The sequence below is a fragment of the Pseudomonas sp. NBRC 111138 genome (assembly GCF_001320835.1).
GTDB classification, from domain to species: domain Bacteria; phylum Pseudomonadota; class Gammaproteobacteria; order Pseudomonadales; family Pseudomonadaceae; genus Aquipseudomonas; species Aquipseudomonas paracarnis.
Genome location: NZ_BCBO01000078.1, coordinates 1 through 56731, shown reverse-complemented (window position 1 = coordinate 56731; position 56731 = coordinate 1). Strand labels below are relative to the sequence as shown.

At 61.7% G+C, this 56731-nt stretch carries 51 protein-coding genes and 1 pseudogene (1 of these 52 cut by a window edge); 27 read left to right on the top strand and 25 right to left on the bottom strand.

Annotated elements, in window-relative coordinates; all coding sequences use genetic code 11:
• From APH41_RS14645 to APH41_RS14600, 10 genes are all read left to right on the top strand, one after another.
• Positions 1-1193, top strand: the 3' portion of a protein-coding gene (locus tag APH41_RS14645) for a DotU family type VI secretion system protein (protein WP_054896050.1). It extends 97 nt beyond the left edge of the window; only the last 1193 of its 1290 coding nucleotides appear in the window; its start codon lies off the left edge, out of view; the stop codon is at positions 1191-1193.
• Positions 1190-4690 (top strand): type VI secretion system membrane subunit TssM, encoded by a 3501-nt coding sequence (gene tssM / locus APH41_RS14640; protein ID WP_054919749.1) that lies wholly within the window; start codon positions 1190-1192, stop codon positions 4688-4690. Before APH41_RS14645 ends, tssM begins: the two co-directional genes overlap by 4 nt.
• Positions 4687-5340: a type VI secretion system-associated protein TagF gene (gene tagF / locus APH41_RS14635; protein ID WP_014720494.1), complete on the top strand. Its 654-nt coding sequence runs from the start codon at positions 4687-4689 to the stop codon at positions 5338-5340. The genes tssM and tagF overlap by 4 nt, the downstream gene beginning before the upstream one ends.
• Complete coding sequence (locus APH41_RS14630) at positions 5341-6060, top strand: PP2C family serine/threonine-protein phosphatase (RefSeq protein ID WP_054919746.1); 720 nt, start codon at positions 5341-5343, stop codon at positions 6058-6060.
• Complete coding sequence (locus APH41_RS14625) at positions 6057-9035, top strand: serine/threonine-protein kinase (RefSeq protein WP_054919743.1); 2979 nt, start codon at positions 6057-6059, stop codon at positions 9033-9035. The genes APH41_RS14630 and APH41_RS14625 overlap by 4 nt, the downstream gene beginning before the upstream one ends.
• Complete coding sequence (locus tag APH41_RS14620; protein ID WP_054919740.1) at positions 9035-9739, top strand: ABC transporter ATP-binding protein; 705 nt, start codon at positions 9035-9037, stop codon at positions 9737-9739. The genes APH41_RS14625 and APH41_RS14620 overlap by 1 nt, the downstream gene beginning before the upstream one ends.
• On the top strand, positions 9739-10923 hold the full coding sequence (locus APH41_RS14615; protein ID WP_054919737.1) for an FtsX-like permease family protein: 1185 nt from the start codon (positions 9739-9741) through the stop codon (positions 10921-10923). The genes APH41_RS14620 and APH41_RS14615 overlap by 1 nt, the downstream gene beginning before the upstream one ends.
• Positions 10916-12628 (top strand): SUMF1/EgtB/PvdO family nonheme iron enzyme, encoded by a 1713-nt coding sequence (locus APH41_RS14610; RefSeq protein WP_054919735.1) that lies wholly within the window; start codon positions 10916-10918, stop codon positions 12626-12628. The genes APH41_RS14615 and APH41_RS14610 overlap by 8 nt, the downstream gene beginning before the upstream one ends.
• An 84-nt stretch (positions 12629-12712) precedes the next feature.
• On the top strand, positions 12713-13636 hold the full coding sequence (gene tagQ, locus APH41_RS14605) for a type VI secretion system-associated lipoprotein TagQ (protein WP_003195532.1): 924 nt from the start codon (positions 12713-12715) through the stop codon (positions 13634-13636).
• Positions 13637-13760: 124 nt separating this feature from the next.
• A complete protein-coding gene (locus APH41_RS14600) occupies positions 13761-14135 on the top strand; it encodes a hypothetical protein (RefSeq protein WP_003195530.1) in 375 nt (124 codons plus the stop codon).
• Positions 14136-14265: 130 nt separating this feature from the next.
• Here the strand turns inward: APH41_RS14600 and APH41_RS14595 are convergent, their stop codons facing one another.
• From APH41_RS14595 to exbB, 6 genes are all read right to left on the bottom strand, one after another.
• Entirely contained in the window at positions 14266-15666 is a 1401-nt protein-coding gene (locus APH41_RS14595; protein ID WP_032894530.1) for an aminoacyl-tRNA deacylase and HDOD domain-containing protein, read from the bottom strand.
• 213 nt (positions 15667-15879) lie between these two features.
• The gene (recG, locus tag APH41_RS14590) at positions 15880-17955 is read right to left on the bottom strand and encodes an ATP-dependent DNA helicase RecG (protein ID WP_034129255.1); all 2076 of its coding nucleotides are present in this window, start codon (positions 17953-17955) and stop codon (positions 15880-15882) included.
• 8 nt (positions 17956-17963) lie between these two features.
• Positions 17964-18884: a hydrogen peroxide-inducible genes activator gene (locus APH41_RS14585; protein WP_003195523.1), complete on the bottom strand. Its 921-nt coding sequence runs from the start codon at positions 18882-18884 to the stop codon at positions 17964-17966.
• 156 nt (positions 18885-19040) lie between these two features.
• Entirely contained in the window at positions 19041-19787 is a 747-nt protein-coding gene (locus tag APH41_RS14580; protein WP_003195521.1) for an energy transducer TonB, read from the bottom strand.
• A complete protein-coding gene (exbD, locus tag APH41_RS14575) occupies positions 19784-20209 on the bottom strand; it encodes a TonB system transport protein ExbD (protein ID WP_003195519.1) in 426 nt (141 codons plus the stop codon). The genes APH41_RS14580 and exbD overlap by 4 nt, the downstream gene beginning before the upstream one ends.
• A 6-nt stretch (positions 20210-20215) precedes the next feature.
• On the bottom strand, positions 20216-21199 hold the full coding sequence (gene exbB, locus APH41_RS14570) for a tonB-system energizer ExbB (protein ID WP_034129097.1): 984 nt from the start codon (positions 21197-21199) through the stop codon (positions 20216-20218).
• A 188-nt stretch (positions 21200-21387) separates the two neighbouring features.
• On the opposite strand from exbB, the gene APH41_RS14565 reads away from it, so the two are divergent.
• The gene (locus APH41_RS14565) at positions 21388-22239 is read left to right on the top strand and encodes an SDR family oxidoreductase (protein WP_054919732.1); all 852 of its coding nucleotides are present in this window, start codon (positions 21388-21390) and stop codon (positions 22237-22239) included.
• 126 nt (positions 22240-22365) lie between these two features.
• On the opposite strand, the gene APH41_RS14560 is transcribed toward APH41_RS14565, so the two are convergent.
• From APH41_RS14560 to APH41_RS14535, 6 genes are all read right to left on the bottom strand, one after another.
• Entirely contained in the window at positions 22366-23106 is a 741-nt protein-coding gene (locus tag APH41_RS14560; RefSeq protein ID WP_054896042.1) for a hypothetical protein, read from the bottom strand.
• Between the two features lie 56 nt (positions 23107-23162).
• On the bottom strand, positions 23163-23543 hold the full coding sequence (locus APH41_RS14555; RefSeq protein ID WP_003176922.1) for a RidA family protein: 381 nt from the start codon (positions 23541-23543) through the stop codon (positions 23163-23165).
• A 24-nt stretch (positions 23544-23567) separates the two neighbouring features.
• On the bottom strand, positions 23568-25673 hold the full coding sequence (gene spoT / locus APH41_RS14550; RefSeq protein WP_003195510.1) for a bifunctional GTP diphosphokinase/guanosine-3',5'-bis pyrophosphate 3'-pyrophosphohydrolase: 2106 nt from the start codon (positions 25671-25673) through the stop codon (positions 23568-23570).
• A gap of 60 nt (positions 25674-25733) precedes the next feature.
• Complete coding sequence (gene rpoZ / locus APH41_RS14545; RefSeq protein WP_003195508.1) at positions 25734-25997, bottom strand: DNA-directed RNA polymerase subunit omega; 264 nt, start codon at positions 25995-25997, stop codon at positions 25734-25736.
• Positions 25998-26164: 167 nt separating this feature from the next.
• On the bottom strand, positions 26165-26785 hold the full coding sequence (gene gmk, locus APH41_RS14540; protein WP_019818119.1) for a guanylate kinase: 621 nt from the start codon (positions 26783-26785) through the stop codon (positions 26165-26167).
• Positions 26786-26795: 10 nt separating this feature from the next.
• Complete coding sequence (locus APH41_RS14535; protein WP_003195504.1) at positions 26796-27659, bottom strand: YicC/YloC family endoribonuclease; 864 nt, start codon at positions 27657-27659, stop codon at positions 26796-26798.
• A 217-nt stretch (positions 27660-27876) separates the two neighbouring features.
• On the opposite strand from APH41_RS14535, the gene rph reads away from it, so the two are divergent.
• Together rph and APH41_RS14525 are read left to right on the top strand one after the other, a co-directional pair.
• Positions 27877-28599: a ribonuclease PH gene (gene rph, locus APH41_RS14530; protein WP_003195497.1), complete on the top strand. Its 723-nt coding sequence runs from the start codon at positions 27877-27879 to the stop codon at positions 28597-28599.
• Positions 28600-28620: 21 nt separating this feature from the next.
• Positions 28621-28989 carry a DUF4870 domain-containing protein gene (locus tag APH41_RS14525; protein ID WP_003195495.1) on the top strand — a complete coding sequence of 123 codons (369 nt, stop codon included), beginning with the start codon at positions 28621-28623 and terminating at the stop codon, positions 28987-28989.
• Positions 28990-29048: 59 nt separating this feature from the next.
• On the opposite strand, the gene APH41_RS14520 is transcribed toward APH41_RS14525, so the two are convergent.
• Entirely contained in the window at positions 29049-29828 is a 780-nt protein-coding gene (locus APH41_RS14520) for an exodeoxyribonuclease III (RefSeq protein WP_003195493.1), read from the bottom strand.
• An 82-nt stretch (positions 29829-29910) separates the two neighbouring features.
• Here APH41_RS14520 and pyrE point away from each other — a divergent pair, with 82 nt between their 5' ends.
• Complete coding sequence (gene pyrE / locus APH41_RS14515) at positions 29911-30555, top strand: orotate phosphoribosyltransferase (RefSeq protein WP_034129093.1); 645 nt, start codon at positions 29911-29913, stop codon at positions 30553-30555.
• Positions 30556-30720: 165 nt separating this feature from the next.
• Here pyrE and argB read toward each other — a convergent pair whose 3' ends face one another.
• The 4 genes and pseudogenes from argB to coaBC form a co-directional block, all read right to left on the bottom strand.
• Complete coding sequence (argB, locus tag APH41_RS14510; RefSeq protein ID WP_003213275.1) at positions 30721-31626, bottom strand: acetylglutamate kinase; 906 nt, start codon at positions 31624-31626, stop codon at positions 30721-30723.
• Positions 31627-31645: 19 nt separating this feature from the next.
• A pseudogene (locus APH41_RS14505) lies at positions 31646-33052 on the bottom strand (phosphomannomutase/phosphoglucomutase); the annotation flags it as partial.
• Between the two features lie 254 nt (positions 33053-33306).
• Positions 33307-33762 carry a dUTP diphosphatase gene (dut, locus tag APH41_RS14500; RefSeq protein ID WP_054919777.1) on the bottom strand — a complete coding sequence of 152 codons (456 nt, stop codon included), beginning with the start codon at positions 33760-33762 and terminating at the stop codon, positions 33307-33309.
• 5 nt (positions 33763-33767) lie between these two features.
• Positions 33768-34976, bottom strand: coding sequence for a bifunctional phosphopantothenoylcysteine decarboxylase/phosphopantothenate--cysteine ligase CoaBC (gene coaBC / locus APH41_RS14495; RefSeq protein WP_054919730.1), 1209 nt, complete (start codon positions 34974-34976; stop codon positions 33768-33770).
• 142 nt (positions 34977-35118) lie between these two features.
• On the opposite strand from coaBC, the gene radC reads away from it, so the two are divergent.
• Positions 35119-35793, top strand: a complete 675-nt coding sequence (gene radC / locus APH41_RS14490) for a DNA repair protein RadC (protein ID WP_054919727.1) — start codon at positions 35119-35121, stop codon at positions 35791-35793.
• Between the two features lie 129 nt (positions 35794-35922).
• Here the strand turns inward: radC and APH41_RS14485 are convergent, their stop codons facing one another.
• On the bottom strand, positions 35923-37515 hold the full coding sequence (locus tag APH41_RS14485; RefSeq protein ID WP_054919724.1) for an ABC transporter substrate-binding protein: 1593 nt from the start codon (positions 37513-37515) through the stop codon (positions 35923-35925).
• Between the two features lie 457 nt (positions 37516-37972).
• Here APH41_RS14485 and rpmB point away from each other — a divergent pair, with 457 nt between their 5' ends.
• Both rpmB and rpmG read left to right on the top strand, forming a co-directional pair.
• A complete protein-coding gene (gene rpmB, locus APH41_RS14480) occupies positions 37973-38206 on the top strand; it encodes a 50S ribosomal protein L28 (protein ID WP_003176907.1) in 234 nt (77 codons plus the stop codon).
• Between the two features lie 11 nt (positions 38207-38217).
• Positions 38218-38373: a 50S ribosomal protein L33 gene (gene rpmG, locus APH41_RS14475; RefSeq protein ID WP_003176906.1), complete on the top strand. Its 156-nt coding sequence runs from the start codon at positions 38218-38220 to the stop codon at positions 38371-38373.
• A 149-nt stretch (positions 38374-38522) separates the two neighbouring features.
• Here rpmG and APH41_RS14470 read toward each other — a convergent pair whose 3' ends face one another.
• Entirely contained in the window at positions 38523-38885 is a 363-nt protein-coding gene (locus tag APH41_RS14470) for a cupin domain-containing protein (protein WP_014720478.1), read from the bottom strand.
• Positions 38886-39115: 230 nt separating this feature from the next.
• Here APH41_RS14470 and APH41_RS14465 point away from each other — a divergent pair, with 230 nt between their 5' ends.
• A complete protein-coding gene (locus APH41_RS14465) occupies positions 39116-40609 on the top strand; it encodes an aldehyde dehydrogenase (RefSeq protein ID WP_003195472.1) in 1494 nt (497 codons plus the stop codon).
• Positions 40610-40767: 158 nt separating this feature from the next.
• Positions 40768-41910, top strand: coding sequence for an MFS transporter (locus tag APH41_RS14460; protein ID WP_054919722.1), 1143 nt, complete (start codon positions 40768-40770; stop codon positions 41908-41910).
• A 124-nt stretch (positions 41911-42034) separates the two neighbouring features.
• Here APH41_RS14460 and APH41_RS14455 read toward each other — a convergent pair whose 3' ends face one another.
• Both APH41_RS14455 and APH41_RS14450 read right to left on the bottom strand, forming a co-directional pair.
• Positions 42035-43603 (bottom strand): phospholipase D family protein, encoded by a 1569-nt coding sequence (locus tag APH41_RS14455; RefSeq protein ID WP_054919719.1) that lies wholly within the window; start codon positions 43601-43603, stop codon positions 42035-42037.
• A gap of 61 nt (positions 43604-43664) precedes the next feature.
• On the bottom strand, positions 43665-45089 hold the full coding sequence (locus tag APH41_RS14450) for a PLP-dependent aminotransferase family protein (RefSeq protein ID WP_054896025.1): 1425 nt from the start codon (positions 45087-45089) through the stop codon (positions 43665-43667).
• Between the two features lie 167 nt (positions 45090-45256).
• Here APH41_RS14450 and APH41_RS14445 point away from each other — a divergent pair, with 167 nt between their 5' ends.
• Positions 45257-45481: a DUF1127 domain-containing protein gene (locus APH41_RS14445; protein WP_054919717.1), complete on the top strand. Its 225-nt coding sequence runs from the start codon at positions 45257-45259 to the stop codon at positions 45479-45481.
• Here the strand turns inward: APH41_RS14445 and APH41_RS14440 are convergent, their stop codons facing one another.
• A complete protein-coding gene (locus tag APH41_RS14440) occupies positions 45482-46774 on the bottom strand; it encodes an FAD-binding oxidoreductase (protein ID WP_054919714.1) in 1293 nt (430 codons plus the stop codon).
• 115 nt (positions 46775-46889) lie between these two features.
• Between APH41_RS14440 and APH41_RS14435 the strand changes: the two genes are divergently transcribed.
• Positions 46890-47243: a YkgJ family cysteine cluster protein gene (locus tag APH41_RS14435; RefSeq protein WP_054919711.1), complete on the top strand. Its 354-nt coding sequence runs from the start codon at positions 46890-46892 to the stop codon at positions 47241-47243.
• A gap of 71 nt (positions 47244-47314) precedes the next feature.
• On the opposite strand, the gene APH41_RS14430 is transcribed toward APH41_RS14435, so the two are convergent.
• A complete protein-coding gene (locus tag APH41_RS14430; RefSeq protein ID WP_003176896.1) occupies positions 47315-47803 on the bottom strand; it encodes an Lrp/AsnC ligand binding domain-containing protein in 489 nt (162 codons plus the stop codon).
• A 156-nt stretch (positions 47804-47959) separates the two neighbouring features.
• Between APH41_RS14430 and dadA the strand changes: the two genes are divergently transcribed.
• The 6 genes from dadA (at position 47960) to APH41_RS14400 (ending at position 54058) form a co-directional block, all read left to right on the top strand.
• Positions 47960-49261 (top strand): D-amino acid dehydrogenase, encoded by a 1302-nt coding sequence (gene dadA / locus APH41_RS14425; protein ID WP_054896021.1) that lies wholly within the window; start codon positions 47960-47962, stop codon positions 49259-49261.
• The gene (locus APH41_RS14420) at positions 49233-49586 is read left to right on the top strand and encodes a RidA family protein (protein ID WP_034129083.1); all 354 of its coding nucleotides are present in this window, start codon (positions 49233-49235) and stop codon (positions 49584-49586) included. The genes dadA and APH41_RS14420 overlap by 29 nt, the downstream gene beginning before the upstream one ends.
• 79 nt (positions 49587-49665) lie before the next feature.
• Entirely contained in the window at positions 49666-50739 is a 1074-nt protein-coding gene (gene alr / locus APH41_RS14415; RefSeq protein ID WP_054919709.1) for an alanine racemase, read from the top strand.
• Positions 50740-50855: 116 nt separating this feature from the next.
• Positions 50856-51404, top strand: coding sequence for a cupin domain-containing protein (locus tag APH41_RS14410; protein ID WP_014720470.1), 549 nt, complete (start codon positions 50856-50858; stop codon positions 51402-51404).
• A 182-nt stretch (positions 51405-51586) separates the two neighbouring features.
• On the top strand, positions 51587-51997 hold the full coding sequence (locus APH41_RS14405; protein WP_034129081.1) for a cytochrome c5 family protein: 411 nt from the start codon (positions 51587-51589) through the stop codon (positions 51995-51997).
• A 138-nt stretch (positions 51998-52135) separates the two neighbouring features.
• Positions 52136-54058, top strand: a complete 1923-nt coding sequence (locus APH41_RS14400; protein WP_054919707.1) for an acetyl-CoA hydrolase/transferase C-terminal domain-containing protein — start codon at positions 52136-52138, stop codon at positions 54056-54058.
• Positions 54059-54112: 54 nt separating this feature from the next.
• Here APH41_RS14400 and APH41_RS14395 read toward each other — a convergent pair whose 3' ends face one another.
• Together APH41_RS14395 and rep are read right to left on the bottom strand one after the other, a co-directional pair.
• Positions 54113-54685, bottom strand: a complete 573-nt coding sequence (locus APH41_RS14395) for a xanthine phosphoribosyltransferase (protein WP_003195447.1) — start codon at positions 54683-54685, stop codon at positions 54113-54115.
• A 58-nt stretch (positions 54686-54743) separates the two neighbouring features.
• Positions 54744-56731, bottom strand: a 1988-nt coding sequence (gene rep, locus APH41_RS14390) for a DNA helicase Rep (RefSeq protein ID WP_054919704.1), incomplete at its 5' end; no start/stop codon positions are given.

The window sequence follows — 56731 nt, the reverse complement described above, 5'->3', positions numbered from 1 at the left end:
CGGCTGCGCCGATCCTCACCGGCAAGAGCCAGGGCCTCAACCCGCTCGAAAGTGCCGCCGGCCCGTTGCTGGCGTTGTTGACGCGGTTGCGCAACACCATCGCCCATCCCGCGCCGGCCAGCCTGCGCGCGCAGTTGCTGGCGTACCTGCGCCAGTTCGAAGAACGCGCCGAAGCCGCCGGTGTGGCACGCAATGAAGTGCTGTTGGCCCGTTACGCGCTGTGCACTGCCTTGGATGAAGCGGTGCTGAGCACGCCGTGGGGCAGCACCAGTGACTGGGGTAAGCAGAGCCTGCTGATCACCGTGCACAACGAAGCCTGGGGGGGCGAAAAGGTTTTCCAGTTGCTTGACCACTGTCTGCAAAGCCCACGGGAACGCCTGTACCTGCTGGAGCTGTTGTACCTGTGCATGTGCCTGGGTTTTGAAGGGCGTTACCGGGTGATGACCGACGGGCGCAGCCAGTTGGAAGCCTTGCGTGAACGCACCGCCGCAGCGATACGCAGCGCCCGTGGCGAGCACGAGCGTGAGCTGTCGCCGCACTGGCGCGGTGTGACCGTGGCCCGTGATCGCCTGGCGCAATTCATGCCGCCATGGATTGCCGTGGCGATTGGCTTGGCGCTGCTGTTGGCGTTGCTGTTCGGCCTGCGCATGAAGCTGGCCTCGGACGCCGAGCCGGTGTTCAAGAATATTCATGCCCTGGGCGAGATCCCGGTGCAGGCCATCGACCGTCCGGTGGCGCAGCCCAAAGTGATTGAGCGCCCACGCCTGGCCGGGTTCCTGGCCGATGACATCAAGGCCGGCCGCGTGGCGGTGGAAGACAAGGTTGACCGCTCTGTGGTGACCATTCGTGGCGATGAGCTGTTCGCCTCGGCCAGCTCCAGCATCGTCGATGACTACCAGCCGCTGATGCTGCGCATCGCTGACGCCATTCGCAAGGTCAAGGGCCAGGTGCGTGTCACCGGGCACAGCGACAACCGCCCGATTGCCACGTTGCGCTTCCCGTCCAACTGGGCGTTGTCCGAAGCCCGGGCCAAGTCGGTGCTGGAGATTCTCGCGGCCAAGACCGGCCAGGCCGAACGCTTCAGCGCCGAAGGCCGCAGCGACACCGAGCCGTTGGCCACCAACAGTACTGCCGAAGGCCGTGCCCGCAATCGTCGGGTTGAAATCACCGTATTGGCGGAGGGCGTCGAGTGAAGGCGTTTTTCAGTTTCATGATTCGCTGGGTGATCCCCGTGCTGGGCCTGATTGCCCTGAGCCTGATCATCTGGTTTGTTGGCCCGCTGCTGGACGTGCTGGTGCCCGAAGGGCGCCGTTGGGCGCTGATCGTGCTGGTGTTTGCGCTGTGGGTGGCCTACCGCGTGTTCCGCATTATCCAGGCCCGTCGCCAAGCCGCCGAAGTGATGCGCAGCCTGGCCGCAGAAACCCCGGTCGACCCCAACAGCGTTGCGACCGCCGAAGAGCTGTCCACGCTGCGCCAGCGCATGGACGAAGCCCTGGCACTGCTGAAAAAGGCCAAGCTGGGCGGCGATGAGCGCCGCAACCTCTACGAGTTGCCGTGGTACGTGATCATCGGCCCGCCGGGCTCGGGCAAGACTACCGCGCTGGTCAATTCCGGGCTGCATTTCCCGCTGGCGGCGCAATTGGGCGCCGGTGCGGTGCGGGGCGTGGGTGGTACGCGCAACTGCGACTGGTGGTTTACCGACCAGGCCGTATTGCTCGACACCGCTGGCCGCTATACCACCCAGGACAGCAACTCCACGGTGGACAAAGCCGCCTGGCTGGGCTTTCTCGACTTGCTGAAAAAGCAGCGTTCCCGCCGGCCGATCGACGGGGCGTTTATCGCCATCAGCCTCTCGGATCTGCTGCTGGGCACCGACGCCGAGCGCGCAGCCCATGCCGCCGCGATTCGCCTGCGCATCCAGGAGCTGTATACGCAGCTGGGCGTGCGTTTCCCCATCTACCTGATGCTCACCAAGCTCGACCTGGTGCCGGGCTTCATGGAGTTCTTCGACAACCTGAGCAAGGAAGAGCGCGCCCAGGTGTGGGGCATGACCTTTGCCCTGGACGACGGCAAAAACAGCGACAGCCCGCTGGCGCACCTGCAAAGCGAATTCGCGGGCCTGGAGCAGCGTCTCAACGAACGCCTGGTCGAGCGCTTGCAGCAGGAACGCGACCCGGCACGACGCGACCTGATCTACGGCTTCCCGCAGCAGTTCGGCGCGCTGAAAGATTGCCTGCAAAGCTTCCTCGAAGGCGTGTTCAAACCCAACGCCTTTGAAGAGCGCGTGTTGCTGCGTGGCGTGTACTTCACCAGCGGCACCCAGGAAGGCAGCCCGATTGACCGCCTGATCGGTGCCATGGCCCAGAGTATGAACCTGGACCGCCAGCACCTGGCGCGCCAGAGCGGCACCGGGCGCAGTTACTTCATCGAAAAACTTTTCACCGCCGTGGCCTTTGCCGAGCGCGGCCTGGTGGGGGTGAACCCGAAAGTCGAGCGGCGCCGCAAGTGGATCGCCCGTGGCGTACTGGCGGCCACCGTCGCGCTGGTGGTGGTGGTCAGCAGCCTGTGGTGGGTGAGCTATCGAGCCAACCAGGCGTATATCGCCCAGGTCGATCAGAAGGTCGCGCCCCTGGGCCAGACCGTACAGAACCTGAGTCCGGCACAACGGGAAGTGCTCGCCGTGCTGCCGTTGCTCAATGCGGTGAAGAACCTGGCGGGGGATTCGCCGAGCTGGTCCGAAGGGCTGGGGCTGTACCAGGGCGATATGCTCGAAGCCGAGTCCGCCAGCGTGTACCGCAAACTGTTGATCGCCGTGTTCGCGCCACGCCTGGTGACGCGTATCGAAGAGCAACTGCACGGCGGCGGTAACTCGGACTTTCTCTACGAGGGCCTCAAGGCTTACCTGATGCTCGCCGACACCGAGCATTACGACCCCGACTTCATCAAGGCCTGGATCGCCCTGGACTGGGACCGCAACCTGCCCCGCGACCTGCCGGCCGACCAGCGTCAGGCCCTGGCCGGGCACTTGCAGGCGCTGTTCGAACGCCACCCGCCGAGCGCACGCCTGGACCCACGGCTGATCGACGATTTGCGTCGGCAGTTGCAGCAATTGCCGGTAGCCCAGCGCGTGTACGACCGCGTCAAGCGCCAGAAACTGCCCGAAGGTATCCCGGACTTTCGCCTCAACGAAGCCGCCGGTCGCGATGCCGCGCTAGTGTTCAGCCGCAAGAGCGGCAAGCCGTTGGGTGAGCCGTTGAGTGGTTTCTTTACCGCCAAGGGCTATCGCCAGGCGTTCTTGCTCAGCAGCTTGAACCAGACCGGCACCCTGGCCGAAGAGCAATGGGTGCTGGGCCATGAACAGGCCGACCAGCAGAACGTGGTGAGCCTGGCCGCCGACGTGCGCCGCTTGTACTTCCAGGATTACCAGCGCCAGTGGGACGCGTTGCTCGCCGACATCGACTTTGTGCCGATCACCAGCGTGGCCCAGGCCGCCGATGTGCTGCGGGTGATTTCCGGTCCCACCTCGCCGCTGAAAAAGCTGCTGGTGGCGGTTGCCAGGGAAACCGACTTGCAAGCCGAAGAACGCCAACTGGCCGCCAAAGGCGTGCCGGTGGAAGGCGGCGTGGACAAGCTCAAGGAACGCCTCGGCAGTTTGCTGGGCGATGCGCAACCGACGGCGAATGCACCGGCACCGGCGGATGATCCGGTGACCGCGCACTTTGCCGAACTCAACAGCATCGTCAGCAAAAACGAAGGTGAACCGGCGGCCATCGACGGCCTGCTGTCGGACATGAATGCACTGTATGTGCAGGTCAGCGCCATGGTCGGTGCCAGCGGCGATGCCTTGCTCGGTGAGGCCAAGAACCAGGCGGCGGCTGCCGCCACGCGGGTTAGCCTGAACGCCGAGCGTCAGCCGCCGCTGGTGCAGGGCATGGTCAAGTCAGTGGTCAATTCCACCACCAACAGCATGATGGGCGGGGTGCGTAACCAGCTGAACGCGGCCTGGGTCAGTGAAGTGGTCAACGTGTATCGCCAGTCGTTGGCCGGGCGTTACCCGATGTCGCCGGGCAGTGCGCGGGACGCCACCCTGGATGACTTCGGCCAGTTTTTCGGTGTGGGCGGGGTGATGGACAACTACTTCCGCAAATACCTGCAGCCCTATGTGGACACGTCGGCACAGACCTGGCGCTGGCAACCGGGGGCGGCGCAGAAGCTGGGGATTGCTCCTGGCGTGCTGCAAACCTTCCAGCGTGCGGCGACGATTCGGGACGCGTTCTTCCGCTCCGGTGGCACCCAACCCATCGTGCGTTTCGAACTCAAGCCGGTGTCGATGGACCCTACCATCACCCAGTTCCTGCTTGACCTGGACGGCCAGCAGTTGAGCTACGACCACGGCCCGAGCCGGCCGGTAGCGATGCAATGGCCGAACCCCGGCAGCATTGGCGTGGTGCGTATTTCCATCATGCCGCCGTCGGCCAGTGGTCGCTCCGGTATCACCCTGGACGGCCCGTGGGCCTGGTTCCGTCTGCTGGAGCAATCAGACCTCACGGCAGGCAACTCGCCGGACCGTTTCAACCTGCGCCTGCGGGTCGATGGCGCGAGCATCGCCTACGAGTTGCGCGCCAACAGTGCGTTCAACCCGTTCAAGAGCCGCGTGCTCAGCGGCTTCAGCCTGCCGGAGCGGCTATGACGGCCCTGGGTTTCTACGGCAAGTTGGCCAGCCGCGGGGACTTCGTCAGCCGCGCCTTGCCCCAGAGCTTTATCGGCCCGTGGGACAGCTGGCTGGCAGCGGGTTTGCTCGCCAGCCAGAACAGCCTCGGCGCTGACTGGCTGAATGCGTACCTGGTCAGCCCGTTGTGGCGCTTTGTGCTGGCGCCGGGCGTGTGCGGGCCGGATGCGGCGGCGGGCGTGGTGATGCCGAGCATTGACCGGGTCGGGCGGTATTTTCCGCTGGCGGTGGTGACCTTGCTGGATCACGACACCAACCCGGCGTCGCTGGTGGGCGGTTCTGACGCCTGGTTCGAGCAGGCTGAAACCTTGTTGCTCAGCACCCTCGACAGCGGCGCGACCTTCGAAAGCTTCAACGCCGGGCTCGACGAGTTGGGCGTGCCGGCCAGCGAGCCGCGGGCGGTGGACAGCCGTTTCGCCGGCCTGCAAAGGGTGGCAGCCACCGTGCCGCACCAGCGTATGACCGCACTGGCCGAACAGGCGTGCGAGGGCGCAAGCCTGTGGTGGGGGCGAGGTTCGCAGCGTATCTCCCCCGGTTTATTACGGTGCCAGGGCCTGCCTGCCGCCAGCGATTTTGCGCAGTTTTTGCTCGGACAAGAAGGTGTGGTGTAGATGGGCGTGACGTACGAATCCGCGAGCAAAAGCCATGTGGGCATGGTTCGCCAAGTCAACGAAGATGCCTTTCTGGACCTGCCGGAAAACCGCTTGTGGGTGGTGGCCGATGGTATGGGCGGGCACGCGGCGGGGGACTATGTCAGCAGCTTGATCGTCGACAGCCTGCGCCATGTGCCGCTGGGCCGCTCCCTGGACGAATACTCGGCGGCGCTGCGCAATGACCTGCTGCGCATCAACGCGGCCGTGCGCGAAGAAACCGCCAACCGTGGCGTGACCATGATGGGCAGCACCGTGGTGGTGTTCGCCGCACGCGGCTTGCGCGGGGTGTGCCTGTGGGCCGGCGACAGTCGCCTGTATCGCTTGCGCGACGGCGTGCTGGAAAGCATTTCCCGCGACCACAGCTACGTACAAGACCTGCAAGACAGCGGCCTGCTCAGCGAAGCCGACGCCCGCACCCACCCGCGCTCCAATATCGTCACCCGCGCCATTGGCGTTGAGGCCCAGTTGAACGTCGCCTCGGTGGACCTGTTGATCGCTCCCGGCGACAGCTATTTGCTGTGCAGTGATGGCCTCAACAAGACCGTCGAAGACCATGAAATCCGCGACGTGCTCAGCCATGACGCGCCGGATGAAATCGTGCGCAGCCTGGTGCACTTGGGGCTCAATCGCGGCGCACCAGACAACATCACCACCCTCGTCGTGAAGGTCTCGTCATGAACATCGTCATCCCGGGTTATGACATCGAAGGCGAGATTGGCGAAGGCGCCATGGCCAGCGTGTACCTGGCGACCCAGCGCTCGCTGGAGCGCAAGGTGGCGTTGAAGGTGATGGCGGCAGCGCTGGCGGCCGACCCGAGTTTCTGCGAACGCTTCCTGCGCGAGGGCAAGACGCTGGCGCGTTTGTCACACCCGCACACGGTGACCATCCATGACATCGGCAACGTCGGTGAGCTGTATTACATGGCCATGGAATACCTGCCCAATGGCACGCTCAAGGAGCGCATTGCTGCTGGGCTGACCCCGGAGCAGGGCGTGACGCTCATCCGCCAGATTGCCTCGGCCCTGGGCTATGCCCATGCCCAAGGGCTGGTGCACCGTGACGTCAAGCCGGCGAACATTCTGTTTCGCGCCGATGGCACGGCAGTGCTGTCGGACTTCGGGATTGCCAAGTCGCTGGACGATCGCACCCAATTCACCCAGGCAGGGTTTGCCGTGGGCACGCCGAGCTACATGAGCCCCGAGCAGGCGCGGGGTCAGGAGATCGATGGCCGCGCCGACCTCTACGCGCTGGGCGTGGTGCTGTATGAAATCCTCGTCGGCAAGCTGCCTTACAACGGCACCGATGCGCTTTCCACCGCTCTGGCGCATTTGACTGAACCCTTGCCGGAATTGCCGGTGCATCACGGGCGCTACCAGGGTGTGCTGCGCAAGTTGTTGGCCAAGGACCCGGCGGAGCGTTATCCGGATGCGGCAGCGTTGTTGTTGGCGCTGGATCAACTGCCGGCTGATGAATCGGATGCCACGCTGGTACGGCCGCTGCCGATTCCATTGAGCGTTGATCTGGCGGGCATCACGCCTGTCACCATCGACATTCCGACGGATAAACCGCAGCCGCAGCCAATAGTGCGTCAACCGGTGGTCACGCCGACGCAGCACAATGCTCCGTCCGAGCAGCGCCGTGGGCCGGTATTGGCCTTGGCCGCTGTGGCGGTCGCCGTCGCGTTGGCCATTGGCGGCGCCAGCTACTGGTGGTTGAACGGCGGCGATGAACCGGCCAAGCCGCCAGCCGCCGTGGTGCCCAAGGTGACGCCGCCCGTGGCTGTCGCTGAAGTGGATGGCGGTCAGCGCCCGTTGCTGATGGCAGGCAAGAAAACCTTGTTCCAGCGTGTACTCAGCAAACCCGGCGCCCAGCTTTCAGCGGACGCTGGGAGCCCGCCGGGTAAAGCGCTGCCGGCGTTTTCCGTGCTCTACGTGTATCAGCGCAAAGAAGTCGATGGCAGCCCGTGGGTGCGCGTCGGCGCCGCTACCGATGGTCGCAGCGACGGTTGGCTGCCGGCCTCCCAGGTCAGCGACTGGAAACAAAGCCTGGTGCTCAAGTTCACCGAGCGCTCAGGCCGGGCGCCCGTGATGTTCCTGCGCCAGCCCGGTGAGGTGGAAAAACTACTGGCTGACCCTGCTGCAGCGAAAAGCGCCTTGGCCAAGGCGCAGAACAACCGAGAAGACAACCAGCAAGTCCTGGCCCTGGAACCCACCGCCAGCGCGGTGCCGCAGAACCAGTTCTACCTGTTGCCGATCTTCGAATCCAAGGAGAGCTTCGACGACAACGGCCAGCCGGTGCAGTTGCTCAACGTGGCCTCCATCGACCCAGGCAGCCGCGCCGCTGCCAAACCGGCCAGCCCGACGCTCAGCGCCAATGCCGACGCGTTCCGCACGGCGGTGGTGCTGGTGGTGGACACCACCGTGTCGATGCAGCCCTACATCGACCAGATTCGCGACGTGGTGCACGAGCTGCAAACCCGCATTGCCGAGCGTGGCGAGTTGGACAGCGTCAGCTTCGGCATGGTCGGCTTTCGCAGCAGCATCCAGAAAACCCCGGGCCTTGAGTATGTCGCCAAGACCCTGATCAGCCTCGACCAAGGCCGCGACCCGCAGCGCTTTCTGGATATGGCGCGCCAGGTCAAAGCATCGACGGTGTCCAGCCACTCGTTCAACGAAGATGCGTTTGCCGGGGTGATGCAGGCAGTGGACGGCATGGATTGGTCCGGCTACGGCGGGCGCATCATCCTGCTGGTTTCTGATGCCGGCGCGCTGCGCAAGAACGACCCGTTCGCCGCCACCCAGATGAACGAAGCCGAAGTGCGCCAGGCGGCGCTGGGTAAGCAGATCAAAATCTATGCGCTGCACCTGCGCACCGATGCCGGCAAGAAAACCCATGCCGGCGCCGAGAGCCAGTATCGCGTCCTCACCGCCGACGCCAACCCGCAGATCGGCGACCTGTACACGCCGGTGCCAGGGGGCGATGTGCACAAGCTGGGTGAGCGCGTCGATGAGATCGGCACGGTGTTCGCCAACCTGGTGCATCAGGTGCGCAGCAATACGCCGCAGCCCGTGCCGTTGCTCACTGCCGCGCCGAGCCTGGCGGACAAGTCCGCCGCCGTCGGCTATGCCATGCACATGGACTTTCTCGGGCGCAAGACCGCGAGCCAGGCACCGCAATTGGTCAGCGCCTGGACCGCTGATCGTGACCTGACCAACCCGGCGCTGCCAGCGTTCCAGGTGTGCGTGATGTTGACCAAGCTGCAACTCAACGACCTGCAACAATCGTTGAAGTTGATCGTGGATGCGGCGCGCAAAACACAAAGCTCGCCCAAGGATTTCTTCCAGGAAATCGCCAGCGCCTCGGCCTATATGAGCCGCGACCCGCAGGCCCTGCGCAAGGGCGGCAACCTGGCTGACGGCGGCCTGCTCGGTGAATACCTGGAGGGCCTGCCGTACCGCAGCAAGTCGCTGAACATGACCCAGGACCTGTGGTTGTCATTGAGCGTGGCCGAGCAGGAAGACTTTATCGACGAGCTGGATTCGAAAATCCGTCTGTATGAAACCTTCCATAACGACGTGGCCAACTGGGTCCGTTTCGGCGATGCCGAACCTGGCGATGCGTTGTATCGCGTGCCGCTGTCGACGCTGCCGTAATGTTGAACCTGAGCGCGGTGCACAAGAGCCGGGGCGTCGGTAGCCAGCGCTACAGCCTGGTGATCCCTGCGTTGCAGCTGGGCGCGGGTGAACAACTGGCAATTGTCGGCCCCAGTGGTTGCGGCAAGAGCACCTTGCTCGACCTGCTGGCGCTGGTGTTGGCGCCGGATCAGGTGGGGCAGTTTGCATTCAACCAACACGACGTCGGCGCGCTGTGGCGTGCCGACCGGCAATCGGCGCTGGCCGCGTTACGCAGCCAGCACTTGGGCTATGTGCCGCAGACCGGGGGGTTGCTGGGGTTTCTGGATGTGCGCGGCAATATCGCGCTGTCGCGCCAACTGCTGGGCTTGCAGGACGACGGCCGCGTGGCGCGCCTGGCTGAGCAGTTGCAGATCAGCGATCAGTTGGCCAAGCGCCCGGCGGCGTTGTCGGTGGGCCAACGCCAGCGGGTCAGCTGTGCGCGGGCTCTGGCCCACGGGCCGCAACTGGTGCTGGCCGATGAGCCGACGGCTTCTCTGGACCCGCTCAACGCCGAGCGCGTGATGCAGGCGCTGCTGGCCCAGGCCCGCGAACACCGTACGGCCTGCGTGATCGCCACCCATGATGAACCGCTGGCTCGCGCCAGTGGCTTGCAGGTGCGGCGTATCAGTTGCCAGGGCGACCCAGACGGCGGCGTCACCGCAACCCTCGGGGAGGCGTGCTGATGCGCATTGGCCTGGTTGCTTCGCTTGCGTGGCAGGACTACCGCAACGATGGGTGGCTGTCGGCCTGTTCGGTGTTGGCATTGGTGGCGGTTATCGCGCCATTGCTGGTGTTATTCGGGCTGAAATTTGGACTGGTTAGCAGTTTGACCGAACGCTTGGAGACCGACCCCGCCAGCCGTGAAATCATCCCGTTGGGCGGTGGTCGATTCAGCGCGGCGTTTATCGCGCAGCTGGGTGAGCGCAGCGATGTCGCGTTTGCTGTGCCGCGCACACGGCAGATTGCGGCCACGGCGCAGGTGGACACCTTGACCCTGGAAATGCTGCCGACTGCCGCAGGCGACCCGTTGTTGGCAGGCTTGCCGATGCCCCACGGCCTGGACCAGATCGTGCTCAGCCATACCGCCGCCGAAAAGCTCGCGGCAAGGCCCGGTGATTGGCTGGAAACCAGCTTTGCGCGGCAAGTGGCGGGGCGCGTCGAGGCCCAGCGCACGCGGTTGCAGGTGCTGGCGGTGTTGCCGCTGGAGGCCTTCGCTCGCGAGGGCCTGTTTGCCGATCTGGCGTTGCTGGAGGCAGCGGAAGATTACCGCGATGGCCGTGCGGTGCCGGCGTTGGGTTGGGCCGGTGAAGCGGCGAGCGTGAGTGAACAGCGCATCTACCCGGCGTTTCGCCTGTATGCGCGCAGCCTCAGTGATGTGGAACCGTTGCGGGTGTATTTCGCCGAGCAGAACCTGTTGGTTTCAACCCAGGCGCACACCATCGCTCAAGTGCAATCGTTGAGCCGCAACCTGTCGATTGTGTTCTGGATCATCGCCGGGTTGGCGTTGGCCGGGGCGTTTGCGGCGATTTTCGCGGGGACCCTGGCGGCGGTGGCGCGTAAGCACCGTGAACTCTCGGTGTTGCGCCTGCTGGGGTTTTCCACCGCCGCGTTGTTGCTGTTTGTGCTGCTGCAAGCGCTATACAGCGCGGGTTTTGCCGCTGTGCTCAGCGTTGGGCTGTATGGCCTGGCTGAGGCGGCGTTGAACAAGCTTTTTGTGCAGGTGCCAGGCGAGTACGCCAGCCATCTGTTGGCGCGCCATTACGGCCTGGCCCTAGTGGCGGTGCTCGGCGTCAGTGCCGTGGCGGCCGCCTGTGGTGGTTGGCGGGTGGTCCGTATCCAGGCTTCTGAAGGAATCAGAGATGTATAAATTACTGGGCGCCTGCGTGGCGCTGAGCCTGGCCTCGCTGGCCTGGGCTGATGAAGCAAGTGACAAGCTCGACAACCCCAAGCCGTTGCCGGACGACGTGAGCCTGCCGCTGCCCTGCGAAGGTAACATGGTATTCCGCTACGCCTACATTCTGGCCCAGGGCACCCTGGATGACCGTGAAATCAGCCTGGGCTACCCCTTTGCCGAAGGCGAGGCGGGTTATCAGCAGTCGTTTATTTCCGGTTACCGCCGCGACTTCATCAACGGCCAGTTCACCCTCAAGGACTTGCCCAAGGACTGGAGCAAGGTCATCGCGCCGCAGATGCCGAAGACCGACGCCAAGACCCCGCTCAAGCCCATGCTGTACTTCATTGGCAAATACGAAGTGACTGCTCGCCAATACGCCCAGGTGATGGCCCAGGCGCAGTCCCTGGCCAGCGGCGAACCGGCGCCGGCGTGTGATGCGCCCACGGGCATGGCCGGGCGTTTGCCCAAGGTGAAACTGTCGCGCTTTGAAGCCGAGCGTTTCTCGGCGGTGTACAGCGCCTGGCTGATGAAATACCACCGCGAACTGCTGCCGGTAAGCGGGCGCGGTGCGTCGACCGAAGACGGTGGCCTGGGTTTTGTGCGCCTGCCCACCGAAGTGGAATGGGAGTACGCCGCGCGCGGCGGCCAGGCGGTGAGCCGCCAGGACCTGGAAGGCCGGCTGTATCCACGGCGCGTCGAGGGCAGTGAAAGCGATGGCCCGCTGGCCGATTACGCGGTGTTCAACCAAGTGGCCGGCGGCACCGGCCAGGCAGCGCGGTTGATGCCCATCGGCACCAAATTACCTAACCCCATCGGCATGTTCGACGTGATCGGCAACGCCGCGGAAATGGTCCAGGAATCCTTCCAACTGGTACACGCTGGCCGCCGCCAGGGCACCTACGGCGGCTTTGTGGTCAAGGGCGGCAACTACCTGGAAGGCGAGGGCACGTTGTTCACCGGCATGCGCCGCGAATACCCGCTGTTTGCCGCTGATGGCACCGAGCAAAGCAACGAGACCACCGGTTTTCGCGTGGCGATTGGCGCGTTGTCGGCGCCGCGCTCGCGCTACAAGGAGCTGTTCGCCCAGTGGCAGAAGGAAGGCCGCCTGGCCGCGCTGACCGATGCCATCGACGACGCCCAGGACCCGACCAAACGCCTGGACAGCATCATCGCCGCCAGTGTCGATCCCAAGCTGCAAGCCGAACTGGGCCTGGTCAACGAAGAGCTCAAGCGCAACGTGTCGCTGATCGCCCAGCAACGCGAAGAAGCGGCGGGCAATTTGATCCAGTCGGCGGCGTTGGTGGCCGAGACCATCAGCAACTACAACATCCGCCTGGCCAACCTGCAGAAGAGTCGCCAGCAGGCGGTGGACAGCAAGGACGAGGCCAGCACGCAGCTGTTCGACATGGCCATCACCAATGGACGCAGCGCGTTGGACGGCGCGGTGGCGATTTACATCGACAACCTGGCCACCGGCACGCGCTACACCGATGCGGTGATCCAGGCGCAGTTTCAACGGATCAAGGAAGAGTTGGATCGCAAGCCAGTGCTCGGCAAGAGCCTGGTGACGCGCGCGACACTGTTCGTTCGCCATGTTGGCAACTACCGCAAGCAACAGCGGGCCGACCCGGCAACGATCTTGAAGGAATTGCTCGCAGCGAGCGGTCAGCGGTCTTGATCGTTGGCTGTCTAGCGAGCTTGGAAGGGACTCAGGCGGCGGTGGGCCGTGCTGGGCAAGTCAAACTTAACAGAGATCACATCTATGCTTTTTTCCCGTAAGGCGGTTTCCAAGCGTCACCTGCTGCTGATCGCAGCTGGTTTCAGCACCGTGTTGACTGGTTGCGCTACGTCGCCTGCGTCCAAGGTGGCGTCGAGCACCAAGGTCGAGTACTACCCCAACTGCTACGAGCCGGTGCAGCACCTGCGCGCCACCGATTCGGACATGACCAAGTCGGTCGTCACCGGTGCCGCGATCGGCGCGGCCGGCGGTGCCCTGCTGGGCGCGCTGACCGGCGACAAGGACAGCCGTGGCCGCAATGCCGCGATCGGTGCCGCAGGCGGCGCCCTGGCTGGCGGTGCGGCGGGTTACTACACCGAGCGCCAGAAACAGATCACCGATGACAACCAGCGCATCGCGTCCTACTCCACCGACTTCAACAAAAGCGCCTCGGACATCGACCGCAGCACCGCCTATGCCAAGGCGTCGCAGCAGTGCTACCAGAGCGCATTCACCAAGCTGGTGGCTGATCGCAAGGCCAAGACCGTCAACGACACCGAAGGCCGCAAGCGCCTGGCGGAAATCGTCGCGGGCCTGAAGGAGTCCAATGACCTGATCGTGACGGTCAACGGCAAAGCCAGCGAAGACCTGAACAACTACACCCAGGCCTACGAGAAAGACCTGCAACAGGTCGGCGTACAGCGCAGCGATGTGGTGACCGTGGCCACCGCCGATACCACGCCAGTGGTCGCTCCGGCCAAGGGCAAGAAAGCCGTCAAGCCAGCCAAGAAGCCGGTTCTGCCGACAGTGCCGAAAGAAGCGGTCACCACCGAACGTAGCATCCAGACCGTGCAGGCCAAGCAAGCTGAAAGCAAGCAGGTCGCCAGTGCGGGCAAGACCCAGATCGAAGCAACCTGCCGCAATCCAAACCTGGCCGACTGGGCGCCAGTGCCTTGCCCTAACGTTTAAGTACTTGTTGCTATAAGCGTTAAACGCCAACCGATCTGCGCCTAAAGCGCGAGATCGGTGGCGTTCCTTTTGCAAATCGTTACACTGCTGCGGCCACTCCAATAAATACACCGAGGCCGTGTGCATGAAATTTCGTCTTCTCCTGTGGGTGCTGGGCCTGATGATGGGCAAAGCCAGCCGCACCAACCCCGCCTTCCAGCAGCAACTGGGTGACAAAGACCTGGCCTTCCAGCTGCAGACCCTCGACGGCAAGGTTGCCCGTCACTTCATCGTGAAAGACCAGCGCATCACCAGCCGCTCAGGTGTCCACCCGGCGCCGGCCTTCGCGATTGCCTTCAAGGATGCCGCCTACGGCTTCGCCACGATGCAGGCGAAGAACAAGCAACTGGCATTCATGACGGGGATTCAGGACAAGTCGATCCAGATCAAGGGCAACCCGGCACTGGTGATCTGGTTCCAGGGTCTGACCAAGTATTTGAAGCCGAAGAAAAAGAAGTAGGTGGTCAGGTAGACCGAGTTGGATTCATCGCAGGCAAGCCAGCTCCCACAGTTGACCGCGTTCCAACTTGGAAATACGGTCAACTGTGGGAGCTGGCTTGCCTGCGATAGCGGTTTAACAGGCGGTGGGCTTACCCCTGGCTGAACTGCGAAGCCAATTCGCGCAACAGCACTTCGGCATCCAGCACTTTACCCACCACGTCCTCGGCCTTCTCGCGGCTCAGGCCCAGGCGCTCAAGCAACGCGTCGGGAATGGATTCATCCGGCCCGGAGCCAATCCCCCGGCTGCGCAACAGGCGCACCGCCAGGCACACCAGGTTCGGATACTCGGCGTATTGCCCGTCATACGTGGGATCGTGCTGGAAGCGCAGGGCGGTGCACAGTTCGTCCGGCATGTCCCAGTAGCGCATCAGCCAGGCGCCGATCTGTTCGCGGCTGATGCCCAGCAAATGTTGCTCGACGTAGCTGTGGCACAGGTGCGGGTTGACCTCCAGGTGGCGGCAGATCAGCGAGAAGTGCGGCGGAAACACGTGGGCCAGCAGCAGGTAGCCGAAGTTGTGCAGCAAACCTGCCAGGTAGGTCAGGCCGGCTTCCGGGCGTTGGGCGCGGGGCATGGCGCGGGTCAGGCCCTCGATCACGGCGGCGGTGTAGATCGACTGGTGCCAGTACGGCGTGGACAGGTGCGGGCGGTCCTTGGGCAGGCTCAGGGTTTTGCCCAGGGCCAGGCCCAGCGCCAGGTTGATCACAAGATCAAAGCCCAGCACGCGCACGATGGCGTCTTCGACTGAGCGGATCTTGCCCGGCGAGGCGTAGTAGGGCGACGCGGCCCAGCTTACGACCTGGGCGGCAAGGGCCGGGTCGGTTTCCACCACGCCAGTAATGTCGTCGATGGTGGCGTTGGGATCCACGCGCAGCTTGATGATCTTCTGCGCCGTGTCGGCCAGCGGCGGAATTTCGATGGTCGCTTCCAGGCGTTGCTGGATACGGCGAGCGGTGAAGGCTTGCATCGCCTGGGTGATTTCCTCGCGGTCATCATTGGGGCGGTCGAGGTTCGGACGGATGTTGCTTAAGGGCTCACCGAACTGCGCGGCGCTGGCCTTGGTGAGCAGGCTCTTGAAGGCGTCGGTGGGGATTTCCAGCAACAGCCCGGCTTCGCCCGAATGCACCAGCAGGCTCGGCTCATTGAGCAAGCGGCCTTCGTACAGGCACGGCGAACTGGTCAGGGGCGGCAAGCCCGGCAGCAGGCTCAGGTCATGCTTGCCCAGCATGCGCTCGACCCGCTCGGGGGCGACGGCCGTGAGGCGGCGACCGGTGAGTTCGGCGAGGCGGTTGAGGTCCAGCAATTGGCTTTGGGGAAACAGCACCATGAGCGCGCCAACCGCATCTTCAAGCAACACCGCCTGGACCTTTCGGGCAGGGTTCAGGCCAGGCTGTTCGATGACTTCCGTGTAGGGGATGGCGAGCTTTGCGAGCAGCGCCCGAATGACCGGCGGGGCGGTCAGTGGGGCTGTGGCGAGGGCAACTTCTGACATGGCCTGATCCAATTTCTTACATTCATTGGAGTATAACCAGCTTGATACGGGTGTTGGTCGGATAAGTGGCGTTTGTGATGAGGTTGGCGGTGTGCTGATTACCCTGTAGGAGCGAGCTTGCTCGCGAAGACCTTCCTGGCGGCGCCATCATCCAGAGCGTCCGCGTCATCGTTGGCGTTTTTCGCGAGCAAGCTCGCTCCTACAGGGAAGAGGTCAAACCTGGCCGTACTGTTGGCCGTGGCGTAGCCAGCGGTTGAGCAACGGGCTGACGTGGTCGGGCCAGCGCTCAAGCAGGGCCTGGGCGGCGTCGCGGACTGCGGGCAACAAGTCAGCATCGCGCATCAGGTCGGCAACCTTGAATTGCAGCAGGCCGGTCTGGCGCGTGCCGAGCATTTCACCCGGGCCGCGCAGTTCGAGGTCTTTTTCGGCAATGACAAAACCGTCGTTGGTTTCGCGCATGATGCCCAAGCGCTGGCGACCGATCTGCGACAGTGGCGGATGATAGAGCAGCACGCAGTGGCTGGCGGCACTGCCCCGGCCAACCCGCCCGCGCAATTGGTGCAGTTGCGCCAGGCCCAGGCGCTCGGGGTTTTCGATGATCATCAGACTGGCGTTGGGGACGTCCACGCCCACTTCAATCACGGTGGTAGCCACCAGTAATTGCAGGTTGCCGGCCTTGAACTCGGCCATTACCGCGGCTTTTTCCGCCGGTTTCATACGGCCATGAATCAACCCCACCTTGAGCTCACCCAAGGCACTGGTGAGGTCTTCATAAGTGGTTTCGGCGGCCTGGCAGGTCAGTTCTTCGGACTCTTCGATCAGGGTGCATACCCAGTACGCCTGGCGGCCTTCGGCGCAAGCGCCGCGCACGCGCTCGATCACTTCGACGCGCCGGGTGTCGGTGACCAGCACGGTATTGACCGGGGTACGCCCCGGCGGCAGTTCGTCGAGGATCGAGGTGTCGAGGTCGGCGTAGGCGCTCATGGCCAGGGTGCGTGGGATCGGCGTGGCGGTCATGATCAACTGGTGCGGGTTCATGCGCCCGCCCACGCCTTTCTGGCGCAGGGCCAGGCGCTGTTGCACGCCAAATCGGTGCTGTTCGTCGATGATCACTAGCGCAAGGTTCTTGAACTGCACTTCGTCCTGGAACAGCGCATGGGTGCCCACCACCATCGGTGCGCCGGCGGCGATCTGCTCCAGGGCGGCCACGCGGTTCTTGCCTTTGAGCTTGCCAGCCAGCCACGCCACCTCCAGGCCCAGCGGTTCGAGCCAGCGCTTGAAGGTGATGAAGTGTTGTTCGGCGAGGATTTCCGTCGGTGCCATCAGCGCCACTTGATAGCCAGCTTCCAGGGCTTGCAGGGCGGCCAGGGCAGCGACCACGGTTTTGCCTGCCCCTACGTCACCCTGGATCAACCGCAGCATCGGTTCTTGCTGGCTGAGGTCGTAGGCGATTTCATTGCCCACGCGCTGTTGCGCGCCGGTGGGCGCAAAGCCGAGGTTGGCCAGGTATTGCGCAGGCAGCCGCGTGGCTCTGGGCATCGCCGGGGCGCGCAGGGAACGCATGCTTTCGCGCAGGCGTTGCTGGGACAGCTGGTGCGTGAGCAGTTCTTCAAAGGCCAGGCGATGTTGGGCCCAATGATGACCGAGGGCGAGTTCGTCCACATCGGCATCGGCGGGCGGGTGATGCAAATACCGAATCGCATCGGCCAGGGGCGCCAACTGATAATCGCGGGCCAGCTCCAGGGGCAGCCAATCGGGCAGGCTTTGCGGGCCAAGCATCGTCAGGGTTTGCATGCACAACTGGCGCAGGCGTTGCTGGGTCAGGCCCTCGGTCAGCGGGTAGATCGGCGTGAGCGTGGTGTCCACCGGTGGCGGCTCGTCGCCGGTAATGGCGCGGTATTCCGGGTGGTAGATTTCCAGGCCCGATGCGCCAGGGCGTGCCTCGCCGTAGCAGCGCACGCGGGTGCCACGCTTGAGGCCTTCCTTCTGCGCGTTGCTGAAGTGGTAGAAGCGCAGGCTCAAGCCGCCGGTACCGTCCTGCAGGCGCACCACCAGGCTGCGGCGCTTGCCCATCACCACGTCGGCGCCACTGACGGTGCCTTCGATCACCGCGTCTTGCCCAGGGCGCAAATGGCCGATGGGCACCACGCGGGTGCGGTCCTGGTAGCGCAGGGGCAGGTGGAACAGCACGTCCTGAAGGTTCTCCAGGCCGACCTTGGCCAGCTTCTCGGCCATGGCCTCACCGACACCCTTGAGTGCCGTCACCGACACCTGCGACAGCTCAGTCATACCGTGGCTTAGCTCGCAACGGGCGGCTTGGCCACCGAACACAGACGGATCGAGTCCGCGAGAATCTCAATCGCTTTGGGGCGCGGGAAGCTGGCGCGCCAGGCAATCGCTACGGTACGGAACGGCACCGGCGGCGTGAGTGGGCGCACTTCGATCACGCCCTGGGCGTAGTGATGGCTGTCTACCGCAGACAGCGGCAGGATCGAGATACCCAGGCCGGAAGCGACCATATGGCGAATGGTTTCCAGGGAGCTGGATTCCACCGTGGTGTGCTTGGCGCCGTCGTTGCCCTTGGTCAGGGTCGGGCAGGCTTCCAGCACCTGATCGCGGAAGCAGTGGCCTTCACCGAGCAGCAGCAGGCTCTTGTCGTTGAGCAGGCCGGCGTCGATGGTGTCCTTCTTGGTCCACGGGTGGGAGGCCGGCATCAGCACGTAGAACGGCTCGTCGTAGAGCGGCAGGGTCAGCACGTCCGCTTCGTTGAAGGGCAGGGCGATGATGATCGCGTCCAGCTCGCCGTTGCGCAGTTTGTCGCGCAGCACGTGGGTGAAGTTTTCTTCGATATACAGCGGCATCTGCGGCGCGACGCGATGCAGTTGCGGGATCAGGTGCGGGAACAGGTAGGGGCCGACCGTGTAGATCGCGCCGACCTTGAGCGGCGCGGTCAGCTGGTTCTTGCCGGCCTGGGCCAATTCGCGAATGCTTTGCGCCTGTTCCAGGACCTTCTGCGCCTGGGCAACGATACCTTCGCCCACCGGGGTGAGGCGCACGGCGCTCTTGCTGCGCTCGAAAATCAGCACACCGAGTTCGTCTTCAAGCTTTTTCACACCCACCGACAGCGTCGGCTGGCTGACGTGGCAACGCTCGGCGGCATGGCCGAAGTGCTGTTCTTGGGCGAGGGTCACGATGTAGCGTAATTCTGTGAGAGTCATAGCGGGCGTCCATGAGGTTGCGGGCCAAGCATACCGGCTGCAATCGATAGACGCACGTTATCAGAACTTTGCTGGGGATTGAGTGGGGAATATCGGAATTTTACTGAGGTATTAAAGCGAATGTGGGAGGGAGCAAGCCCCTCCCACAGTGCTCTCTCAGCGGCGACGCTTGTCGATGTTGTAGACGAACGGCGCGACCAGTTCGACGCTGCCGTTTTTCAACAGGTCTGCCGGTGGCTTGGGTAGCGGCTGAGCCTTGCGGATCATCTCAAGGGTTGCACGGTCCAGGTCGGCGTTGCCGGAGCGGCCTTCCAGTTCGTAGGACAGCACATTGCCTTCGCCATCGACCACGAAGCGCAAGCGGTTCATACCTTCCTTGCCACTGCGTTGGGCGCCGGGCGGGTACTTCTTGTACTTCTGCAGATGCGCCAGCAACGTGCTTTGCCAGGATGCCTGGGCGGCCAGCTGCTGTGCCGACGGGCCCGGTGTAGGCTGGGCGGACTTCTGCGCAGGTGCGTTGCTCGGCGGCGTTTCGCTCGGCGGCTCCTCGGAAGGTTTCTCCTTGGGCGGCTCGGGCTTCTTCTCCACCGGTTTTGGCGGTTGTGGCTTGGGCTTGGGCTTGACCGGCTTGGGCACCTGGATCGTTGGCTTGGGCGCCTCGGCCAGCTTCGGCAGGGGCAGCTCTTCGACCGGTGGTGGCGGCGGCGCAACGACCTTGGGCGGTGCTGGAGGCGGCGGCGGTGCTGGCAGCGGCGCCAGGTCGATGACCATGGCGGCGGGTGGCAGCTGGATCGCCTGCGGCGCGGACCATTGGAGCGCGATGATGATCGCGACGGCATGCACGCCCAGCACGACGGCGAGGCTGGTGCCATAACGCGTCAGTTTGTGGCGCGTCGTGATCATTTCTTGGCTGCCGTCTCAAGTCCGACCAGGCCTACCTTGAGGTAGCCGGCTGCCCGCAGGGCATCCATCACGCTCATCAGGTCGCCGTAGTCCACGCCTTTGTCGGCCTGGAAGAAGATGGTCGTGTCTTTCTTGCCTTGGGTCTTGGCATCCAGCACCGGCCCCAGGGTTTCAGCCTTGACCTCTTCTTCGCCCAGGAACAGGCGTTGGTCCGCCTTGACGCTGAGGAAGATCGGTTTTTCCGGCCGCGGCGCCGGCTTGGCGCTGGACGCGGGCAGGTCCACCTTGATGTCCACGGTTGCCAGCGGTGCCGCCACCATGAAGATGATCAGCAGCACCAGCATCACGTCGATAAACGGCGTGACGTTGATTTCGTGGTTCTCGACGAGTTCGTCGTCGCCTTGATTCAAATGCAGGCCCATGGCCGATTACCCCACTTTCACCATGTGCGGTTGCGAGCTGCGCTCGGTAGGCAGGTGATCGAGGTCACGGCTGACGAGCAACAGGACTTCTGCAGACGCATCCGATACCTGAGCCTTGTAGCCGGCGATCGAACGGGCGAAGACGTTGTAGATGACCACCGCAGGAATTGCGGCAACCAGGCCCAGGGCGGTAGCCAGCAGGGCTTCGGCGATGCCGGGGGCAACGACGGCGAGGTTGGTGGTCTGGGTTTTGGCGATACCGATGAAGCTGTTCATGATGCCCCACACGGTACCGAACAGGCCGACGAAGGGTGCGGTGGAACCGATGGTAGCGAGTACGCCGGTGCCGCTGCTCATGTTACGGCCGCAGGCGGCCACCAGGCGCTCAAGGCGGAAGCTGACGCGCTCCTTGATGCCTTCTTTTTCACGGGTGTTGGCCGACAGGCGCATTTCTTCCAGTGCGTCGTGCACCAGCAGGTTGGCCAGGGTGCCCTTCTTGGTCGCGGTTTCGCTCGCTTCCTTGAGGGTGGTGGCTTTTTTCAGGTGGACGATTTCAGCGCGCAGACGACGCTTGGCGCCCAACAGCTCGAAGCCTTTGGCAATCCAGATGGTCCAGGTGATGATCGAGGCAATGGCCAGGCCGATCATTACGGCTTTCACCACCACGTCAGCATTCTGGTACATGCCCCATGGCGACAAGTCGTGGGCCATGCCCAGGGTGTTGTCTTCTTCCAGCACCACGCCGGTTTCGTCGGCAGGTGCGGCGGCGCCGGCGGCCTGGGCCGGGTCGGTGGCCACTGGCGCGACGGCAGGCGTTGCCGCAGTAGCGGCATTTTGCTCGGCAGCTGCCGGAGCGGCTGGGGCAGTGGCGTCAGCGAATGCGGCGGTCGGTGCCAGCAGTACGCTGAACAGCATCGCAGCAATCGCACGCCAGGCGCGGGAGGGGCTGTGAAGCTTGGTTGGCGAAGCGGGGGTTGTATGACGTGTCATGCTGGCCGGACCTGAGAGAAAAAATGGGTGATCGTCCTTCCAGACCATTTAGGGTCGAGGACAAATGGGCGGTTATTATTGCAAGTAATTCTTGTTAACTAAAGTGGCACTGTTACTTTATTTCGCTTTTTACTGGCCGTTGATCCACTCGCGCGGCTAATCTGCGCCTTTGAGAATGGAGTTTTATGATGTCTGCGCCTTCTGTTGTGATTGCCGGTTGCGGTGATGTGGGTAGTCGGCTGGCTAGCCAATTGCTGGCCTCGGAATGGGAGGTCCACGGCCTGCGCCGCGATATTTCACGCTTGCCCGACGGTGTGATCGGCATTGCCGGCGATCTGTTCAAAAAGGATTGCCCGGACACCTGGCCGATCGGCGGGGTGGATTATCTGGTGTACTGCGCCGCTGCCACTGACCACGACGAAGCCGGCTATCGCGCCGCCTACGTGCAAGGGTTGCAGCATGTGTTGGAGTGGCTGGGCGATTACGGCCAGGAGCCGAAACATCTGCTGTTTGTCTCCAGCAGCAGTGTTTACGGACAGCAGAACGGCGAGTGGGTCGACGAAACGTCCGAGACGCAAGCGAAGGGCTATTCCGGGCAGGTGATGCTGGAAGCTGAGCAAGTGGCGCTCAATAGCGGCATCCCGGCCACCGTTGTGCGGCTGACCGGAATTTACGGTCCGGGTCGGGAATGGCTGCTGACTCAGGTTCGCCAAGGCTATCGTGTAGCGGTTGACCCGCCTTTATATGGCAACCGAATTCATGCTGATGATGCCGCGGGCCTGCTCGCGTTTTTGCTGCGGCATGTGGAAAAAGGCGGTTCGCTGGACAAGTTCTATATCGGCGTTGACGATGCGCCGGCACCACTGGCCGAGGTGGTGGCGTGGTTGCGCGAGTACCTGGGTGTGACCGAATGGGCCGAGGACGCCAGTGTGCGGCGTGCGGGGAGCAAGCAGTGCAGTAATGCACGTATGAAGGCGCTCGGCTGGACGCCGACATACCCGACTTACCGGGAAGGCTATGCGGCGATTCTGAAAGGCTGAAGCGCGGCAAAAAATGTGGGAGCTGGCTTGCCTGCGATAGCGGTATATCAATCACATCTTTGTTGGATGTAATACCGTCATCGCAGGCAAGCCAGCTCCCACATTTGGATTTGGGCGAGGCTTTTATTACTTTTCAAGCAACCATTGGCGAGGGCCTGGCGTAAACGAAGGCACTTCATCGGCCTGCGCGGTATTGATCGCCTGGAAGATCTCCAGTTGCTTACCCTTGCGCGTGAAGATCCATGGGTTGCCCTGGCCGTTCAGTTGCAGCCAGATGCTGTCATAGCCGCCGCTCATGGAGGCGCAATCGCCTGCCAGGCAGAGTGAATAACGATCAACCCCCGGCAGGCCGGCGACCTTGCCGTCTGCCTGGAACTGCACCGTGGCGCCGCTGCCGGTGCCGTCGCTGATCTTCCAGTCGCCGCCCATATAGGCCGCGTACAGCGTGCGTTCGAAGTTGGCGCCCAGTGGCGCGCCTTCTGGGGCCGGGTCTTTGGCGCGGGCAAACAGCTGCTCGGGCTCGTTGTCGTTGGCCACTTGCAGCAGTTGTTTGCCTTTGCGTTTGAGTTCGGTGGCAGAGCTGCCATAGAAATCCACGTTCCATGCGCCGGGCTTTTCACCCGACAACTTGCCTTCCGCCACTTCAAAACCGTTGTAGTAGCGCGCCTGCAAAGCCTTGGTGTTGACCTCCCACTCGAGGTTGGGGCCATAGGACTGCAGGGCTTCACGCAAAGGGCCGCCCTTGGCTGCCGCGTCGATGGCGGCCTGGTTGATCCAGGTACCGCTTACATCCAGGTCGGCGGGGTTGCTGGCACAGCCGCCGAGCAACAGGGCGAGCAACGAGGAGGCTACAAGCGCTTTGCGCATTACGAAATCCTTCTGAAACGAAGTCGGCGCAGCCTGTTTGGGCTGCGCCGGGTGTTTTACTCGATGACCAGAATGGCGTCCATCTCAACCTGTGCACCCTTTGGCAGGGCGGCAACGCCGATGGCGGCGCGGGCTGGGTAAGGTTGTTCGAAGTACTTGCCCATGATCTCGTTGACCTTGGCAAAGTGGCTGAGGTCGGTGAGGAAGATGTTCAGCTTGACGATGTCCTTGAACGAACCACCGGCAGCTTCAGCCACGGACTTGAGGTTTTCAAAGACCTGCACGGTCTGGGCTTCGAAGCCTTCAACCAGTTCCATGGTCTTTGGGTCCAGCGGGATCTGGCCGGACATGTAGACGGTGTTGCCCGCCTTGATCGCCTGGGAATAAGTGCCGATGGCGGCTGGAGCTTTATCGCTGGTGATAACTGTCTTGGTCATGAATGACTCCTTGTAATGGATCGGTTATGCACGCATGCGGGTGATGCGGATCACACCGGTCAAGGCGCGCAACTTTTTGATCACGCGGGCCAGGTGCACGCGGTCGTGCACGCTGACCACCAGTTGGACCACGCTGATGCGACCATCGCGTTCGTCCATGCTGATTTTCTCGATATTGCCGTCGGCTGCGTTGACACTGCTGGCCAGCAGGGCGATGAGGCCGCGCTGGTGTTCCAGCTCAACTCGCAGTTCGACGTTGAATTCGCCGGTGACATCTTTGGCCCACGAGAGCTGGATGCATTTTTCCGGGTTGTGGCGGATTTCGGTGATGTTGCGGCAGTTGTCCAGGTGCACCACCATGCCTTTGCCGGCGGACAAGTGGCCGACAATCGGGTCGCCCGGGATCGGCGTGCAACATTTGGCGTAGCTGAGCACCAGGCCCTCGGTGCCGCGAATCGCCAGTGGGCCTTCAGGGCTCGGCAACTGTTCGCCTTCGCCCAGCAGGCGGCGCGCAACCACGTAGGCCATGCGGTTGCCCAGGCCGATGTCTTCCAGCAGGTCTTCGATGGTTTCCTGTCGGTACTCGTGGAGCATCGCTTGCACGCGCTCTTGCGGAATCTTGTCCAGGGCGCTGTCGAAGCCGTTGAGCACCTTGTTCAGCAGGCGTTCGCCCAGGCTGATGGATTCGGAGCGGCGCTGCAATTTCAGCGCGTGGCGAATATGCGTACGGGCCTTGCCGGTGACCACAAAGTTGAGCCAGGCCGGGTTCGGGCGAGCGCCCGGTGCGCTGACGATCTCCACCGTGGAACCGCTTTGCAGCGGTTCGGACAACGGGGCAAGGCGCCGGTTGATGCGACAGGCGATGCAGCTGTTGCCGACATCGGTGTGCACCGCGTAGGCAAAGTCGACCGCCGTGGAGCCTTTGGGCAGCTCCATGATCCGGCCTTTGGGCGTGAACACGTAGACCTCGTCCGGGAACAGGTCGATCTTCACGCTTTCGATAAATTCCAGGGAGTTGCCGGCACGTTGCTGCATTTCCAGCACGCCCTTGACCCATTGGCGCGCACGGGCATGGGTGCCTTTGGGCTGCTCGTCGCCGCTGGACTTGTACAGCCAGTGGGCGGCAATGCCGTTGTTGGCCATTTCTTCCATTTCGCGGGTGCGGATCTGGATCTCGATCGGCACGCCGTGCATGCCAAACAGGGTGGTATGCAGCGACTGGTAGCCGTTGGCCTTGGGAATTGCGATGTAGTCCTTGAAGCGGCCCGGCAGGGGCTTGTACAAATTATGTACAGCTCCCAGTACGCGGTAGCAGGTATCGACCTTGTCGACGATGATCCGGAACGCATAGACGTCCATGATCTCGTTGAAGGCCCGACGCTTGCCGCGCATCTTTTTGTAGATGCCGTAGATGTGCTTCTGCCGGCCGCTGACCTCGCCCTCGATTTCGTCAATCGCCAGGCAATGGCTCAGGGACTCTTCGATCTTGTTGACGATTTCCTTGCGGTTGCCCCGTGCGCGCTTGACCGCCTGGTAGATGCGCGCCGAACGCATGGGGTGCATGGCTTTAAAGCCCAGGTCTTCGAATTCGATACGAATGGCGTGCATGCCCAGCCGGTTGGCGATGGGCGCATAGATTTCCAGGGTTTCCTTGGCGATGCGCCGGCGCTTTTCGCCAGACAGCACTTCCAGCGTGCGCATGTTGTGCAGCCGGTCGGCCAGCTTGACCAGGATCACCCGAATGTCTCGGGCCATGGCCATGGCCATCTTCTGGAAGTTTTCCGCCTGGGCTTCGGCCTTGGTCTCGAAGTTCATCTGGGTCAGCTTGCTGACCCCGTCGACCAGTTCGGCCACGGTTTCGCCAAATTGCGCACTGAGCGCTTCCTTGGCAATGCCGGTGTCTTCGATCACGTCATGCAGCATCGCGGCCATCAGGCTCTGATGGTCCATGTGCATGTCGGCAAGAATATTGGCCACCGCAAGAGGATGGGTGACATACGCCTCGCCGCTACGTCGGCGTTGGCCGTCGTGGGCTTGTTCGGCGTAGAAATACGCTCGGCGAACCAGGTTGACCTGGTCTGCGCCGAGGTAGGCCGATAAGCGATCGGCGAGGGCGTCTATGCTCGGCAAAGTGTGAACTCCTGCCGATGGCTGTGACCCCGCGCCGTGCTACGTCGACCAGGCATAGGCTTAGACGTCCTCGTTGGACTCGCCTTCGAACGCTGCAAACAGCGGTTCGTCTTCAACGATTTCGGCGTTGGCGATGAACTCGTAGCTCATCAGGCCTTCAGCGATTTCACGCAGGGCTACAACGGTAGGCTTGTCGTTTTCCCACTGGACCAGAGGCTCTTTGCCGCCAGTGGCCAGTTGACGGGCACGCTTGGTAGAGAGCATGACCAGCTCAAAGCGGTTATCCACGTGTTCTAGGCAGTCTTCAACGGTTACGCGGGCCATGGTATTCCTCGGAGCGAATGCAAGATGCGCGCTGCCCGGTTGGGCGAGCGGACTGAGCAGTTTAAAAAATCACCAGCGTTTAGGGAAGCGCTGATTTTTCGCAGGCCTTCGCAAAACCGCTACAAGTGCCAATGTAAGGCCCTTGCAGCTGTTTTGGGAAGCGCCAATCAACCGAGCAATTCGGCGAGTAATTTGCCGAAACGCTGCTGTTGGCGCTTTTGCTGCAGTTGGTTGGCGCGGAAAATCGCCTTCAAATCATCCAATGCGTGGGTAAAGTCGTCATTGATGATCAGGTAGTCGTAGTCGACGTAGTGGCTCATTTCGCTGACGGCCTCACGCATGCGACCTTCGATAATTTCATCGCTGTCCTGGCCGCGGTTAGTCAGGCGTTGGTGCAGGGCTTGGAGCGAGGGCGGCAGGATGAAGATGGAGCGCGCCTTGGGCATCAGTTGGCGCACTTGTTCGGCGCCCTGCCAGTCGATCTCCAGAATCAGGTCGTGGCCTTCGTCCAGGGTCTGTTGCAGGTGGCTCTGCGAGGTGCCGTAGAGGTTGCCGAACACTTCGGCGCGCTCCAGGAAGTCACCGTGTTCGATCATCTTGACGAACTCGGTACGCTCGACGAAGTGATAGTGCACGCCGTCCACTTCGCCCGGGCGCATGGCGCGGGTGGTGTGCGAGACCGAAATGCGGATCTGCTCGTCAGCGTCGGTCAAGGCCTTGACCAGGCTGCTCTTGCCCGCGCCCGAAGGGGCGGAAATGATGTAAAGGGTGCCGGTGCTGTGGGTCATGGAGGGTGCCTTACTCAATATTCTGTACTTGTTCGCGCATTTGCTCGATCAACACTTTGAGGTTGACCGCCGCCGTGGTGCTGCGCGGGTCGAACGCTTTGGAGCCCAGTGTATTGGCTTCGCGGTTGAGTTCCTGCATCAGGAAGTCCAGGCGCCGACCGGCGGCACCGCCGGACTTGAGTACGCGGCGCACTTCAAGGATATGGGTGCTCAGGCGGTCGAGTTCTTCGGCCACGTCGCTCTTCTGCGCGAGCAGGACCATTTCCTGTTCCAGGCGCGTCGGATCGAGGTCGGCCTTCATGTCGGTGAAGCGGTCGAGGACCTTCTGGCGCTGGGTGGCGAGCATCTGCGGTACCAATTCGCGCAGGGTCACTACGTCGGCTTCGATCGATGTCAGCCGCTCGTTGATCAGGCGCGCCAGTTCGGCGCCTTCGCGTTCACGGCCGGCCTTGAGCTCCTTCAGGCCCTGGTTGAACAGGGCGAGGGCTTCGGCATTCAAGGCCTGTGGGTCTGCCGCGTCGGCCACCAGCACGCCGGGCCAGGCCAATACTTCCAGAGGGTTCAATGCGGCTGGCTGTTTGATCAGGCCGGCGATGGTTTCGGCCGCGGCCACCAGTTGGGCGGCGCGGTCTCGGTCGACCTGCAGCGGCTTGCCGGTGGTTTCTTCGGTAAAGCGCAGAGTGCATTCCAGCTTGCCGCGGGAGATGCCCTGGCGCAGCGCTTCACGAACCGCGCCTTCAAGGTCGCGGAACGACTCCGGCAGGCGCAGGTGCGGCTCCAGGTAACGGCTGTTGACCGAGCGCAGTTCCCAGCTGAGGGTGCCTTGGGCCCCGGCTTTTTCGACACGGGCGAAGGCGGTCATGCTGTGCACCATGGAGGTACCTCGCGATGCAGTCCCGCAAATACGGGCTGATGGGTAAATTGAAGCCGACAGGCTGCGAAGGCGCAGGAGTGTAGCGCAGTGGGGCGGGTGCGCCAAAACAATGGCCGATCGCCTGACCATTCGTAACCGAATTTTTTAGAAGTGCCTCGAACCGGCTTGCGGCTCTATAATGCTCGGCAGTTTTTCGTCCTCAGTACAGGTATCCCCTATGAAACGTCCAAGTGGTCGCGCTGCCGATCAGCTCCGCTCGATCCGCATCACCCGCAACTACACCAAACACGCCGAGGGATCCGTACTGGTCGAGTTTGGCGATACCAAGGTCATCTGCACTGTCAGCGTCGAAAACGGCGTGCCGCGCTTCCTCAAGGGCCAGGGCCAGGGTTGGTTGACCGCTGAATACGGCATGCTGCCGCGCGCCACTGGCGAGCGTAACCAGCGTGAAGCCAGCCGTGGCAAGCAAGGCGGGCGTACCCTGGAAATCCAGCGCCTGATCGGCCGCTCCCTGCGTGCCGCCCTGGATATGTCCAAGCTGGGTGACGTCACCCTCTACGTCGACTGCGACGTGATCCAGGCTGACGGCGGTACCCGCACGGCGTCCATCACCGGCGCCATGGTGGCCCTGGTCGACGCTTTGAAAGTCATCAAGAAGCGTGGCGGCCTGAAAGCGGGTGACCCGCTCAAGCAGATGATCGCCGCTGTGTCTGTTGGCATGTACCAGGGCGAGCCTGTGCTGGACCTGGACTACCTGGAAGACTCGGCCGCCGAGACCGACCTCAACGTGGTCATGACCAGCACCGGTGGTTTCATCGAAGTGCAGGGCACTGCCGAAGGCGCGCCATTCCAGCCGGCTGAGCTGAACGCCATGCTGGCCTTGGCCCAGAAAGGCATGACCGAAATCTTTGAATTGCAGAACGCCGCGCTGGCTGACTGAGCCGGCCCAAGGAGAAACGCCATGAATGACAGCCAGTTGCCGGTTCCGGCACCGTCCAAGGAAGTACGCCAGTGGGCAATGTTGTGTCATTTTGCGGCATTCCTGGGGTTGGTATTCCCCTTCGGCAGCTTGCTGGGGCCGTTGATCCTGTGGCAGTTCAAGAAGGACATGGACCCGCTCATCGATGACCAGGGCAAGGAGGCGCTGAATTTCCAGATCACCGTGGCGATCGCCTGGCTGGTGTGCCTGTTGCTGGGCTTCGTGGTCGTTGGCTTCTTGCTGATGACCGTGCTGGTGATTGGTGCGTTGATACTGACGATCATCGCCGGTATCAAGGCCAACAAAGGCATTGCCTATCGCTATCCGTGGACCTGGCGCCTGGTCAAGTAACCGGGCGGCCACAAAAAAACCGACATCACTGTCGGTTTTTTTGTACCTGGAAAAAGACCTCAGATGGTCAATGTCCAGTCGTAGTCCACAATCAGCGGCGCGTGCTGCGAGAAGCGCGGCTGGCGCGGCAGGCGTGCACTGCGTACGAACCGGCGCAGACCTGGGGTCAGCAGCTGGTAGTCGAAACGCCAGCCCAGGTTGAGCATCTCAGCCTGTTCGTTATCTGGCCACCAGCTGTACTGGTCGCCTTCGCGGCTGACTTCACGCAGGGCATCGACATAGCCCATGTTGCCGACAATCTCGTCCATCCAGGCGCGTTCTGGCGCCAGGAAGCCCGGGGATTGCTGGCTGTCGCGCCAGTTCTTGATATCCAGCTTCTGTTGCGCCACGTACAGCGAGCCACAATAAATGTACTCGCGACGTTTGCGTCGCTGTTTATCCAGGTAACGGGCGAAATCGTCCATTAGCTTGAATTTCTGGTTCAAGTCTTCATCGCCGTTTTGCCCGGAAGGAAGCAGCAAGGTCGCGATGCTGACCTTGTCGAAATCGGCTTGCAGGTAACGCCCGTAGCGGTCGGCTGTCTCGAAGCCGAGGCCGCTGATGACCGCCTTGGGTTGCAACCGCGAGTACAAAGCCACGCCACCTTGGGTGGGCACTTCGGCATCGCAGGCATAAAGGAAGTAGCCATCCAGTTGGAAGGCTGGGTCGTCCAGTTCAAAGGCGGAGGCACGGGTGTCCTGCAGGCAGATGACGTCGGCATTCTGTGCTTGCAGCCAACTGAGCAAACCACGCTCGACTGCAGCCTGAATACCATTAACGTTCACACTGATGATCCGCATAAATGGCCCCAAAAATCGCGTGCGTGTATGATACACGCCGTCCACCCAATTAGCTAAATCCGTGGTATCTGAGGCTTTTTTCATGCAGGCGTATCAGCGCGATTTCATTCGTTTTGCCATCGATCGCGGCGTTTTACGCTTCGGTGAGTTCACCCTCAAGTCCGGGCGCACCAGCCCGTACTTCTTCAATGCGGGCCTGTTCAACTCAGGTTCGGCCCTGGCTCAGCTGGGCCGTTTCTATGCGGCAGCCATCGTTGAGAGCGGTATTTCCTTCGACGTACTCTTTGGCCCGGCCTACAAGGGTATTCCCCTGGCAGCGGCGACGGCGATAGCCCTGGCGGAGCATCACGGGCAGGACTTGCCGTGGTGTTTCAACCGTAAGGAAGCCAAGGCCCATGGTGAAGGTGGCAGCCTGGTCGGCGCGCCATTGACCGGCGATGTGCTGATCATCGATGACGTGATCACCGCGGGTACTGCTATCCGTGAAGTGATGCAGATCATCGCTTCCCAGGACGGCGCCAAGGCTGCCGGTGTGCTGATCGCCTTGAACCGCCAGGAGCGTGGCAACGGTGAATTGTCGGCGATCCAGGAAGTGGAGCGTGACTTCGGCATTCCGGTGGTGAGCATCGTGTCGTTGAACCAGGTATTGCAGTTCCTGGAAGACGACCCGCAGCTCAAGCAACATTTGCCGGCTGTGCGTGCATACCGCGAGCAGTTCGGCGTCTGACACTGAATCCTGTGGGAGCGGGCTTGCCCGCGATAGCGGTGTGTCTGGCGGTGCATTTTTGCATGTACTGTCGTCATCGCAGGCAAGCCAGCTCCCACATTTGAACTGTGTACAAACAAAGGCCCCGCTCAATTCAATTGAGCGGGGCCTTTTTCTTTGCAGCGATCAAGGGCGCTTGCGGTTACTGATCAACGTACCGACACCGGTATCGGTGAAGATTTCCAACAGGATTGCATTTGGCACGCGGCCATCCAGGATCAGCGAGCTGCCGACGCCGCCCTGCACGGCTTCCAGTGCGCAACGGATCTTCGGCAACATGCCGCCGTAGATGGTGCCGTCGGCGATCAGGTCGTCTACCTGCTGGGTAGTCAAGCCGGTCAGTACCTTGCCTTCCTTGTCCATCAGGCCGGCGATGTTGGTCAGCAGCATCAGCTTTTCAGCCTTCAATGCTTCCGCCACCTTACCGGCTACCAGATCGGCGTTGATGTTATAGGACTCGCCATTAGCACCCACGCCGATCGGCGCAATTACCGGGATGAAGTCGCCCTTGACCAGCAGGTTGAGCAAATCGGTGTTGATGCCGATGACTTCGCCCACCTGGCCGATGTCGATGATTTCCGGCTGGGTCATCTCCGGCGTCTTGCGGGTCACGGTCAGTTTCTTGGCGCGGATCAGTTCCGCATCCTTGCCGGTCAGTCCGATGGCGCTGCCGCCGTGGCGGTTGATCAGGTTGACGATGTCTTTGTTGACCTGGCCGCCGAGGACCATTTCCACCACGTCCATGGTTTGCGCGTCAGTGACACGCATGCCATCGATGAAGTGACTCTCGATCGACAAACGCTTGAGCAGGTCGCCAATTTGCGGGCCGCCGCCGTGGACGACCACGGGGTTGATCCCCACAGCCTTCATCAGCACGATGTCGCGGGCAAAGCCGGTTTTCAGCTCATCGCTTTCCATGGCATTGCCGCCGTACTTGATCACCAGCGTCTTGCCGACGTAGCGTCGAATGTAAGGCAACGCTTCGGACAGGACCTTGGCGGTGTTGGCAGCGGCTTCGCGTTCGAGGGTCATTCAGGGCTCCGGGCAAAAATCAGAACGGTAATTGGAGATCAGGGGCAACACGTTTCAACTGGGCGTGGAACACGTCCTTGATGCGCTGCAACTCAGCCTCGGTATCCGCCTCGAAACGCAGGACCAGCACCGGTGTGGTGTTGGACGCGCGAACCAGGCCCCAGCCTTTGGCGTAATCGACTCGCACACCATCAATGGTGGTCAGGTTGGCGCCTTCACCCCATTGCGCATCGTGCAATGCGTCAATGATGCTGAATTTGCTCTCCTCGGTCACATGGATATTGATCTCTGGCGTAGAAATATCATTCGGGAAGGTCTGAAACAGCTCTTCGGCCGTGGATTTCTCCTTGCTGAGGATCTCCAGCAGGCGAGCGGCACTGTAGATACCATCGTCAAACCCGAACCAACGTTCTTTGAAGAACACGTGACCGCTCATTTCACCGGCCAACAGCGCGCCGGTTTCCTTCATTTTCTTTTTGATCAACGAGTGACCGGTCTTCCACATTAGCGGGCGACCACCGTATTCCTTGATCAATGGCGTCAGGCGACGAGTGCATTTCACATCGAAGATGATCTCGGCGTTGGCATTGCGCGCAACCACGTCTCGAGCAAACAGCATCAACAGGCGGTCCGGGAACACGATCTCGCCGGTTTCGGTCACCACGCCCACACGGTCGCCGTCGCCATCGAAGGCCAGGCCGACGTCGGCGCCCACTTCCTTGACCTTGGCAATCAGGTCTACCAGGTTTTCCGGCTTGCCTGGGTCCGGGTGATGGTTGGGGAAGTTGCCGTCCACTTCGCAGAACAGTGGGATCACTTCGCAGTTCAGGGCTTCGAGCAATTGCGGGGCAATCACACCCGCTGCGCCGTTGCCGCAGTCCACCACGACTTTCAAGCGGCGGGCGAGCTTGACGTCGCGAGTGATTTCATCGGAGTAGCGCTGGAGGATATCGACCTTGGTGATGCTGCCGGTGCCGCTGGTCAAGTCGTTGGTCTTCAGGCGGGTGTGCAGGGCCTGGATCTGTTCATTGGCGAGGGTGTCGCCAGCGATGACGATCTTGAAGCCGTTGTAATCCGACGGATTGTGGCTGCCGGTGAGCATGACCCCGGATTTGCCCGCCAGTACGTTGGCGGCGTAGTACAGCGCGGGGGTTGGCACCAAGCCGACGTCGCTGACATGGCAGCCGCTGTCAGCCAGGCCCTGGATCAGTTGCTCGACCAACTCCGGGCCGGACAAGCGGCCGTCACGGCCTACCGAGACGTTGGGTTCGCCTTGGGCCAGGCTCTGGGAGCCGATGGCGCGGCCGATCCAGTAGGCGGTTTCGGCGGTCAGGGTCTTGGGGACCACACCACGGATGTCATAGGCGCGAAAAATGCTGTCGGGAAAGGTCGGGGCTACGCGGGCTGCGGTACTCATCGCGGGGGAAACTCCATCTGAAAGGGGGCAAGGCGGGCCTGATGTGGCTGGCCGGCAGGCTCAAACTGAAGGGTATGACGGCGTTTTCGGCAGAGAGTTCGTGGTGTAAAAATGCCATCGGCGCTTCGGCCTCGGCATTATTTTTACCTAATCCTTTGATTTCATTATAGAAATCTCGATGATCATTTCCGCGCATTCTTTATCCTGAAAGGCCGGGCGGCGGTGTGTGGCCGGTCGATTGCGCCCGGCCACGTTCAGCTTAGTCAGTGACTGCCGGAATGCCCAAAACCGCCTGCACCACGTTGGGTTTCGTCGAATTCCTGCACCAATTCGAAATGCGCCTGCACCACCGGCACCAGTACCAGTTGGGCGATGCGCTCGCCGACGGCGATGTTGAAAGCAGTCTGGCCACGGTTCCAGCACGACACCATCAACTCGCCCTGGTAGTCGGAATCGATCAGGCCGACCAGGTTGCCTAGCACGATGCCATGTTTATGGCCCAAGCCGGAGCGCGGCAGGATCAGCGCCGCCAGGCCAGGATCGCCGACATAGATCGACAAGCCCGTGGGAATCAGGATGGTCTGGCCCGGCTCAAGGACGGTGTCTTGCTTGAGCATGGCGCGCAGGTCCAGGCCGGCGGAGCCCGGTGTGGCGTAGGCCGGCAGGGGAAAGTCGTTGCCGAGGCGTGGGTCGAGGATCTTGGCTTGTAAAGCATGCATGGACATTAAACCTGGTTCAGCCGTTGGGCGATAAAAGAGATCAGTTGGCGGGCAATCTTGCCCTTGCTGGTCTGGGCGAAAAGGGTGGCGTGCAATTCACGGTCGATCACGCTGCACGCATTTTCCTCGCTGTTGAAGCCGATGCTCGGGTTGGCGACATCATTGGCAACGATCAGGTCGAGGTTTTTGTCTTTCAGTTTGCGTGCGGCGTAGTCCAGCAGGTGCTCGGTCTCGGCTGCGAAGCCGACGCTGAACGGACGGTCCGCACGGGTAGCGATGGTGGCCAGGATGTCCGGGTTACGCACCATTTGCAGGAGCAGGCCGTCGCCGCTCGTAGGGTCTTTCTTGAGCTTCTGCGGGGCCACGACCTCGGGTCGGTAATCCGCAACCGCTGCCGAGGCGATAAACAGGTCGCAGGGAATGGCGGCTTCGCAGGCCGCCAACATGTCCCGGGCGCTGACTACGTCGATACGCGTAACGCGATCAGGGGTCGGCAAATGTACCGGGCCGGTTATCAGTGTGACCCGTGCGCCTGCCTCGACCGCAGCTTCTGCCAACGCGAAGCCCATTTTTCCTGAGCTATGGTTGGTGATGTAGCGCACCGGGTCGATGTTTTCCTGGGTCGGGCCGGCGGTGATCAGCACGTGCTTGCCGGTCAGGGCCAGATGCTGGAAGCACTCGGCGGCGCACTGCGCCAGGTCGGTGGCTTCGAGCATGCGGCCCAGGCCGACGTCGCCGCAGGCCTGGCTGCCGGAAGCCGGGCCGAACACCTTGAGGCCGCGGGTTTGCAGGAGTTGGGTATTGGCCTGGGTGGCCGGATCGCGCCACATGGCCTGGTTCATGGCCGGTGCGATAGCGACGGTGGCGTCGGTGGCCAATACCAGGGTGGTGAGCAGGTCATCGGCAATGCCCTGGGCCAGGCGGGCGATCAGGTCGGCAGTGGCCGGGGCTATCAGCACCAGGTCGGCCCATTTGGCCAGTTCGATATGGCCCATGGCGGCTTCTGCGGCCGGGTCCAGCAGGTCGAGGTGAACCGGGTGGCCGGACAACGCTTGCATGGTCAGCGGGGTGATGAACTCACTGCCACCACGGGTCATGACCACGCGCACTTCGGCGCCCTGGTCCAGGAGCCTGCGAACCAACTCTGCGCTCTTGTAGGCGGCAATGCCGCCGCCGACGCCGAGAACGATGCGTTTCCGATACAGACGCTGCATTGGTTTGCCTTTCCAGTTCAGTGATGCCAGTTCAATGACACCTGCGATGACCCCTCCCCAGGTGAAATCGCAGGCAAAAAAGAGGGCCCTACGATAACACAGCGCCCGCCGGGCAACAGCGGAGCAGATACAGGGAGGTGGGATGAGTATTCGTGATTGGCCCGTGGCAGAGCGTCCACGGGAGAAGTTATTGGAAGGCGGCGCGGCGAGCCTGTCCGATGCCGAGCTGTTGGCGATCTTCCTGCGTACGGGGGTGGCCGGCCGAAGTGCGGTGGATCTGGCGCGCCATCTGTTGGCGCAATTCGGTGGCCTGCGCCCGTTACTGGAGGCCAGCCAGACGTTGTTCAGCCAGCATCTGGGGCTGGGGCCGGCGAAGTTTGCCCAGTTGCAGGCGGTGTTGGAGATGTCCCGGCGCCACCTGGCCGAGCGCTTGCGGACTGACTCTGTGCTGGAAAACCCGCTGGCCGTGCGTGAGTACCTCAAGGCACTGCTGCGCCATGAGCCCCATGAGATCTTCGGCTGCCTGTTCCTGGACTCCAAGCATCGGGTGCTAGGGTTCGAGGTCATGTCCCAAGGCACGATCGACGCTGCGATTGTCTACCCGCGACAGGTGGTCAAGCGCGCCTTGGCGTACAACTCGGCGGCATTGATCCTGTGTCATAACCATCCGTCGGGAAGCACGGAGCCCAGCGCGGCTGATCGAAAATTGACCAAGCTGCTGCAAAAGGCGCTGGACGTGGTGGATGTGCGGGTGCTGGACCACATCATCGTGGGCGATGGTGACCCGCTGTCGATGGCTGAATACGGTTGGCTGTAACGGCCCTGCCTCTGTAGGAGCGAGCTTGCTCGCGAAAAACCAGAGGGCCCCGCGGGGTGTCAGGTTTTTCCGCGTCATCGTTGACGATTTTCGCGAGCAAGCTCGCTCCTACAGGTGGGGGGTTGTGCCTTAGGGCTTGAGGCTGACTTTCGAATAGTCCTGGCGCCCGAACGGGCTTACCTGGTACCCCTGGATGTTCTTGCGGGTCAAGGCAAACGCCGTCGGATGCGCCAGTGGCAGCCACAGCGCCTGTTGCTGGATCTGCGCCTGGGCCTGCTGATACAGCTTGCTGCGCACACCTTGCTCACTGGTGGTTTTGCCCGCACTGATCAACTTATCCAGGGTGGGGTCGCAATAGCGGGCAAAGTTGGTGCCGGACTTCACCGCGGCGCAGGAGAACTGCGGCGTCAGGAAGTTATCCGGGTCGCCGTTGTCCCCAGCCCAGCCCATGAACAGCAAGTCGTGCTCGCCGGCCTTGGCGCGGCGGATCAACTCGCCCCATTCGATCACGCGAATCTCGGCCTGGATGCCAACCTTGGCCAGGTCGGCCTGCAACAGTTGGGCGCCGAGGTTCGGGTTGGGGTTCAGCAGGCTGCCGGTAGGGCGGGTCCATATCGTGGTTTTGAAACCGTCCTTGAGCCCGGCGCGGCCCAGCAAGGCCTTGGCTTTGGCGAGGTCCTGCGGGTAGCCTGGCAACTCTTTGGCATAGCTCCAGGTGTTCGGCGGGTAGACACCGTTGGCCGCTTCGGCGGTGCCTTCGAACACGGCCTTGAGGTAGCTGCCCTTATCAAAGGCCAGGTTGATCGCCTGGCGCACTTCGGGCTTGTCCAGCGGTGGGTGCTGGCTGTTGATGGCGACGAACGCGGTCATGAAGGCGGCGGTTTCTTCCACCTTCAGCGCCGCGTCTTTTTCGGCCTCGCCCACATCCAGGGGCTTGGGTGACAGGGCGATCTGGCATTCATCGCGGTGCAGCTTCTGCAGGCGTACGTTGGCGTCCGGGGTGATGGCGAAAATCAGGTTGTCCACCGCCGGTTTGCCGGCGAAGTAGTCCGGGTTGGCCTTGTAACGCACCACGGCATCTTTCTGGAAACGCACGAACACAAACGGGCCGGTGCCGATTGGCTGGCTGTTGAGCTTCTCGGGTGTGCCGGCCTTGAGCAATTTATCGGCATATTCAGCCGGATAGATCGACGCAAAGCCCATGCTCAGTGCTGGGAGGAAGGTGGAATCGGCATGGTCGAGGGTGAAGCGTACGGTCAGTGGGTCAAGGGCGTCGATTTTCTTGACCAGTGCCGGCAATTGCAGGGACTGGGCGTGAGGAAAGCCGCTCTGGGCGATCTTGTGCCACGGGTTGGCCGGGTCGAGCATGCGCTCGAAGCTGAAGCGTACATCTTCGGCCGTCAGGGTGCGGCTTGGGCTGAAATAGCTGGTGCGATGGAATTTCACATCGGGGTGCAGTTTGAAGGTGTACGTCAGCCCATCGGGCGACACTTCCCAGCTATCTGCAAGGCTCGGTACCAACTTGCCACTGGCCGCGTCGAATTCTACCAAACGGTTCATCAGCACGTCGGCCGAGGCGTTGGTGGTGGTCAGTGAGTTGTACTGCACCACATCGAACCCTTCGGGGCTGGCCTCGGTGCATACGCTCAAGTTGGTGGCCGCAACGGCCATCGGCGCAATAAAGAGAGGGGCAAGCAATAGCGGTAGGGCAGCGAGGCGCATATTCGGTTTCCTGTGCAGATCGAAGGCCCATCTGCGAGTGCAGTCTGGAAAAAGCCTACCGTAGAGGTCTGATTGATAAATGACTAGCCCATTTTTGCCTGTGCTTTTGGCCAAAATGCTGTTTTGATGGCGCCTCAGCGTGTTTCGCCGTGCACTTCCCTGTGACCGCAGACGTTGTAAATCATTCTGTGCGACGAGCGGTCGGCTGTTACAGCGGCCCCTCCTGGCAGCGGTTCAGGCACTTGTGGCCAAGATTTACGCTGCTAAAAGTACACAGGTTGTTGTTGCACTGGGGTCTTTCTGGTATAAAGCAGCGCTCTTTTCTAGGGGCCCGGTTCCTTCACTGTAGGTGTAGCCGGTAAGACCCTAAAGAAACGCGGCGCCTGGCGCCAAATGACTGAGAGATTAAGCGGCCAACCCATGCCGGGTTGGGCATGTGGTTTTAGAGGGCTGAGGCATGTCGAGAGTCTGTCAAGTTACCGGTAAGGGTCCGGTGACTGGGAATAACATTTCCCACGCAAATAACAAAACCCGTCGTCGTTTCCTGCCGAACCTGCAGCATCACCGCTTCTGGGTTGAAGAAGAGAAACGTTTTGTTCGCCTGCGTGTATCTGCTAAAGGCATGCGTATTATCGACAAGCGTGGCATCACTGTCGTGCTGGCCGAAATCCGCGCCGCTGGCAAGATCTAAGGAGCTCTATCATGCGTGAATTGATTCGAATGATCTCTAGCGCCGGTACTGGTCACTTCTACACTACCGACAAGAACAAGCGTACTACCCCGGACAAGCTCGAAAAGAAAATGTTCGACCCGCGCGTTCGCAAGCACGTGATCTACAAAGAAGGCAAAATCAAGTAATTGATTTTCTTCCTTGTGAAAAAAAGCCCGTATCTCACGATGCGGGCTTTTTTTTGCCTGATCGTTCCCACGCTCTGCTGATCGTTCCCACGCTCTGCGTGGGAATGCCGTCTCGGACGCTCAGCGTCCCGTTGTCGATCAACCAATGATCAGGCTTTCTCTTCAAACACCACGTAGATCTTGCGGCACGCTTCCAGCACTTCCCAGGTACCACTGAAACCGGCAGGGATCACAAAGCGGTCGCCGGCCCGCAGTGTCTTGGCATTCCCCTCGGCATCGCGCAACACCGACACGCCTTGCACGATCTCGCAGTACTCATGCTCGGTGTAATTGACCTTCCACTGGCCCACTTCACCTTCCCAGACGCCCGCGTTCATCTGGCCGCATGGGCTGTTGTAGTGGTTGTAGAGTGTCTGTTCGGGGTCGCCCTTGAGGATTTTCTCGGCGGCAGGGCGGTAGCGTTCGGGGGCGGTGTTGGCTTGGCTGAAATCGACGATGTCCTGGATGCTCATGTGCATTTCCCGTCTGGCCTGCGGTTGGAGAGCCCAAAGTCTATGTTTATTAAAATGAACATCGCAAGGGCGTTTGCCGCCGTTCTGTCAAATATATTGAAACATCCCCAGCCGCTGGTTTAGGGTGGCAGCTGCCTTGAGCCGAACAGCAGGCTGGCCGGGCAAGCATTCGTGATGGCGCCGGGATAAACCTCCCAGGCCCTTGTATTCAATAAGAGGAGGACACTCGCATGACCACCCTGACCCGTGCCGACTGGGAACAACGCGCCAAGGCTCTGAAAATCGAAGGCCGCGCCTATATCAATGGCGAATACACCGCCGCCGTTTCCGGTGATACCTTCGAATGCATCAGCCCGGTGGATGGGCGCTTGCTGGCCACTGTCGCCAGCTGTGATGCCAGCGACGCCCAGCGCGCCGTGGAAAATGCGCGTGCCACCTTCAATTCCGGTGTGTGGTCGCGCCTGGCGCCGGCCAAGCGCAAGTCAGTCATGATCCGTTTCGCCGCGCTGCTCAAGGCTAACGCCGAAGAGCTGGCGCTGCTCGAAACCCTGGACATGGGCAAACCCATCAGCGATTCCCTGAACATCGACGTCCCCGGCGCGGCGCAAGCCCTGAGCTGGAGCGGCGAGGCGATCGACAAGATCTACGATGAAGTCGCCGCCACGCCCCACGATCAACTGGGCCTGGTGACCCGCGAGCCCGTCGGCGTCGTTGGCGCCATCGTGCCGTGGAACTTCCCGTTGATGATGGCCTGCTGGAAACTCGGCCCGGCGCTGTCTACCGGCAACTCTGTCATCCTGAAGCCGTCCGAAAAATCCCCGCTCACCGCCATCCGCATCGCCGCGTTGGCCGTTGAGGCTGGTATTCCAAAAGGCGTGTTCAACGTGCTGCCTGGCTATGGCCACACGGTAGGTAATGCGCTGGCGGTGCATATGGACGTCGATACCCTGGTGTTCACGGGCTCGACCAAGATCGCCAAGCAACTGTTGATCCGCTCCGGCGAATCGAACATGAAGCGTGTATGGCTGGAGGCTGGCGGCAAGAGCCCGAACATCGTGTTTGCCGACGCGCCGAACCTGCAAGCGGCGGCCGAATCCGCCGCCAGCGCCATTGCCTTCAACCAGGGCGAAGTCTGCACCGCCGGCTCGCGGCTGCTGGTCGAGCGTTCGATCAAGGACACCTTCCTGCCGCTGGTGATCGAGGCCCTCAAGGGCTGGAAACCCGGCAACCCACTGGACCCAGCCACCACTGTGGGTGCATTGGTGGATACGCAGCAGATGAACACCGTGCTTTCGTACATTGAAGCTGGCCACGCCGATGGCGCCAAGCTGGTCGCGGGTGGCAAACGCACCCTGGAAGAGTCCGGCGGCACCTACGTCGAGCCGACGATTTTCGACGGCGTGACCAATGCCATGAAGATCGCCCAGGAAGAGATCTTTGGCCCCGTCCTTTCGGTGATCACTTTCGACAGCGCCGAAGAAGCCATCGCCATCGCCAACGACACCCAATACGGCCTGGCTGCGGCGGTGTGGACGGCGGACATCTCCAAGGCACACCTGACGGCCAAGGCTCTGCGCGCCGGCAGCGTGTGGGTTAACCAGTACGACGGCGGCGACATGACTGCACCGTTCGGTGGTTTCAAGCAGTCGGGTAATGGCCGCGACAAGTCGCTGCATGCATTCGACAAGTACACCGAGCTGAAGGCGACCTGGATCAAGCTCTAAGCAACACTGCTGATCCCCCTGTAGGAGCGAGCTTGCTCGCGAAGAACCTGAAGGCGCCGCGTTTATCCAGCATGAACGCGTCATCGTTAACGTTTTTCGCGAGCAAGCTCGCTCCTACAGTCGTTTTGCGAAGCAGAATTATCCACAGGAGCGTGGCAATGCGTTGGGCGACTTATTTCGCCGTGCTGGCGTCGGTACTCAGCGTTGGCCTGGCTCTGGGTGTCAGCATGCCGTTGGTATCCCTGCGTCTTGAAGGCTGGGGTTATGGCAGTTTCGCTATTGGCGTGATGGCGGCGATGCCGGCATTCGGCGTACTGCTAGGTGCCAAGGTCTCCAGCCGCATGGCGTCCTGGCTCGGCACTGCCAACCTGATGCGCCTGTGCCTGTGGGCCGGTGCGGTGTCCATCGGCTTGCTGGCGATCCTGCCCAGCTACCCGGTGTGGCTGGTGCTCAGGCTGATGATCGGGGTGATCCTGACCATCGTATTTATCCTGGGTGAAAGCTGGATCAACCAATTGGTGGTCGAGCAGTGGCGTGGCCGCCTGGTGGCGCTGTATGGCTGCAGCTATGCCTTGAGCCAGCTGTCGGGGCCGTTGCTGTTGGGCCTGATTGGCACCGACCATGACTACGGCTTCTGGGTCGGCGCGGGCCTTTTGGTGCTGGCGCCGCTGCTGTTGCTGGGACGTACCGGCGCGCCGACGGCGGATTCGTTCAGCGTGACCTTTGGCGACCTGTGGCGCTTTTGCCTGGGCCTGCCGGCGATTGCCTGGGCCGTGGCGTTGTTTGCTGCGTTTGAAGCGATGATCCTGACGCTGTTGCCGGTGTACTGCCTGCAACAGGGTTTTACTGCCGAGATCGCCTTGGCGATGGTCAGCACGGTGGTGGTGGGCGATGCGTTGCTGCAATTGCCCATTGGCGCGCTGGCCGACTATCTGCCGCGACGCACTCTGTTTCTGGCCTGTGCACTGCTGTTGCTGGCGTCGAGCCTGGCGGTGCCGTTATTGATGCACACCTTGCTGATCTGGCCGGTGTGGGTGCTGTTCGGCGCCAGTGCCGGCGGGTTGTTCACCTTGTCGCTGATTTTGATTGGCGAGCGCTACCGCGACGATGCGTTGGTGCGTGCCAACGCTCACGTGGCGCAGCTGTGGGGCATTGGCTGCCTGATCGGGCCGCTGGTGGCAGGAGCGGGCAGCCAGTGGATCAGCGGGCATGCGCTACCGCTGCTGATGGCCGCCGGGGCGCTGGGTTTGGTGGTGCTGTTGCTGCGCCAGGGGGCTTTCGGCGCTACGCAGCCGGCCTGACCTTTAACGCGGCCAATGTGGGAGCTGGCTTGCCTGCGATGACGGTTTGTCAGCCAGCTTATTTGTTGTCTGGCACACCGTTATCGCGGGCAAGCCCGGCTCCCACAGGTGATCCGCAGGGGTTTTAGAGCATGCGTTCCAGGCCAACACTGGTGGCGAACCAGGCATTGAACCGTCGCCACCAACTGCCCGGTTCGCGGGTCAGGGTGTGCATCTGGCCGTTGTCTTCTGTCACCCACACCACCTGGCCGTCCTGCAGTTTGGCCTCATAGCTCAACGCCGGCGCCATGCCTTCCAGCGCCAGGTTGCGCACGTGTTCAGCCAGCTCGGGACTGTCCACCAGTACGCCGACTTCGGTGTTCCACAGCACTGAGCGCGGGTCGAAATTGAATGAGCCGATAAACGACTTTTCTCGGTCGAAGATCATCGCCTTGCTGTGCAGGCTGGAGTCCGAGCCGCGCCAGCTGCCATGCCGAAACAGGTGCGGGCCGCTACTTGCGCTGGGGTCGCCCGGCTGCCGGCGCAGCTCATAGAGCTTTACCCCGTGCTCCAGCAGCGCCTTGCGATAGGGCGCATAACCGCCGTGCACGGCCGGTACGTCGGTGGCTTCGAGGGCGTTGGTCAGCAGGCGCACCGAAACACCCGCATCGGCACGCCCTGTGAGGTAGACCAGCCCAGGTTGGCCCGGTACGAAGTAAGCCGAAATCATGATCAGCTCATGGCTGACACCCGCCAGCTCTGGCGCCAGCTGAGTGGTCAGCAACAGTCGGGGGTCGGGGTCGGCCTTGGCCAGTACCTTGCTCGGCGCGTCCCACAGCGCCTGGTTCCAGGCCCAGATCAACTCGCGGCGCCAGAGGTCCATGCGGGGCTGGGTCTGGTACGTGCGCAGGCGGTTATACAGCGCGTGGTTCTGCTGACGGGATTGAGCCAGGGAGGCTTCAAGGCGCCCGCGGGCGACGGCGAGGCCGACCTTGGAGGGTTTGTTCGAGACGAAGTCATCGATAGGCTTGCTCAAGGCGCTGTTCCAGTACTGGTCGAAGCTGTGACCCAATTGCTCGGCCACCGGCCCGACGCTGAGCATGTCGATGTCGGTAAAATTCAGGTTCGGTTCGGCGTCGAAATACTCGTCGCCCAGATTGCGCCCGCCAACGATGGCCACGCTGTTATCGGCCAGCCACAGCTTGTTATGCATGCGCCGGTGTTGCAGTGACAGGTTGAATACACGGCCCATGGCGCGCGTGACGCCGGTGCTACGGCCCAGATGCAGCGGGTTGAACAGGCGTATATGCACCTTGGGATGGGCGGCGAGGGTGGCGATGATCTGGTCGAGGCCATCGCTGGTGGTGTCGTCCAGCAAAATCCGCACGCGCACCCCGCGGTCGGCGGCCTTGAGCAGTTCGTCCACAAGCATGCGTGTACTGATGCCGTCGTGCACGATGTAGTACTGCAAGTCGAGGCTGGTCTGGGCGTTGCGGATCAACTCGGCACGTGCCATGAAGGCTTCACTGCTGTTGGGCAGCAAGCGGAAGCCCGAGCGTCCTTGGTAGGGGGCGGCCTGGGCCTGGATCGAGCGACCGAACGAGGAGTCCTTCGCCGGCAGGGCATCGCTGGGGATGCGCGGGGTGTCGACCGTGGCGCAGCCGCCCAGGGCCAGGGCGGCCAGCAGGCAAAACGGTAAAAGCCGTCGAATCATCAAGGAAACTGCTTCCAGGTCAGGGCGGTTGTGGCATATGACGGCATTTGCTCGGGAAAGGTCAGTCCGCCGTCTCTTGCAGCATTTTGCGTGCAGCGGCACCTACCTTGCGCACGGCCTCTTCAATCTGCGTCGTTGGCTTGGCAGCGTAGTTCATGCGCAAGCAGTTACGGTACTTGCCGGAGGCGGAGAAGATGCTGCCTACCGCCACCTGTACACCTTGTTCCACCAGCACGCGGTTGAGCTTCAAGGTGTCGAAGCCCTCCGGCAGCTCAATCCATAGCATGAAGCTGCCTTGGGGCCGGCTGGCGCGCGTGCCAGCGGGGAAATAACGGCTGACCCAATCGAGCATCAAGTCGCGATTACGCTGGTATTGGGTACGCATCCTACGTAAATGAGGCTCGAAATGACCGCCTTTGAGGAATTCGGCAATGGCAATCTGCGGCTGCGTGGCCGTAGAGCCGGTGCTGATGTATTTCATGTGCAGCACCCGCTCCAGATAGCGTCCCGGTGCGACCCAACCAATGCGCAGGCCGGGCGCCAGGGTTTTGGAGAACGAGCTGCACAGCAGCACACGGCCGTCTTCATCGAAGGATTTGATGGTGCGCGGGCGTGGGTAGCTGTAGGCCAACTCGCCATACACATCGTCTTCGATAATCGCCACGTCAAAGCGCTGGGCCAGGGTCAGCAAGGCGCGTTTACGGGCTTCCGGCATGATGTAGCCCAAGGGGTTGTTGCAGTTTGGGGTGAGCTGGATGACTTTGATCGGCCACTGTTCCAGCGCCAGTTCCAAGGCCTCCAGGCTGATGCCGGTGAGCGGGTCGGTAGGGATTTCCAGGGCTTTCATGCCCAGGCCCTTGAGGGTCTGCATGGCGCCGTGGAAGCTGGGCGAATCCACCGCGACGATATCGCCGGGCTCACAAATCGCGTGAATGCTGGCGGAGAGGGCTTCGTGGCAACCGGTGGTGATCACGATGTCTTCGGCGCTCAGTTGGCAGCCGGAGTCCAATGACAGCCGGGCGATTTGCTCACGCAGTTCCATACAGCCAAGGATATTGTCGTAATACAGCCCCGGCAGGTCTTGGCGCCGGCTGACACGGGCGAGGCTACGCAGCAACGGCTTCAAGGTAGGCGACAATACATCCGGCATGCCTCGGCCCATCTGTATGACGTCTTTGCGCGGCACCGCACGAATCAGTTCCAGCACCAGGTCCCATTGGGAGATTTCCACTGGTCGTTGGGCCGGGCGGCCTATCTCGGGCAGTGCCGGCAGTTCACGGCCCACCGGAACAAAATAGCCCGACTTGGGCTTGGGCATCGCCAGGCCGTTGTCTTCGAGCAACCGATACGCCTGCTGCACGGTGCTCAGGCTTACCCCATGTTCCACACTCAAGGCCCGCACCGAGGGCAGTCGATCGCCCGGACGATAGAAGCCCTGTTCAATACGGGTGCCGAGCAATTCGGCGAGGTTGACGTAAAGGGTCATGGGTGGTCGCTCCCGAGGGACCAGTACAGATAGGGGAAAAATACAGGATTCAACCACTCAAAGGCAGCATCTGTATGTATTTAATAAAAGTTGGCTGAATCTGTAATGGTTCTGGCCGCCCACGCATGCTGATCACTCAAGGCAACAGGCCAATGAGGGGCAGTCAAATGAGCGGCATGAGCGATGTACGGCTGGCGTTACGCAGTCAGGAACTGGAAGCAGCGCAGGAACAGGTGATCACTGCCTCGGCTTCTGGCCGCTGGAATCTGTTCTGGCGCCGTCGCCATACGCGCAAGGCCCTGCTGGATCTGAGCCGCGAGCAGTTACGCGACATCGGGCTGACCGCCGATCAGGCGCGCCGTGAGGGTTTGAAACCCTTCTGGCGCGATTGATCAGAGCAGTTCTTTGAGGCGGTGCCAGAGCATCCCCAGTGCCAGCAGCGGCGAACGCAGGTGTTTACCGCCGGGGAAGGTGATGTGTGGCACTTGGGCGAACAGATCGAAACGCCCCTGTTGCTGGCCGCTGATGGCCTCGGCCAGCAGCTTGCCCGCCAGGTGCGTGGCGTTGAGGCCATGGCCGGCATAGGCCTGGGCGTAATACACGTTGGGTTGATCGGCCAGGCGGCCAATCTGCGGCAGGCGGTTGGCGCCGATGCCGATCATGCCGCCCCATTGGTAGTCGATTTTCACATCTGCCAATTGGGGGAATACCTGCAGCATCTTCGGTCGCATGTAGGCGCCGATGTCCTTGGGGTCTCGACCGGAGTAGTGGCAGGCGCCGCCGAACAACAGGCGACGGTCGGCGGACAGGCGGAAGTAATCCACCGTCACGCGCTGGTCACACACGGCCATGTTCTGCGGTAACAGGCGGGTGGCTTGCGCCTCGCTCAAGGGCTCGGTGGCAATGATGTAGCTGCCGGCAGGCAACACCTTGCCGCTCAGTTGCGGGTTGAGCCCGTTCAGGTAGGCGTTGCAGGCCAGTACCAGGGTCTTGGCGCGCACAGTGCCTTGGGCGGTATGCACCTTGACCTCAGGGCCATAGTCGATACGGGTCACTTGGGATTGCTCGTACAGCGCCACGCCCAACTGCTGGGCAACGGCAGCCTCACCCAGTGCCAGATTCAGCGGGTGCAGATGGCCGGAACCCATGTCGATCATGCCGCCTACATAGCGATCAGAGCCGATTACGGTGCCCATCTCGCTGGCTTGCAACAGGCGCACTTCGTGGCGGTAGCCCAGGCTGCGCAGCTCTTCGGCATCCTCGGCCAGGCCCTGCAGGTCGCGGGGTTTGTTGGCCAGGTCGCAGTAGCCCCAGGTCAGGTCACAGGGGATCTGGAAGCGCTCCACACGCTCGCGCACGATCTCCACGGCTTCCAGGCCCATCAGCTTCATCTGGCGCACGCCGTCGCTGCCGATCACCTGGGTGAACTGATCCAGCCCGTGGCCGACACCGCGAATCAACTGGCCGCCATTGCGCCCGCTGGCGCCCCAACCGATTTTGCGCGCCTCCAGCAACACCACGCGAAAGCCGCGCTCGGCCAACTCCAGGGCGGTGTTGAGCCCGGAGAACCCCCCGCCGATCACACAGACATCGGCGTTCACCTCACCCGTCAGCGTCGGGTAATCCGGTTGCGGGACGCTGCTGGCGGCGTAGTAGGAAGCGGTGTGCCGGGCGCTGGCGGTCATGGGGAACCTCCCTGTCTGGAAAATTTGACGCAGGATACAGGGGTCGCACGACGCTGTCTGCGCGGGGCTTTTTGCGTCAGAATCCACGTCTATTCGCCGTTCGGTATGGGTTTCGATGAGTTGCAACAGTCAGAAAATCAGCGCGCTGCGTCGCCAGATTCCTTCGTTCGAGTGCGTCCCCGGTTGCCACGACTGCTGTGGGCCGGTGACCACCTCGCCCGAGGAAATGTCGCGTCTGCCGCGCAAGACCGCTGCCGAGCAAGAGGCGGCGATGGACGCGCTGAACTGCGTACACCTGGGGCCCAAGGGTTGCACGGTGTATGACGAGCGGCCGCTGATCTGTCGCCTGTTCGGCACCACCAAGACCTTGCCGTGCCCCAATGGCAGGCGGCCAGTGGAGCTGATTCATCCGCGGGTGGAGAAGCAGATTCATGAGTACATGGCGAGTACCCGGCAGGTGTTGGTCTAGCGGATGTACTCGGTTAAAACTGTGGGAGCTGGCTTGCCAGCTCCCACATTTGACCGTGTTGTGTCACTGGGTCAGTCAGGGATCGGCAGGTTCAGGCTCTCTTTCACCTCTTCCATCACGATATAGCTCTTGGATTCCCGCACATGGGGGAGTTTGAGCAGGATATCGCCCAGCAATTTGCGGTACGACGCCATCTCCGAGATTCGCGCTTTCACCAGGTAGTCGAAATCACCCGACACGAGATGGCATTCCAGCACGTGAGGCAGTTTCAGCACGGCTCGGCGAAATTCTTCAAAGGTGTCACCCGACTTGTAATCCAGGCTGATCTCGACAAATACCAGCAAACTTCCCTTCAAATGCTGGGGATTGAGCCGTGCGTTGTAGCCCATGATGATCCCTTCGCGCTCCAGGCGCCGCACGCGCTCGGTGCAGGGCGTGGTGGACAGCCCGACCTTTTCCCCCAGCTCCGTGAACGAGATGCGCCCGTCGGTTTGCAGGATGCGCAGGATATTGCGGTCGATCTTGTCCAGCTCCCGCTTGGTCTGGGTGTTGGTACGCATAGGGGATACGCCTCTGTCAAAAGGGTTTTTGCCAAGAATTGTCGCCAAATATAGGCATTTATATAGTGAAATGCACTGCCGATTGTTTTTTACACTGCGCCCATCATTGCTCGAATAACACACGTCAGCGGCTGAGCCCGCGATGAGGATATAAAAATGCGCGTTCTGGTCTTGGGTAGCGGCGTCATTGGGGTGACCAGTGCCTACTATTTGGCGCGGGCCGGCTTCGACGTTGTGGTGGTTGATCGTCAGCCTGCCGCTGCCATGGAAACCAGTTTCGCTAATGCCGGTCAGGTGTCCCCTGGCTACGCCTCGCCATGGGCCGCGCCGGGTGTGCCGCTCAAGGCCATCAAATGGCTGCTTCAGCGCCACGCGCCGCTGGCGATCAAGGCCACCGCCGATATCGACCAATACCTGTGGATGGCGCAGATGCTGCGCAACTGCACGGCTAGCCGCTACGCGGTGAACAAGGAACGCATGGTGCGCCTGTCCGAGTACAGCCGCGACTGCCTTGACGAATTGCGCGCCGAGACCGGCATTGCCTACGAAGGGCGCAGCCTCGGGACTACCCAACTGTTCCGCACCCAGGCCCAGCTCGATGGCGCCGCCAAGGACATCGCCGTGCTGAAAGAGTCCGGCGTGCCATTCGAATTGCTCGACCGAGCCGGCATTGCCCGGGTTGAACCGGCCCTGGCCAGCGTCACCGATATCCTCGCGGGTGCCTTGCGCCTGCCCAACGACCAGACGGGCGATTGCCAGATGTTCACCACGCGCCTGGTCGAAATGTGCAAACAATTGGGCGTGGAATTCCGCTTCGAACAAGACATCCAGCGCCTGGACTACGCAGGCGACCGCATCAACGGTGTGCTGATCGACGGCAAGCTGGAAACTGCCGACCGCTATGTACTGGCTCTCGGCAGTTACTCGCCCAAGTTGCTCAAGCCATTGGGGATCAAGGCGCCGGTGTACCCGCTCAAGGGTTATTCGCTGACTGTGCCGATCACTAACCCGGCAATGGCGCCGACCTCGACCATTCTCGATGAAACCTACAAAGTCGCGATCACCCGTTTCGACAACCGTATTCGCGTCGGTGGCATGGCTGAAATAGCCGGTTTTGACCTGTCGCTGAACCCGCGGCGACGTGAAACCCTGGAGATGATCGTCAACGACCTTTATCCTCAGGGCGGCGATCTGGCCCAGGCCAGTTTCTGGACCGGCCTGCGCCCGACCACCCCGGACGGTACACCGATTGTGGGTGCCACGCCGTTCAAGAACCTGTTCCTGAATACAGGCCACGGTACCCTCGGTTGGACCATGGCCTGTGGTTCAGGTCGCTTGCTGGCCGACCTGATGGCGAAGAAAACGCCGCAGATCAGCGCCGCAGGCCTCGATATTTCCCGTTATGGCAACCACCAGGAGTCCGCACAACATGTCAATCCAGCGCCAGCTCACCAATGAGCGCATGAGCCAGATCGTTGTCCACAGCGGTACCGTGTACCTGGCAGGGCAAGTTGGCGACGACATGAGCGCCGGGATTGAGCAGCAGACCCGTGAAACCCTGATCAATATCGAGCGCTTGCTGGACCTTGCGGGTACCGACAAGTCCAGGTTGCTGTCGGTAACGATCTACCTGAAGGACATCGACGCCGACTTCGCTTTGATGAACGCGGTATGGGACAAATGGCTGCCCAAAGGCGTCGCCCCGGCCCGCGCCACTGTGCAAGCCAAGCTGTGCGAACCCGAGATTCTGGTAGAGCTGTCTGTCGTGGCTGCGCTGCCTTAACAACGATCCCTCTCCCGGTGCCGGCGTTGTTGGTCGGCACCGGTTTTTTATTGACTTTGCTGCCTAGAAGCCTGCCGCCATGCGTCCAGCCCGTGCCCTGATTGATCTCCAAGCCCTGCGCCATAACTACCAATTGGCCCGAGAAGTCACCGGGGCCAAGGCCCTCGCCGTGATCAAGGCCGATGCCTACGGCCATGGCGCGGTGCCCGTGGCCCAGGCACTGAAGGCGCAAGCCGACGGGTTCGCGGTGGCGTGCATCGAGGAAGCGCTGGAACTGCGCGCCGCCGGCATTCGTGCGCCGGTGTTGCTGCTGGAAGGTTTTTTCGAAGCCGACGAGTTGCCGCTGATCATCGAGCAGGATTTGTGGTGCGTGGTGCATTCGCTTTGGCAGTTGGACGCCATCGAGCAAGCTCGTTTGAGCAAGCCGCTGACAGTGTGGCTGAAGCTGGACTCGGGCATGCACCGTGTGGGCCTGCACCCCAAGGATTACCAGGAGGCGTATCAGCGCCTGCTGGCGAGTGGCAAAGTGGCGAAAATCGTGCTGATGAGCCATTTTGCCCGCGCCGATGAGCTCGATTGCGTCAGCAGCAACGAACAAGTAACGGTGTTTGAGGCGGCGCGCCAGGGGCTGGCGGCTGAGGTCAGCCTGCGCAACTCACCGTCTGTATTGGGCTGGCCAAGCGTGTCCAGCGACTGGGTGCGCCCCGGTATCATGCTTTATGGCGCAACGCCCTTTGGCGAAGACCAGGCCCTCGCCGCGCGCTTGCAGCCTGTGATGACCCTGGAGTCCAAAGTCATCTGCGTGCGCGAGTTGCCGGCCGGTGAGCCGGTGGGCTACGGCGCCAGGTTCGTCACGCCCAAGCCGATGCGCATCGGCGTGGTTGCCATGGGTTATGCCGACGGTTACCCACGTCATGCGCCGACCGGTACCCCGGTGCTGGTCGCTGGCCAGCGCAGCCGGCTGCTGGGGCGCGTGTCCATGGACATGCTGTGTGTCGACCTCACCGACTTGCCCCAGGCGGGCCTTGGTTCCACCGTAGAGTTGTGGGGCAAGCACATCCTCGCCAGTGATGTTGCCGTGGCCGCCGAGACCATCCCCTATCAGATTTTCTGCAATCTGCGCCGAGTGCCAAGGCTCTATAGCGGCGCTTAGCCGCCGGCAACGAACCGAGCACACCGGGATTTAGGCCCAAGTGTTGTAAATACTGAACGCTGTCGCCATGATAACGCTCAATTACAACAAAGCCTGAATCCTAGGAGGCTCCTGCATTGGACGTCGGCGAACGACTGCAATCCATCCGTAAACTCAAAGGTCTTTCCCAGCGTGAGCTCGCCAAGCGTGCGGGCGTCACCAACAGCACCATTTCGATGATCGAGAAAAACAGCGTCAGCCCCTCGATCAGCTCCCTGCGCAAGGTGTTGGGCGGTATCCCCATGTCCATGGTCGAGTTCTTCTCCGAAGAAGTGCTCCAGGAAATACCGACGCAGATCGTCTATAAAGCCAATGAGCTGATCGACATCTCTGACGGTGCCGTCACCATGAAACTGGTGGGGCGGGCGCGCCCAAGCCGGGCCATCGCATTTCTCAATGAAATCTACCCTCCGGGTGCCGACACGGGCGAAGAAATGCTCACCCATGAAGGCGAAGAAACCGGAATTCTGGTGGAAGGGCGCCTGGAATTGGTGGTCGGTCTTGAAACTTTTGTGCTCGAAGCGGGCGATAGCTACTACTTTGAAAGCACCAGGCCTCATCGTTTTCGCAATCCGTTCGACGTGCCGGCGCGACTAATCAGCGCAGCCACACCCGCGAACTTTTAAGAATAGAGGCGCCCTGCCAGCGTTGCAGAGGTTCCCGCAGCTGTACACCGTGAGGCCGAATCTCCCTTTATTTAATAGGGTTGTTTCGGCCAGGCGGGCTAACAGTTATACTTTCGCCGCCTGCGAAACCGTGGCCGCAGGCGTGAATAGCCACCATTGAGGGTGAACGCGTGAACCTAATTATGAAAATGCTGGCTGCACCAGCAACCGTACTGGCCCTATGGGCTGTCAGCGCTCAAGCTGCGACCAATGATGACATTGCCAAGCGCCTGGAGCCTGTGGGCCAGGTTTGCGTCCAGGGCCAGGAATGCAAGGGCATGGAAGTTGCCGTGGCAGCCGGCGGCGGCGGCGCGAAAACCCCCGATGAGATCATCGCCAAGCACTGTAATGCGTGCCACGGCAGCGGCCTTTTGGGTGCGCCAAAAATTGGCGACACCGCCGCATGGAAAGAACGCGCCGACCATCAAGGTGGCCTCGATGGCATCCTGGCCAAGGCCATCACCGGTATCAACGCCATGCCGCCCAAAGGCACCTGCGCTGATTGTTCGGATGACGACCTCAAGGGTGCGATCAAGAAGATGTCCGGGCTGTAATCGGCCGATCTTCGTCAAAAATGCCGCTTACCAGCGGCTTTTTTGTGCCCGCGATTTGGTATTCAGGCTGTTCATTGCAGCAAAGACCCGGCAAGCTCGGTCCAACCCCTAATTCATGGAATGTTCGGGAGCAGTCGGATGGTGCAGTTGTGTTCAATCGAGCAAGCAGTTGACGACGTACTGGAGCGCCTGCCGGCGCATATCCACATGGGCATGCCGCTGGGGCTGGGCAAGCCCAATCTGTTCGTCAACGCGCTATACCGGCGCATCGCAAAATTGCCCGAACGGGCGCTGACGCTCTATACGGCCTTGAGCCTGGGCCGTCCTACGCAGGGTGACGGTCTTCAAAAGCGCTTTATCGAACCTTTCATCGAACGAGTGTTTGGCGACTACCCCGAGTTGGATTTCCTCGCGGACCTGCACAAGGGCAGCCTGCCGAGGAATATCCGTGTGCAGCAATTCTTTATGCAGCCCGGCAGCTTGCTCCACAGCGCCGCGGCGCAACAGGATTACGTCAGCAGCAACTACAGCCATGCGGCCCGCGACATCAATGCCGCCGGCCTGAACTTGGTGGCGCAATTGGTTGCCAGTAGCAGCGAGCATCCCGACCGCCTGAGCCTGAGCTGCAACCCGGATATCACCCTCGACCTGATGCCCATGATCGCCAAGCGCCGCGCGGCTGGGGAGACCATCCTGGTCGTCGGCCAGGTCCATAGCGATTTGCCCTACATGCCTGGCGATGCCGAGTTGGGCATGGATGAGTTCGACTACCTGCTGGATGAAAAAGACAGCACCACGCTGTTCTCCACTCCGAACATGCCGGTGGGCTTTCAGGATCATTTTATCGGCCTGCATGCCAGCACCCTGGTGCGTGATGGCGGTACGTTGCAGATTGGCATCGGCTCCATGGGCGATGCACTGACGGCTGCCTTGCTGGCGCGCCAGGCCGACAACGAAGCCTATCGCCTGTTGCTCACCGACTTGGATGTGTACCAGTGGGCGCCGTTGATCAGCCGCGAAGGCGGCGTCGAGCCGTTTGCCCGTGGCCTTTACGGTTGCAGCGAGATGTTCGTCAACGGCCTGCTGGTATTGGCGGATGCCGGGATCGTGCGGCGCAAGGTCTACCCGGATGTGGCGACCCAGATGCAGGCCAACGCGGGCACCCTGGACGACGCGGCGCAACCCGATGGGGTGTCGATCCATGGCGGTTTCTTCCTGGGGCCTCGCAGTTTTTACCAGCGCTTGCAGGAAATGACCCATGCCAAGCGCCAGGCATTCAACATGACCCGCATCAGCTACATCAACGAGCTGTACGGCCAGGAAGAACTCAAGCGCTTGCAGCGCCTGGATGCGCGGTTTATCAACAGCGCTATCATGGTCACCTTGCTCGGCGCGGGCGTGGCTGATCAGTTGGAAGACGGTCGCGTGCTCAGTGGTGTGGGCGGGCAATACAATTTCGTGGCCCAGGGGCATGCGCTGGAAGGTGCACGCTCAATCCTGATTTTGCGCAGCTGGCGCGAGTCGGCGGGTGAGGTCAGTTCCAATATCGTCTGGGAGTACGGCCACTGCACCATTCCCCGGCACCTGCGGGATATCGTCATTACCGAATACGGTATTGCCGACTTGCGGGGTCAGACGGATGCCAAGGTGATCGAAGCGTTGCTGAACATCACTGACTCAAGGTTCCAGCACGACTTGATTGAGCAGGCGCAAAAGGCCGGCAAACTGCCCAAGGATTTCCAGTTGGATCCGCGTTTTGCCGACAACACGCCGCAGCGGCTCCAGGCGATTCAGGCCAGGCACCGTCGCTTGTTCCCCGAATACCCCCTGGGCTGTGACTTCACGGATGAGGAGCGGGACTTGTTGCGGGCGCTGAACTGGCTCAAGAGCAAATTCAAGCTCACGGAAATTCTGGAGTTGGGCAAGGCGGCACTCGACGCGCCGGAGCCGGAGGCGTTTCCCGAGCATTTGCAGCGGATGCGCTTGGATAAGCCGGAGGGCATCAAGGAAGACCTGTATCAACGCTTGCTGCTGGCCGGACTGCAGGCCACCGCCCACTGACAGCGCAACGCAAAACCTAATGTGGGAGCAGGCAAGCCAGCTCCCACACAGTGATTACTCGATAAAGGTCACGACACCACCGGCCAGCGACTTCACCCGCGCCAGCGACTCAACCCGATAACCCTGTGCATCCAGTTCTGCACGCCCACCCTGGAACGACTTCTCGATCACAATGCCCAAGCCGGCTACGGTCGCGCCGGCCTGCTTGATGATCGAGATCAGCGCCTGGGACGCCTTGCCGTTGGCCAAAAAGTCATCGATCACCAGCACGCGGTCGCTGCTGGTCAGGTGGCGCGGGGAGATCGCCACGGTGCTTTCGGTTTTCTTGGTGAAGGAATACACCGTGGCCGACAGCAGGTTTTCCGTGAGCGTCAAGGATTGCTGCTTGCGCGCGAAGATCACCGGCACACCCAGGTTCAGCCCGGTCATGATCGCCGGGGCAATGCCCGACGCTTCGATGGTGACGATCTTGGTGATGCCCGAATCCTTGAACAGTGCGGCGAACTCGTCGCCGATCAGTTTCATCAGTGCCGGGTCGATCTGGTGGTTCAGAAAGGCGTCAACCTTGAGGACCTGATCGGAAAGCACGATGCCTTCTTCGCGAATTTTCTTGTGCAGTGCTTCCACGGAAAGCTTCCTCTAATGGCGCGTTGTGCGCCGAAAGTAGATTAAAAAGTAGTCGATTCTAGCGCTTTAACATCGCGCGTATATCCGCCAAGGCGGTGTTGCCGCGAACGGCCTTCACCTCGGTGGGAGTGTCGTCATTGCCTTCCCAGGCCAGGTCGTCCGGCGGCAGTTCATCCAGGAACCGGCTGGGGGCACAATCGATGATTTCACCGTATTGCTTGCGCTTGGCGGCAAAGGTGAAGGCCAGGGTCTGACGAGCGCGGGTAATGCCCACGTAGGCCAGGCGGCGTTCTTCCTCGATGGTGTCGGCTTCGATGCTGGAGCGGTGCGGGAGGATTTCCTCTTCCATGCCCATGATGAACACGTAGGGAAATTCCAGGCCCTTGGACGCATGCAAGGTCATCATCTGCACGCCTTCGGCACCGTCTTCCTCTTCTTGCTGGCGCTCGAGCATGTCGCGCAACACCAGCTTGCCGATGGCGTCCTCGACGGTCATCTCGCCGTCTTCGTCTTTTTCCAGGGTGTTCTTCAACGCCTCGATCAGGAACCAGACGTTGCCCATGCGGTAATCGGCGGCCTTGTCGCTGGAGCTGTTGGTGCGCAGCCAGTTTTCATAGTCGATGTCCATGACCATGCTGCGCAGGGCGCTGATCGGGTCTTCGCCGGCGCACTGCTCGCGGACCTTGTCCATGAAGCGCTTGAAGCGTGACAGGCGATCAGTGAAGCGCGTGTCCAGGTGTTCGCCCAGGCCGATTTCGTCGGTGGCGGCGTACATCGAGATCTTGCGTTCGGTGGCGTAGTTGCCGAGCTTTTCCAGGGTGGTGGAGCCGATTTCCCGGCGCGGCACGTTGATCACGCGCAGGAAAGCGTTGTCGTCGTCCGGGTTCACGATCAGCCGGAAGTAGGCCATCAGGTCTTTGACTTCCTGGCGTCCGAAAAAGCTGTTGCCGCCCGACAGGCGATACGGCACCTGGTGATGCTGCAGCTTCAGCTCGATCAGTTTGGCCTGGTAGTTGCCGCGATACAGGATCGCAAAGTCGCTGTAGGGCCGGTCGGTGCGCAAGTGCAGGCTGAGGATTTCCACGGCGACGCGCTCGGCTTCGGCGTCTTCGTTGCGGCAGCGGATCACACGGATCTCGTCACCATGGCCCATCTCGCTCCACAGTTGTTTTTCGAACTCGTGGGGGTTGTTGGAGATCAGCACGTTGGCGCAACGCAGGATGCGGCTGGTGGAGCGGTAGTTTTGCTCCAGCATCACCACTTTCAAGGAGGGATAGTCTTCCTTGAGCAGCATCAGGTTTTCCGGGCGGGCGCCGCGCCAGGCGTAGATCGACTGGTCGTCGTCGCCCACCACGGTGAACTGGTTGCGCGTGCCGATCAGTAACTTCACCAGCAGGTATTGGCTGGCGTTGGTGTCCTGGTATTCGTCCACCAACAGGTAGCGCACCTTGTTCTGCCACTTCTCCAGGATGTCCTTGTGCTCCTGGAAAAGCTTGACTGGCAGCAGGATCAGGTCGTCGAAGTCCACAGCGTTGAACGCCTTGAGCGTACGCTGATAGTGGGTGTAGACGATGGCAGCGGTCTGCTCCTTGGGGTTGCGTGCAGCTTCCAGGGCTTCGGCGGGCAGGATCAGGTCGTTTTTCCACGAGCCGATCATGTTCTTGATTTCGTCGACGCCGTCGTCGCCCGCGTATTCCTTCTGCATGATGTCGGTCATCAGGGCCTTGACGTCGGTCTCGTCAAAGATCGAGAAGCCCGGCTTGTAGCCCAGTCGCACATGCTCCTTGCGGATGATGTTCAGGCCCAGGTTGTGGAAGGTGCACACGGTGAGGCCACGGCCTTCGCCACCCTTGAGCAGGGTGCCGACCCGTTCTTTCATTTCCCGCGCCGCCTTGTTGGTGAAGGTCATGGCGACGATGTACTGGGCGCGGATGCCGCAGTTCTGGATCAAGTGCGCGATCTTGCGCGTGATCACGCTGGTCTTGCCGGAGCCTGCACCGGCGAGCACCAATAGAGGGCCGCCGACGTAGTTCACGGCTTCTTGCT

Excerpts from the sequence above, each read along its gene's own strand:
- tagF (WP_014720494.1), top strand. The coding sequence starts at position 4,687 with ATGACGGCCCTGGGTTTCTACGGCAAGTTGGCCAGCCGCGGGGACTTC.
- APH41_RS14630 (WP_054919746.1), top strand. The coding sequence starts at position 5,341 with ATGGGCGTGACGTACGAATCCGCGAGCAAAAGCCATGTGGGCATGGTT.
- APH41_RS14625 (WP_054919743.1), top strand. The coding sequence starts at position 6,057 with ATGAACATCGTCATCCCGGGTTATGACATCGAAGGCGAGATTGGCGAA.
- APH41_RS14620 (WP_054919740.1), top strand. The coding sequence starts at position 9,035 with ATGTTGAACCTGAGCGCGGTGCACAAGAGCCGGGGCGTCGGTAGCCAG.
- APH41_RS14615 (WP_054919737.1), top strand. The coding sequence starts at position 9,739 with ATGCGCATTGGCCTGGTTGCTTCGCTTGCGTGGCAGGACTACCGCAAC.
- APH41_RS14610 (WP_054919735.1), top strand. The coding sequence starts at position 10,916 with ATGTATAAATTACTGGGCGCCTGCGTGGCGCTGAGCCTGGCCTCGCTG.
- tagQ (WP_003195532.1), top strand. The coding sequence starts at position 12,713 with ATGCTTTTTTCCCGTAAGGCGGTTTCCAAGCGTCACCTGCTGCTGATC.
- APH41_RS14600 (WP_003195530.1), top strand. The coding sequence starts at position 13,761 with ATGAAATTTCGTCTTCTCCTGTGGGTGCTGGGCCTGATGATGGGCAAA.
- APH41_RS14595 (WP_032894530.1), bottom strand. The coding sequence starts at position 15,666 with ATGTCAGAAGTTGCCCTCGCCACAGCCCCACTGACCGCCCCGCCGGTC.
- recG (WP_034129255.1), bottom strand. The coding sequence starts at position 17,955 with ATGACTGAGCTGTCGCAGGTGTCGGTGACGGCACTCAAGGGTGTCGGT.
- APH41_RS14585 (WP_003195523.1), bottom strand. The coding sequence starts at position 18,884 with ATGACTCTCACAGAATTACGCTACATCGTGACCCTCGCCCAAGAACAG.
- APH41_RS14580 (WP_003195521.1), bottom strand. The coding sequence starts at position 19,787 with ATGATCACGACGCGCCACAAACTGACGCGTTATGGCACCAGCCTCGCC.
- exbD (WP_003195519.1), bottom strand. The coding sequence starts at position 20,209 with ATGGGCCTGCATTTGAATCAAGGCGACGACGAACTCGTCGAGAACCAC.
- exbB (WP_034129097.1), bottom strand. The coding sequence starts at position 21,199 with ATGACACGTCATACAACCCCCGCTTCGCCAACCAAGCTTCACAGCCCC.
- APH41_RS14565 (WP_054919732.1), top strand. The coding sequence starts at position 21,388 with ATGTCTGCGCCTTCTGTTGTGATTGCCGGTTGCGGTGATGTGGGTAGT.
- APH41_RS14560 (WP_054896042.1), bottom strand. The coding sequence starts at position 23,106 with ATGCGCAAAGCGCTTGTAGCCTCCTCGTTGCTCGCCCTGTTGCTCGGC.
- APH41_RS14555 (WP_003176922.1), bottom strand. The coding sequence starts at position 23,543 with ATGACCAAGACAGTTATCACCAGCGATAAAGCTCCAGCCGCCATCGGC.
- rpoZ (WP_003195508.1), bottom strand. The coding sequence starts at position 25,997 with ATGGCCCGCGTAACCGTTGAAGACTGCCTAGAACACGTGGATAACCGC.
- gmk (WP_019818119.1), bottom strand. The coding sequence starts at position 26,785 with ATGACCCACAGCACCGGCACCCTTTACATCATTTCCGCCCCTTCGGGC.
- APH41_RS14535 (WP_003195504.1), bottom strand. The coding sequence starts at position 27,659 with ATGGTGCACAGCATGACCGCCTTCGCCCGTGTCGAAAAAGCCGGGGCC.
- rph (WP_003195497.1), top strand. The coding sequence starts at position 27,877 with ATGAAACGTCCAAGTGGTCGCGCTGCCGATCAGCTCCGCTCGATCCGC.
- APH41_RS14525 (WP_003195495.1), top strand. The coding sequence starts at position 28,621 with ATGAATGACAGCCAGTTGCCGGTTCCGGCACCGTCCAAGGAAGTACGC.
- APH41_RS14520 (WP_003195493.1), bottom strand. The coding sequence starts at position 29,828 with ATGCGGATCATCAGTGTGAACGTTAATGGTATTCAGGCTGCAGTCGAG.
- pyrE (WP_034129093.1), top strand. The coding sequence starts at position 29,911 with ATGCAGGCGTATCAGCGCGATTTCATTCGTTTTGCCATCGATCGCGGC.
- argB (WP_003213275.1), bottom strand. The coding sequence starts at position 31,626 with ATGACCCTCGAACGCGAAGCCGCTGCCAACACCGCCAAGGTCCTGTCC.
- dut (WP_054919777.1), bottom strand. The coding sequence starts at position 33,762 with ATGCATGCTTTACAAGCCAAGATCCTCGACCCACGCCTCGGCAACGAC.
- coaBC (WP_054919730.1), bottom strand. The coding sequence starts at position 34,976 with ATGCAGCGTCTGTATCGGAAACGCATCGTTCTCGGCGTCGGCGGCGGC.
- radC (WP_054919727.1), top strand. The coding sequence starts at position 35,119 with ATGAGTATTCGTGATTGGCCCGTGGCAGAGCGTCCACGGGAGAAGTTA.
- APH41_RS14485 (WP_054919724.1), bottom strand. The coding sequence starts at position 37,515 with ATGCGCCTCGCTGCCCTACCGCTATTGCTTGCCCCTCTCTTTATTGCG.
- rpmB (WP_003176907.1), top strand. The coding sequence starts at position 37,973 with ATGTCGAGAGTCTGTCAAGTTACCGGTAAGGGTCCGGTGACTGGGAAT.
- rpmG (WP_003176906.1), top strand. The coding sequence starts at position 38,218 with ATGCGTGAATTGATTCGAATGATCTCTAGCGCCGGTACTGGTCACTTC.
- APH41_RS14470 (WP_014720478.1), bottom strand. The coding sequence starts at position 38,885 with ATGAGCATCCAGGACATCGTCGATTTCAGCCAAGCCAACACCGCCCCC.
- APH41_RS14465 (WP_003195472.1), top strand. The coding sequence starts at position 39,116 with ATGACCACCCTGACCCGTGCCGACTGGGAACAACGCGCCAAGGCTCTG.
- APH41_RS14460 (WP_054919722.1), top strand. The coding sequence starts at position 40,768 with ATGCGTTGGGCGACTTATTTCGCCGTGCTGGCGTCGGTACTCAGCGTT.
- APH41_RS14455 (WP_054919719.1), bottom strand. The coding sequence starts at position 43,603 with ATGATTCGACGGCTTTTACCGTTTTGCCTGCTGGCCGCCCTGGCCCTG.
- APH41_RS14450 (WP_054896025.1), bottom strand. The coding sequence starts at position 45,089 with ATGACCCTTTACGTCAACCTCGCCGAATTGCTCGGCACCCGTATTGAA.
- APH41_RS14445 (WP_054919717.1), top strand. The coding sequence starts at position 45,257 with ATGAGCGGCATGAGCGATGTACGGCTGGCGTTACGCAGTCAGGAACTG.
- APH41_RS14440 (WP_054919714.1), bottom strand. The coding sequence starts at position 46,774 with ATGACCGCCAGCGCCCGGCACACCGCTTCCTACTACGCCGCCAGCAGC.
- APH41_RS14435 (WP_054919711.1), top strand. The coding sequence starts at position 46,890 with ATGAGTTGCAACAGTCAGAAAATCAGCGCGCTGCGTCGCCAGATTCCT.
- APH41_RS14430 (WP_003176896.1), bottom strand. The coding sequence starts at position 47,803 with ATGCGTACCAACACCCAGACCAAGCGGGAGCTGGACAAGATCGACCGC.
- dadA (WP_054896021.1), top strand. The coding sequence starts at position 47,960 with ATGCGCGTTCTGGTCTTGGGTAGCGGCGTCATTGGGGTGACCAGTGCC.
- APH41_RS14420 (WP_034129083.1), top strand. The coding sequence starts at position 49,233 with ATGTCAATCCAGCGCCAGCTCACCAATGAGCGCATGAGCCAGATCGTT.
- alr (WP_054919709.1), top strand. The coding sequence starts at position 49,666 with ATGCGTCCAGCCCGTGCCCTGATTGATCTCCAAGCCCTGCGCCATAAC.
- APH41_RS14405 (WP_034129081.1), top strand. The coding sequence starts at position 51,587 with ATGAAAATGCTGGCTGCACCAGCAACCGTACTGGCCCTATGGGCTGTC.
- APH41_RS14400 (WP_054919707.1), top strand. The coding sequence starts at position 52,136 with ATGGTGCAGTTGTGTTCAATCGAGCAAGCAGTTGACGACGTACTGGAG.